The organism is Blautia sp. Sow4_E7 (genome assembly GCF_052116245.1).
In the GTDB taxonomy this organism is placed as follows: domain Bacteria; phylum Bacillota; class Clostridia; order Lachnospirales; family Lachnospiraceae; genus Blautia_A.
The window spans coordinates 1-57,671 of the sequence record NZ_JBQKLL010000021.1 but is presented as its reverse complement, the minus strand read 5'-3'; the positions used below and the strand labels follow the sequence as shown (position 1 = coordinate 57,671).

The window sequence follows — 57,671 nt, the reverse complement described above, 5'->3', positions numbered from 1 at the left end:
GTAGGCGACATCAAAGAGCTTAAATATGTTAAGAAATTTGTTGTTGAGACAGCTGACGCTGAGATCGCAGCAGCTGGCGTAGATCTGAAATATGAAGTAGGTACCATGATCGAGATCCCACGTGCAGCTCTTACAGCTGACGAGATCGCAAAAGAGGCTGACTTCTTCTGCTTCGGTACCAACGACTTAACTCAGATGACATACGGCTTCTCCCGTGATGACGCTGGTAAGTTCCTTAACGCTTACTATGATGCTAAGATCTTCGAGAACGATCCATTTGCAAAACTGGATCAGGTTGGTGTTGGTAAGCTTATGGATATGGCTATCAAACTTGGTAAGCCAGTTAACCCGAACCTTCACATCGGAATCTGTGGAGAGCACGGTGGAGATCCATCTTCTGTAGAGTTCTGCAACAAGATCGGTCTTGACTATGTATCCTGCTCACCATTCCGTGTACCAGTAGCTCGTCTGGCAGCAGCTCAGGCAGCTATCGCTCAGAAGAATAAATAATTCATTCTGAATATATATTTAAGTCATACTTCAGTATGATATGTGTCCAAGCGTAAAAATAACCTTGGAGAATTGTAGAAATACGATTCTTCAAGGTCTTTTTGTTTCTAGAATATGCTCCGGAAAGGAAATTTTATACTAATGAAAACCAAAATTCAGGATATGACCTCCGGTTCGCCGGGGAGATTGATCATTCTTTTTGCAATTCCCTTGATGCTGGGGAATATCTGTCAGCAGCTTTATACAATGGTGGATACTATGGTCGTTGGCCAGATTGCAGGTGTGGAGGCTCTTGCCGCGCTAGGTGCGGTTGACTTTCTGATGTGGGTTGTTACAGGAATATCCACTGGTCTCACTCAGGGATTTTCCATTCAGCTCTCCCAGTATTATGGGGCAAAGGATTTCGAAAATCTGCGTAAATCTCTGGCACACAGTTATCGGCTGACCGCATTCATCGCAGTGGGAGTATTCATTCTCAGCCAGTCCTTTGCTGCAATGGTATTAGCAGGGCTGCATACACCTTCCAATATTATCGGAATGTCATTATTATATCTGCGTATTATTTTCTGTGGAATCCCGGCTACTGCAGCCTATAATATGTTTGCCTCTGCTTTAAGGGCTATGGGAAACAGTAAAACACCATTAACTGCAATGATCATCGCATCTGTACTGAATATTTCACTGGATATCCTTTTTGTGGCAGACTTCGGATGGGGTGTGGCAGGAGCAGCAATCGCAACTGTGATCGCACAGAGCTTCTCCGCTGTGTACTGTTTCCTGATTTTACGCAGAATTGATATTGTTCATCTGTCCAGAGCAGATTTTATGCCTGCCTCAGGCATGAACGCCCGTCTGATGAAACTTGGTATTCCTGTTGTATTTCAGAATATCATTATCGGTGTTGGCGGTCTGGTAGTCCAGTATGTGATCAATGGCTACGGCTTCCTTTTTGTGGCAGGATTTACAGCTACAAACAAGCTTTATGGTCTGTTAGAAATGGCAGCGATTTCCTATGGATATGCCATTGTTACTTATGTGGGCCAGAATCTGGGAGCCGGAAAGATCAACAGGATAAGGAAAGGTGTCCGAAGCAGTATGCTGCTTTCCCTGCTTACCTCACTGATCATTTCTGCTGCCATGTTTTTATTTGGAAAAAATATACTCTCACTTTTCATCTCAGGTGAACCGCAGCAGACACAGGAGGTACTTGCAATTGCTTTTAAATATCTTTCTATTATGGCTGCCATGCTTTGGGTTTTGTACTTCCTGTATGTGTACAGATCTGCACTGCAGGGACTGGGAGATACGTTAATGCCTATGGTAAGCGGTATGGCCGAATTTGTCATGCGTATCAGTGCTGCACTGATTCTTCCCCATTTTATCGGGCAGGACGGTATTTTCTTTGCAGAGATTGCAGCATGGAGCGGAGCCACTGCGATCTTATGCATCAGCTATTATGTACGGATGCATAAATATTATTAAGTAAAAATAGAGGATATGAAAGATAAAAAGGACATATGTCTTTTAATAGCTTTTTAATTTGAAAAAATATACTAAAAAACACTTGAAAAAATATCCTTTTTGTACGAAAATGAAAATAAATATAGAAAAAGGGACATGTGTCCTGTTTTAAAAGCGAGACATATGTCATTGTAGAGATAACAAAGTCAATTTCAAAAAAGGAGGAAAAATTATATGAAGAAAAGAATTGCAGCTATGGTTCTTGCAGGTGCAATGGCACTTTCCCTTGCACCAGCTTACGGAGTGACAGAGGTGAAGGCTGAGGCTGGAGATATGAAGATCGCCATGGTAACTGACTCAGGTGATATTACAGACCAGAGCTTTAACCAGACCACTTACGAGGCATGTAAGGCGTGGTCCGAAGAGAATGGTTCTGAGTTCAACTATTATAAACCAGAGAGCGACTCTGATGAGGCACGTAACGCAAGTGTTGACCAGGCTGTAGCAGATGGAGCTAACGTGATCGTACTTCCGGGATATATGTTCGCAGCTACTATCGTAGAGCAGTCTGAGATGTATCCGGACGTGAAGTTTATTGCACCAGATGTAAGTGCAGGCGATATCTGTGAGAAAGGTGTTGGCGAAGGATACACCTACAATCCGGATGATTATGAAGTGACCGATTACTACAATGCAGACAACGTTTACTGCTGTACTTATCAGGAAGAGATCTCCGGATACATGGCTGGATATGCAGCTGTGAAGCTTGGATACAAGCATCTTGGATTCCTCGGCGGTATGTCTGTACCGGCTGTTACCCGTTTTGGATATGGATATGTTCAGGGCGTAGACGAAGCAGCCAAAGAGCTTGGAATCACAAGTGACGTTGAGCTTGAGTATGTATGCGGCGGACAGTTCTACGGCGATGCAGATATCACAGCTTACATGGATACCTGGTACGGAAGCAAGGGCGTTGAAGTTGTATTCGCATGCGGTGGTGGAATCTACACATCTGCAGCAGAAGCAGCAGCGAAGGTTGACGGCAAGGTAATCGGTGTTGATTCTGACCAGTCCGGAATCATCGGTGAGGACATCACTGTTACATCCGCTATGAAGGGTCTTGCACCGACAGTAAAGACTGTACTTGATGCGATCAAGGATGGCAGCTGGGAATCTGATTACGCTGGAAAGATCGACAACCTTGGTCTTGTATCTGAGAACCCGGAAGACAACTACGTACAGCTCCCAATGGAGACAACCCAGTGGGATGACAATTTCAATGTAGATGATTACAAAGATCTTGTAAAGAAATTATATAATGGCGAGATTGAAGTAAGCAGCGACATCACAGCAATGCCAGAGACTGAGATCACAGTAAATGATTACGGCAGCATCAAATAAGACAACCAACTACTCCGCATAGAAAATGCAATTATAAATCACGGGTAGGGTTCCGACAGGAAAGCAGACTGGTCTTAACGGGAAGAATGGCCATGCAGTGATAAAAAGGGGAGTGGGCAGTGGCCACTTCCCTTTTTTACATTTGTAAGTACCTGTGCTTCCTGGCTGTGACTCTGCCATGAAAAAAAGGAGAAAGCGAAGATGAGTGAATATGCAATTGAAATGCTGGGAATAACCAAGCGTTTTCCCGGAATCATCGCAAATGACAATATCACACTTCAGTTAAAAAAAGGTGAGATCCACGCTCTGCTTGGCGAAAATGGAGCAGGTAAATCCACTTTGATGAGCGTTCTTTTTGGTCTGTATCAGCCAGAAGAGGGTGAAATCCACAAAGATGGAAAGAAAGTTGAGATCAAAGATCCAAACGATGCAAATGACCTGGGAATTGGAATGGTACATCAGCATTTCAAATTGGTAGAATGCTTCAGTGTTCTCGATAACATTATCCTTGGTGTTGAGACCACAAAAAACGGTTTCCTTCAGAAAGAGGGCGCGCGTAAAAAGGTTATGGCCCTTTCCGAAAAATATGGTCTTTCTGTAGATCCGGATGCCATTATCGAGGATACCACAGTAGGTATGCAGCAGAGAACCGAGATCCTGAAAATGCTTTACCGTGACAATGAGATCCTGATCTTTGATGAGCCTACTGCAGTACTCACTCCCCAGGAAATCCAGGAGCTTATGCAGATCATGAAAAATCTGGCAGCCGAGGGCAAAAGCATTCTGTTCATTACCCACAAGCTTGGTGAGATCATGCAGGTTGCAGACCGCTGTACCGTTCTTCGGAAGGGAAAATACATTGGAACAGTAGACATTAAGGATACAAATCCGGAGAAGCTTTCTGCCATGATGGTAGGACGAGATGTAAACTTTGTTGTAGAGAAAGAAGAAGCAAAGCCAGGTGAAGTTGTTCTGGATATCAAAGAGATGGTGGTGGGTTCCAAACGTCATAAGAATAATGCAGTCAATGGCGTTTCCCTTCAGGTTCACAGAGGCGAGATCGTATGTATCGCCGGAATTGATGGAAATGGTCAGACCGAATTTGTTTACGGACTTTCCGGCCTGGAGCCACTGAAGAGCGGCACCATCACTATGAATGGAAAAGACATTACCCATATGCCAATCCGTGAGCGCCTTACCTCCGGTATGAGCCATATCCCGGAAGATCGTCACAAACACGGCCTGGTACTTGATTATTCCCTGGAAGACAACATCGTCCTTCAGAGATATTTCGAACCACAGTTCACCAATAAAATGGGCTTTTTGAAACGCAAAGAGATTCGCAAATATGCCAACCGCCTGATCAAACAGTACGATATCCGTTCCGGTCAGGGTGCCATCACCAAGGCAAGATCCATGTCTGGTGGAAACCAGCAGAAAGCAATCATTGCCCGTGAGATCGACAAGAATCCGGAGCTTTTGATTGCAGTTCAGCCTACCCGTGGTCTGGATGTTGGAGCAATCGAGCATGTTCACAAACAGCTGGTACAGGCAAGAGATGCTGGTAAAGGCGTTCTTCTCATCAGCCTGGAGCTGGATGAGGTTATGAACGTATCAGACCGGATCCTGGTAATGTACGAAGGAGAAATCGTAGGAGAATTTGATCCGAAGAAAGTAACCGTAGAGGAACTTGGTCTTTACATGGCAGGATCAAAGAGAAAGGAGACGAAGAGCAATGAATAATGGATCCAAAAAGAAAGAAAGCATTCTGAGAAACAATGCGGTTCAGACCATCATTGCCTCTCTTTTATGTATTGTGATCGGTCTTCTCATTGGATATGTGGTACTTCTTATCATCAATCCGGCAGGAGCAGCAGGAGCCATCACCGCTATTATCAAAAACTACTTTTACTATCCAAGTCAGAAGGCCATGCTGAAATACATGGGAACTACACTGGTAAAGGCTTCCGCACTTCTGATGTGTTCCCTTTCCGTTCTGTTTGCTTATAAGGTTGGACTTTTTAACATCGGAGCAGCAGGACAGTATGTAGTTGGAGCCGGAGCTTCCCTGTATTTTGCTCTGAAGCTTGGTATGCCCTGGTATGTATGCATGATCGCAGCAATCGTGATCGCAGCCCTGGTAGGCGGCATCTCCGGTGCGCTGAAGGCTTACTTTAATGTAAACGAGGTTATTTCCTGTATCATGCTGAACTGGATTTCCCTGTATGTGGTAAACATGCTTCTTACCCAGGTAAAATCCGAGTCCACCCCATATACGGTAGACCTTTCCAGTGGAAATAAGAGCGCCCTTCTTCCAAACTGTGGACTGGACGAGATCTTTTCCGGCAACAAATTTGTATCCATCGGCCTTATTATTTCTGTGGTAATGGCAATTGTAGTGTGGGTACTTCTGGAAAAAACAAAATTCGGCTTTGAGCTTCGTGCAACAGGTATGAACAAAAATGCTGCAAAATACTGCGGTATGAAAGAGAAGAGAAATACTATCGTAACTATGATGATCGCCGGCGGTCTTGCCGGACTTGGCGCAGCTGTTTTCTATCTCAGCGGAATTGAGACCTGGATGGTACAGCAGACAACGGTTCCGGGCATGGGCTTTAACGGAATCGCAGCAGCCTTCCTTGGCGGCCTTCACCCCATAGGAGCGATCTTCTCCTCTTATTTTATCCAGCACATTACAAGTGGTGGAAGCTATGTAGATAAGACCATGTACTGTGCACAGATCTCTGATCTGATCTCTGCATTTATCATTTACCTGTGCGGATTTGTATTCTTCTTCAAACTCTGGTTAAACCGTTATCTCGACAAGAGAGATGAGAAAAAAGCTGCAAAAGGAGGAGAAAAATAATGTTATTATTGATTCAGTATACATTAATATTTGCTTCTGTATTGATTCTCGTAGCACTTGGCGGCTGTTTTTCCGAGCACAGCGGTGTGATCAACATCGGACTTGAGGGCATCATGGTTATGGGTGCACTTGGCGGGGCCCTGATGATGAAATATCTTCCGGAATCTGCTCCGGCAGCATTTGTGATCCTTCTGGTTGTTCTGGCCAGCGTGCTTGTGGGTATGGTATTTTCCCTGCTCCTTGGTATAGCTGCCATTAATTTCAATGCAGACCAGACTTTGGTTGGTACAGCTTTGAACCTTCTGGGACCGGCTGCAGCCGTTGTTATTGTAAGAGCCATCAACATGGCAGAGAACCCGGACAACGTTTCTTCCACGGTTACATACAAGGTTGCGAAGAAAGCGTTCCTGGTAAGAATTGGCAAATTTGAGTTCAGCTGGTTCATGCTTTTCGCACTGATGATCCTGATCGCTTCTTATATTGTGCTTTATAAAACAAGATTCGGTCTTCGTCTTATGGCGTGTGGTGAGCATCCGCAGGCAGCCGATTCGGTAGGTATCAATGTTTTCAAAATGCGTTATGCAGGCGTTCTGATTTCCGGTGCACTTGGCGGTCTCGGGGGACTGGTTTATATTACTGCCGGTGTCAGTGAGTGGAAATTTGAGAACGGAGTTGCAGGTTTTGGCTTCCTTGCCCTTGCTGTTATGATCTTCGGACAGTGGAAACCGATAAACATCGGACTGGCAGCCCTTCTGTTCGGTCTGTTCCGAGCCCTGTCAAACGTATACACAGGATTTGACGCTCTGGTAGCCCTGAAGCTTCCGAGCACCTTATATAACATGTTCCCGTACATTATTTCTCTGATCGTTCTTGTCTTCGTATCCAAGAACTCCAGAGCACCGAAGGCGGAAGGTATTCCGTACGATAAGGGACAGAGATAAATGAGATACCAGGGGATAAAGGTCAAAAAGCCGTTCGTGCTTGCACGAAAAGGTGTTTGACATTGATCCCCGCCAGACATGAGGAAGTAGCGATTTACGAAGTAAATCAGCGGATTCCGAATGGATGGAGGATTGTGGGAGCTGCGTAGCAGCGGAGCAATCCGTAGGTATCGGACTACAAGCAATAAAAATTTAGGAGAAGGTGACACTATGAAAAATTATTCAGAAGATGCCAGCAGGCAGTATCATATCCAGGTTGCGAAGGGGGAAGTTGGCCGGTATGTGATCATGCCGGGAGATCCGAAACGGTGTGTGAAAATCGCCCAGTATTTTGACAACCCGGTTCTCATTGCAGACAACAGAGAATATATCACATATACAGGAACCCTGGACGGTGTGAAGGTCAGCGTAACCTCCACTGGAATCGGCGGACCGTCTGCCTCCATAGCAATGGAAGAGCTTTCCCGCTGCGGCGCAGACACGTTCGTCCGCATTGGAACCTGCGGCGGTATGCAGCCTGAGGTAAAAAGTGGGGACATCGTAATTGCCACAGGAGCCATCCGTATGGAAGGAACCAGCCGGGAATATGCTCCCATTGAGTATCCGGCAGTAGCCAATCTGGACGTGACAAACGCCCTTGTAGCAGCTGCGAAGGAGAAAAATCTTTCCTATCACACCGGCGTGGTCCAGTGTAAAGACGCGTTTTACGGACAGCACGAGCCGGAAGCAATGCCAGTAGGCTATGAGCTGATCAATAAATGGGAAGCCTGGAAGAAAATGGGCTGTCTTGCTTCTGAGATGGAGTCCGCAGCGCTTTTCATTGCGGCTGGCAAGCTTCGTGCAAGAGCTGGCTCCTGTTTCCTGGTACTGGCAAATCAGGAAAGAGAGAAGCTGGGACTGGACAATCCGGTTGTTCATGATACCGATATGGCGATCCGGGTGGCAGTTGAGGCTGTGAGAAAGCTGATCAGGGAAGATTCTGAGAATTAAAACTATTATATCGCAGGCAAAAGTCAGAGTGATTTATGATTACGATAAGATAATTTGATTATAATTAGTAAATAAAGAAAATGTACAAGTTTTGCCAATGAATTGCTATATGGCGATTTCAGACAATGAAAAGAGATAACAGAAACGAGGAAAATAAATGGACGTAAAAGAAATTTTAAAACATGTGGATCACACCCTTCTTCTCCAGCCATCTACCTGGGAAGAAATCAAACAGATCTGTGACGACGCAATTGAATATGGAACTGCATCCGTGTGCATTCCGCCAAGCTATGTCAAACAGGCAGCAGAATATATGAATGGAAAAATGGCAGTCTGCACAGTCATTGGTTTTCCTAATGGCTACATGACAACTGCAGCCAAAGAATTCGAGACCAAGGATGCCCTTGCAAACGGCGCTTCCGAGATCGACATGGTGATCAATATCGGCTGGCTGAAAGACAAGAAATACGATCTGATCGAGAATGAGATCCGTACCTTAAAAGCTGCATGTGGTGACAAGATCCTGAAGGTTATCATCGAGACCTGCTTCCTTACAGACGAAGAAAAGATCAAAATGTGCGAGATCGTAACAGCAGCTGGCGCAGATTATATCAAGACCTCTACCGGCTTTGGCGGTGCAGGTGCTACTTTTGCAGACATCGAGCTTTTCTCCAAGCACATTGGACCAAACGTTAAGATGAAAGCAGCTGGCGGAATTTCTTCCCTGGAAGACGCTGAGAAGTTCCTTGCACTTGGTGCAGACAGACTGGGAACCAGCCGTATTATAAAGATCGTTAAAAATGAGAAAGCTACAGGTTATTGATTGTAAAGGCAGACATATGTGACCCTTGCCTGCCTCCTGGCAGAGAGTGCGGGGGGATGCCGGAAGAGTCAATCAAAAATGTTAATGAAAGAAAGAGGTGTGAAAATGGAAAAAGAGATGATGAATCAGCTGATTGACACAGCAATCGACCAGCTGAAATATTCCTATACACCATACTCCAATTTTAAAGTAGGCGCAGCCCTCCTTGCCAAAAACGGACAGGTTTACACAGGCTGCAACATCGAAAACGCCGGATACACAGCTACGAACTGCGCGGAACGTACTGCATTTTTCAAGGCGGTAAGCGAAGGTGTGAAAGAATTCCAGGCCATCTGCGTGGTAGGCGGCAAGAACGGCGTTCTCACAGAGTACGCAGCTCCCTGCGGCGTGTGCCGACAGGTTATGATGGAATTCTGTAACCCGGAAACCTTCCAGATTATTCTGGCGGTAGATAAGGAACATTACGATGTGTATACCCTGAAAGAAATTCTGCCGTTGGGATTCGGACCATCTAACCTGGCGTAATGGAGGCAAAACTATGACAATCGAACAATTAAAAGCATTGCCAAAGGTAGAGCTTCACTGCCATCTGGACGGTTCTTTAAGCAGAGAGTTCATCGAGAGCCAGCTGGGCAGAGCCGTACAGCCAGAAGAACTTAGTGTGTCTGATGACTGCACCAGCCTTGCGGAATATCTGGAGAAATTCGCTCTCCCAGGCCAGTGCATTATGGATGAAAAAGGGTTGGCAGCAGCTGGCTATGACGTACTTCGCACCATGAGCCAGGAGAATGTGCGATACGCAGAAATCCGTTTCGCACCCCTTCTCTCAGAGACCTCCAGCATGAACTGCCGAACTGTGATCGAAGCCCTGTTAAAAGGCCTTGAGCGAGGCAGAGCAGACTTTGGAACGGAGTTTGGCGTGATCACCTGTGCCATGCGCCACCACAGCCAGGAGGACAACAGCCGCATGCTGAAAATCGCCCGGGAATATCTGGGTTACGGAGTGTGCGCTGCTGATCTGGCAGGCGCGGAAGCCTCTTATCCCATGTCGCAGTTTATGGAGCTTTTCCAGAACGCTCATAAGCTGGAGATGCCGTTTACCCTTCACGCAGGAGAATGTGGAAGTGTGCAGAATATTATAGATTCTGTAAAAGCCGGAGCAGGCAGGATCGGACATGGAATCGCTATGCGGGGCTATCTTGATATTCAGAAAGAACTGGCGGACAGAGGCATTGGGATTGAAATGTGCCCTATCAGCAACCTCCAGACAAAGGCAGTAAACAGCCCGGCTGAATATCCTATCCGGGAGTTTCTGAACGCAGGACTGAAGGTTTCGGTGAACACGGACAACCGCACAGTGAGCAACACAAGCCTTACCAAAGAGCTTGCCTTTATTCAGAACACCTACGGCATTCAGGATGAAGAAATCCGTCTGATGATGAGAAATGCAGTGGATACGGCTTTTGCCAGCGATGATGTGAAAGAGAAGCTGTATTTTGAATTAGGATTAAGATGATAAAAGCCTGTGATTCTGGTAGAGTCAGAGTAACAAGGCAAATAAGATGAACAAGAAATGCAACAGAAACGGGGGATTTTATTTTGAAAAAATATGAAAGGATTTTCGTGATCGTTCTGGATTCTCTGGGGATTGGCGCTATGCCGGATTCAGAGAAATTCGGGGATGTGGGAGTAGATACATTCGGACATATTCTGGATAAAATGGGCTCCCTGGAAATACCGAACCTTAAGAAGCTTGGAATGTTAAATCTTCACCCGGCAGGAAATATGCAGGGCGTAGAGAATCCCATGGGCCGCTATATGCGTGTGGGCGAAGCCAGCAACGGCAAGGATACCATGACCGGCCACTGGGAAATGATGGGAATCAGGACGGAAAAGCCCTTTAAGACTTTTACAGACACAGGTTTTCCGCCGGAACTGATCGCAGAGCTGGAGAAGCGCTGCGGCAAGCGTGTGATTGGAAATAAGAGCGCCAGCGGAACGGAGATCATTGAAGAACTTGGAGAGGAAGAGATAGGTACAGGTGCCATGATCGTGTACACTTCCGCAGATTCTGTCCTTCAGATCTGCGGCAATGAAGAGACCTTTGACCTTCAGAACCTGTACCGCTGCTGCGAGATCGCCAGAGAAATCACCCTGAAGGATGAGTGGCGCGTGGGCCGTGTCATTGCCAGGCCATATGTGGGCAAAAAGAAAGGTGAGTTCAAGCGGACCAGCAATCGTCATGACTACGCTTTGAAGCCAACTGGTCTTACTGCATTAAATGCGTTAAAGGATAACGGCCTGGATGTGATCGGTGTAGGCAAGATCAACGATATTTTCTGCGGCGAGGGAATCACAAAGACCTATCATTCTGACAGCTCCGTACACGGCATGGAACAGACCATCCAGATCTGCAAAGAGGATTTCAAGGGACTTTGCTTTGTGAATCTGGTTGACTTCGATGCCCTGTGGGGACACAGACGAAATGTGGAAGGCTACGGCAAAGAGATTGAGAAGTTTGACAAGAACCTGGGCGTTCTTTTAAAGCAGCTCCGGGAGGATGACCTCCTCATTCTTACCGCAGACCATGGAAATGATCCAACTTACAGCGGTACCGACCATACAAGAGAATACGTTCCTTTCCTGGCTTATTCCAAGGCCATGAAAGAGGGCGGCGCCCTTGAAAACGAGGATACGTTTTCCATTATTGGAGCTTCTGTGGCAGACAATTTCGATGTGAAAATGCCGGAGGGAACCATTGGACATTCCATTCTCGGGAAATTATGTTAAAAGAGAACAAATGATTTGCAGCACATCGCAAAAGATGAGGAAATCATATGAAACACACCTATTTACATGATGTACTTCCGTTCCTCCGTGAGCTGGAACGGGAGAAACAAAAGCAGTTCGAAGCTTATTTCCGCACTGCGCCATTATGGCTTATGGATCTGTTCCAGAGCGAGGTAATGGAAGCCGGGACTACTTTTATCAGGGAAAACGAACCAGCGGACACCATTTTTTTTGTTGCAAGGGGAAGGGTGAAAGCCACAGACTACCGGGTATCCGGTATTGCCTATGACTTTATGAAGCCTATGAATCTCATTGCACTTGGAGGCATGGAGGTGATCCTGGGACAGGACACTTACCAGACCACCCTGCAGACAGAGACAGAGTGCATTGTCACCAAGCTGCCGCGGGCGCAGTATGAGAAATGGATCTACTCCGATACGGAAGCTTTTCGTATGGAGGCAAAGCTTACCTGTGCCTCCCTTTTGGAGGAAGAGCGGCGGAACCGTCTGTACCTGTTTTTGGAAGGCGCTGACAGATTAGCCGTACTTTTCGCAGATTGGTTCGAAAAATATAACAAAAATGACATTTTATGCATCAACGAAAGCCGACAGAATCTGGCTGACGAGACCGGCCTTTGCCTGAAAAGCATCAGCCGTGCCATCAAGAAATTCCAGGAAGACCAGCTGATCGTGAAAAAAGGCAATCAGATCTGTATCGACAGGAAGCAGTACGAAGGGTTGAAGCGGACTGTGGACGAGAAGATCGGCAACGTATAAAGGAGAAGGTGTACATGAGCGATTTATATCAGAAATTAGAAACTTGCCTTACAAGCGTTAGAAAAAAGACAGATTTTAAACCGGAAGTGGCGCTGATCCTGGGATCCGGCCTTGGAGATTATGCAGATGAGATCCAGATTGAAACCACTATTGATTATACAGAGATTGAAGGTTTTCCAACCTCCACAGTGGCAGGACACAAAGGCAGATTTGTATTTGGCTATGTGAAAAATGTGCCGGTTGTGATCATGCAGGGAAGAGTGCACTACTACGAAGGCTATCCAATGACAGACGTAGTGCTTCCCACCAGATTGATGGGCATGATGGGGGCGAAGAAGCTGTTCCTTACCAATGCAGCCGGTGGTGTGAACCCGAACTTCAAACCAGGTGATTTCATGATGATCACTGACCACATTACCACAGGCATTCCAAGCCCACTGATCGGACCGAATCTGGACCAGCTGGGAAGCAGATTCCCGGATATGAGTGAGGTATACAGCAGGCGCCTCCGGGATGTGATCCGCACCAGCGCAAAGAAATGCGGCATAGAGCTTCAGGAAGGCGTATACGTGCAGTTTGCAGGCCCGGCCTATGAGACACCTGCCGAAGTAAGAATGGCGGCTATATGGGGCGGTGACGCAGTTGGAATGAGTACTGCATGTGAGGCAATGGCAGCCCGCCATATGGGACTTGAGGTATGTGGAATTTCCTGTATCACCAACATGGCAGCTGGTATTTCGAAACAGGAACTGAACCACAAAGAGGTTCAGGAGACTGCGGACAGAGTTGCGAAGTCTTTCAAAGAACTGGTGACAGAGATCATAGCTAATATGTAGATGAGAGACGCTGCGGGCTCATAAGCGGCAGCTGGGACTACTGAATATGGAATATTGTAAAACGGGCGGAACCCATGATAAGCTCCGCCCGTTTTTCTTATATATCTGGAAAGTTGCCATGCCAGGCAATCTCTGTCTTGAATTTTCCACGTCTAAATGGTAGGATATCAAAAGGTATAATGTTACAAAGGAGAAAAGAAGAAATATGGGAATTGTTGTAATCGGTGATGTTTTTATCGATGTGAAAGGTTATTCCACAGCGCCGTTTATTCCAGGCGGAAGAAATGCAGGTGTGATCCAGCAGATCCACGGCGGCGTGGGTAGAAATGTTGTGGAAGATATTGCCAATATAGAGCTGAAACCAACCTTTGTCAGTCTGGTAGATGACGACGCTATGGGAGATGATGTGATCCGCAAGCTGGAGCGCCATAAAGTAGACACCAGATATATGCGCAGGGTAAAGGACGGAATGGGAACCTGGCTGGCTGTTTTTGACCAGGATGGAGATGTAGTGGCATCTATATCCAAGCGTCCGGACCACCGCCCGATTGAGCAGATCCTGGACGAACATGGAGACGAGATCTTCCAGGATGCAGACAGTGTGGTGATCGAGATCGACATTGACAAGGAGATCGTGAAGAAAACCTTTCACTATGCGGAGAAATACGGCAAGAAGGTATACGCGCTTGTATCCAATATGACCATTGCAATTGAAAGACGTGATTTCTTAAGACGGACAGCCTGCTTTGTATGCAACCAGCAGGAGGCGGGGATCCTGTTTTCCGAGGATTACAGTGATCTGAAGCCGGAAGAGATGGCAAAGTGTCTGGCAAAGAGGATCCAGTCTGCCCATATTCCGAAGATGGTTGTAACGATGGGAAGCGACGGTGCTGCATATGCAGATCAGGAAGGAAACTGCGGTGTTTATCCGGCTATGAAGGTGGACGTGGTAGATACAACAGGTGCAGGGGATGCCTTTTTTGTAGGGGTGTGCGTAGGGCTCACCTATGGGAAAACAATGAGAGAGGCCTGTGCCATTGGTACCCGTCTTTCCTCAACTGTTATTTGTACCTCAGAGAACATTTGTCCAAGATTCATGCCGGAAGAATTCGGCTTGGAGAGGTAGGAGAAGGATATGGAAAGTCTTATTATAGGAATTGCCGGCGGTTCCGGTTCCGGCAAATCAACCTTTACAAACAGGATCAAAGAGCATTTTGGAGATGACGTGGTAGTTCTCTATCACGACAATTATTACCGCAGACAGGATGGAATTCCTTTTGAACAGCGTGTGACTGTGAATTACGACCATCCGGATTCCCTGGAGACCGAGCTTCTGGTGGAGCATCTGAAGCTTCTGAAACAGGGAAAATCCATCGACTGCCCGGTTTATGATTATTCCCAGCATAACCGTTCAGATAAGATCCTTCACATCACCCCAAGTCCGGTGATTCTTGTGGAAGGAATCCTTCTTCTGGCAGATCCAAGAGTCAGAGAACTCCTTGATATCAAGGTCTATGTGGAGGCGGATGCCGACGAGCGTATCCTCCGCCGGATTTCCCGTGATGTGGAAGAGCGTGGAAGAGATCTGAACGGAATCATCAATCAGTACTTAAATACTGTGAAACCGATGCATTATCTTTATGTAGAGCCCACTCGTTCCAAAGCAGACATTGTAATTAACAGCGGCAAAAACGACGTGGCTTTTGACCTGTTTGTCTCCAAGATCAGTATGGAACTGGAAAAAAGAAAACAGGGGTAATGAAAAAGCACATGTCAGTGGACATAGAAAACAAGATACAGGAGATCAGAATGGCGCAGGAAAAAGAAAACAGACAGCCTGAGAGTACACAGACCACCCAGGAGGGGCAGCAGCCTCACAAGCGGCGTGTGCGCTATAAGGGCAAATACCCGAAGAAATTTGAAGAAAAATACAAAGAGCTTCAGCCAGAGAAATACCAGGATACCATCCAGCATGTGATGCAGAAGGGCAATACTCCGGCTGGTATGCATATTTCCATTATGGTGAAGGAGATCATTGATTTTCTGGAAATCAATCCGGGACAGGTGGGATTTGATGCTACCTTAGGTTACGGCGGGCATACTAAGGCCATGCTTCAGTGCCTGCAGGGACAGGGGCATATGTATGCCACGGATGTAGACCATGAGGAAGCGGCGAAGACCAAGAAACGTCTGGAAGATCTTGGCTTTGGTGAGGATATTCTGACCATTAAGCTTCAGAATTTCTGCACCATTGATGAGATTGCAAAAGAGGTGGGAGGCTTTGATTTCCTTCTTGCAGATCTGGGTGTGTCTTCCATGCAGATCGACAATCCCAAGAGAGGTTTTTCTTTTAAAGTAGACGGTCCTTTGGATCTGCGCTTGAACCAGGAAGCGGGAATCAGTGCCGCAGAGCGTCTGGAGCATATTACCAGAGATGAGCTTGCAGGAATGCTTTATGAGAATTCCGACGAGCCATACTGTGAGGAGCTTGCAAAAGCGATCACAGATGAGATCCGCAAAGGAAACCACATTGATACTACCACCAAGCTTCGCCAGGTTATTGAGAAAACTCTGGATTTCCTTCCGGAAAAAGAGAAGAAGGAGACCATCAAGAAAACCTGTCAGCGTACCTTCCAGGCGCTTCGGATTGATGTGAACCGGGAGTTTGAGGTTCTGTATGAGTTTATGGAGAAGCTGCCGGGAGCATTGAAGCCAGGTGGAAGAGCTGCAATCTTAACTTTCCATTCCGGAGAGGATAAATTGGTGAAGAAGGCGTTAAAGGCGGGGTATAAAGCCGGAATTTATTCCGATTATGCCAAAGATGTGATCCGTCCGTCAGCCCAGGAGTGTGCGCAGAATGGCAGGGCACGCTCTACGAAGATGAGATGGGCGATTAAAGCGGAGTAAACGCGTAAATAAAATGGGGGGAGGAACCGCATTACTGCAGTTCCATCCCCCATATTTTACAATCCCTGGTTCCCACAACCATATAACTTTGATAGACAGCAGGAGATGCTTCAATGACTCCGTCACTGATCTGGTGACAGTCAAGAACATCTCCTGTTTTTCCATCCAGAAGATAAATGTGTCCGGTACTGTTGCAGTAAAGGACCTTTCCACTGCCATCCGGATTGTACACGCAAACAGGGGAAGACCAGGCATAAGCGGCTTCGTGCTCCCAGTTTATTTCTCCGGTCTTTTTATCAATGCAGGCCAGTACGCCCTGGGCCTGTCCGCCGGTACGGGCAACAGTCACATAAATGTTATCGGACAATTCTTCTTTTCCCAGAGCAATCGTAGACTGCACGCCGCCGGAAACGCTGTCCTCAGAAGAGCATTCGTAAGATTTCTGCCAGATGATCTCTCCAGTCTCTGCGTCGATTTTCCAGATGGGAACTTCCGCTGTTGTGCTGCTGCGCCAGCCAAGCCGAAAGGAGGTGCTGACATACAGGTAAAGGTGTCCGTCCTCCACAGACAGGACAGGAGTGGAGTTGGAATCATCCAGAATGTCCTGTACCCACACAAGCTGCAAGGTGTTCAGATCCAGGCACATCAAATTTCCGCCGTTGTCTGCAATAAAAAGATAACCGTCGTAGATGGCGGCGCTGTCCTCCATGCCAAGCCAGTAGGAACCTACACTGGTGCGGGTTCCGTAATAACGCCATTTTACAATGTGATCCGGGTTAATAGATAAGGTTCCTGCCGCCGGATCATAGCTGGTATTCAGCCTGATCAGATAAAGGATTCCGTTTTCCCCAGGATAGATCAGGGTATCTGTGGCTGCATCCACAAGGGCAGAGGAATCAAAATAGCTTAAATTTCCCCGAAGAGAAAATTCATCATTATTTCCAAAGGTATACATCACACTGCAGTCCAGCAGGTTTACCACGAAAACACGGGCGGTCCCTTCATTGCTGTCGTATCCGGCGCCCACATACAGGATCGGATAGCCTCTTGGATCAAGGGCTCCGGCACCTTTAAAGGTAAATCCCAGGTAGAGAGGATCTCTGGTGGCTTCTCCGGTTTCCAGATCCAGAAAGTACACGTAGCCATCCATGCAGGCGTAGATCACTTCCACAAGGTCGTCCTTTTCCTTGGCCCAGTCATACATGTTCATGGACTGTTTCACTTCTTTGGACCATTTTTCCATAAGAGGCTGTCCGGTCCAGCCGCTTCCAGACCAGGTGGCATCCCCATAAGTGATAGAGCCTGTCTGGGCTGTCCACAGATCCTTTATTTTTCCATCTTTGATCTGAGTGGTACCGTAGGAGGCGGTATCACGGAAATTGTTGCCACGGAAGGTTACGATCCCATCCACGTCGGTATAGCTGATTCCGGCATCAAAGGAATGGGTGTCTGTGGAAACATAATCCGAAACATTTCCAAGAGTCTGGCCGTCTACTTCGATATCCGTGGATTCTATGTATAAGGATGGTTTGGTGGAGTCTGCACATTTTGGAGAAAATTCTTTCGGCTTTGCCATCGCAGCTTTAATGGAGGCAAGAGAATCGGAGCTTTCCATGGTAAGAGAGCTGTCCTCGCCAACCATGGAAACGGTATTCACATTTTCCCGGATCTTTTTCACAAGAAAAATCCCTCCAAGTATGATAACTGCGGAGACGATCAGAATTCCTTCGGTAAGAAGAAGTTTACGGAAAAAGTACTTCCTTTGCAGCTGTCTCTTTCGCTTTCCTGTCTTTCTTTTCATAACTAAGTCCTTCCCATATTCATTTGGCAAAAATTATACAAGGTATGGACTGGAATTTCAAGATGGCAGAGGGAAATCATCATTTTTCTTGACAGTGTATGGGTGGGCTTGCTAAAATAATATAGATTGTGTCAAAGGAGGAAAAAATATGCTGAAAGTATGGATCGTAGGATCTGAAGGTCAGATTGGTGAAGCAATCAATGAAGTGCTGGATCCGCTGGAAATTGAAGCTTTGAATACAGATAAAAATGAGCTTGATATTACAGAAACAGATGAAGTGCTCCGTTTTGGTGAGATCAACCGTCCGGATGTGATTATCAACTGCGCTGCGCTCACAGATGTAGAGCTTTGTAAGAAACAGCCGGAGGAGGCATTCCGCGTAAACGCACTGGGTGCCCGCAACTTAAGTATTGTAGCAAGAAAAACAGGGGCAAAGATGGTGCAGCTTTCCACAGACGATGTTTTTGACGGTCTGGCAAAGAAGCCTTACACTGAATTTGATGATACCAACCCTAAGACTGTTTATGGAAAATCCAAACGTGCCGGGGAGAACTATGTGAAGGAGTTTACCCACAAGCACTTTATTATTCGAAGCAACTGGGTTTTCGGAAAGGGGAATAACTTTGTAAACCGTGTTCTGGAGACAGCAGACCAGGGAAGAACTTTGGCGGTCGCAGAGGATCAGTATGGTTCTCCCACAAGTGCCAGGGATCTGGCAAGGATCATCCTGCACCTGATCCGCACCAATGAGTACGGAACTTATCATGCAACCTGCCAGGGTGTCTGCAACCGTTATGAATTTGCGAAGGAGATCCTTCGTCTGGCTGGCAAGGAAGAGCAGCTGAATCCGGTTCCCACTCCTCAGTCAGACCTTTCTTCTGCAAGACCTGCTTATGCAGTTCTGGATAATTTCATTCTTCGCATTATCGATGTATATGAGATGCCGAACTGGAAAGACTCTCTGGAAGAATTTATGAAAGAAAAGATGGAGGGTTAAGATGGCAGCGAAGAAAGAAAAGAATGGAAAAGAGAAAAAGAAGATCAGCTTAACCAGTATGATCTTTATTGCGCTGATTGCCGGAGCAATCACCGGAATGGTCCTCCATTACCTGGTGCCGGATGGCAGCATAAAAAATGACGTGATCGTAGAGGGCGTGCTGTACGTTCTTGGACAGGGCTTTATCCGCCTTATGAAAATGCTGGTAGTTCCCCTTGTTTTCTGTTCCCTGGTTTGCGGAAGTATGGCCATCGGTGATACCAAGAAGCTGGGAAATGTAGGTGGAAAAACACTTGTGTTTTATCTGATCACAACAGCGGTTGCAGTTGCAGTCGCCCTTGGCATCGGAACGCTTTTAAGACCTGGTATTGGTCTTGATATGAGTAAGATCCAGGTAAATGCTTCAGATATTGAGACCATGGAGTCTACATCCCTGGTTCAGACGATCCTGAATATTATTCCGGATAACCCGATCAAATCCCTGGCAAGCGGGGAAATGCTCCAGATCATTGTGTTTGCCCTGATCGTAGGTGTAATTCTGGCAAAGCTTGGGGAGCGCGCGGAGACAGTTGCAAACTTTATCAGCCAGTTTAATGACATTATGATGGAAATGACTATGATGGTTATGAGCCTGGCTCCTATCGGTGTTTTCAGCCTGATCGCAAGAACTTTTGCAACTATCGGTTTCAGCGCGTTTGTGCCGCTGGCAAAATATATGATCGCAGTTTTGATCGCGCTGGCGATCCAGTGTTTCGGTGTATACCAGATCCTACTGAAGGTGATGACTGGTCTGAATCCGGTGAAGTTTATTAAGAAGTTTTTCCCGGTTATGGCCTTTGCGTTTTCCACTGCAACTTCCAATGCGACCATTCCGCTTTCCATTGATACGTTGTATAAGAAGATGGGTGTTTCCAAGAAGATTTCTTCTTTTACCATTCCTCTTGGTGCGACGATCAACATGGATGGTACTTCGATCATGCAGGGTGTTGCGGTTATGTTCGCGGCACAGGCGTTTGGAATTCATCTGGCTCCAATGGATTATGTGACGGTAATCGGTACTGCTACACTGGCTTCTATTGGTACTGCTGGTATTCCTAGTGTTGGTCTTGTTACCCTGACTATGGTATTTAATTCTGTTGGGCTTCCGGTTGAGGCGATTGGTATTATCATGGGTATCGACCGTATTCTGGATATGGCGAGAACGGCGGTTAATATTACAGGTGATGCAGTCTGCACTACCATTGTGGCTTGCCAGAATGGGGCTGTAGATAAGGATGTGTTTAATAAAGCTGAATAAAATGATGGCGTGTGTATGTGAGTTTGCTCATGTATGCACGTCTTTTTTGTTTAATGCGGACGCCAGGGTGGGGCATTGTGTTGCGGACAACGTCAAAAAACGGGATTTTACTCCGTCGCCTAGTGCATGTCTCATAAACAAACTCGCCCTTGACAGGGCTCAAACAGTGTTTATGAGACATGCACTTACTCGTAAAATCCCGTTTTTTGACTAACTGTCCTTAACACAATGCCCCTCCCTGGCTGGTTGTTCAGAGTAACTATGAATTAATTTTGCACAAACAGTATATAACACTTGACAACAGTATAATGCTGTTATATACTGTTTACACAAGGAGGAGTTGCATGAAGATTATAATTAATCACTCGTCGATGGAGCCGATTTATGAGCAGATTGTAGATCAGATCAAGGCGATGATCATTGACGGGACGTTAGAGGAAGAGGAGATGCTTCCCTCTGTGCGGACGCTTGCGAAGGAGCTGAAGATCAGTGCACTTACGGTGAAGAAGGCGTATGACTTTCTGGAGGAAGAGGGGTTCGTGGTTACGGTTCATGGGAAGGGCAGCTTTATTGCCAAGAATAACCAGGGACTTCTTATGGAGGAGCGGAAGCGGGAGATTGAGACGGAGCTGGAGGGTGTGATCCGGAAGGCACGTGTCAGCGGATTGTCTGGGGAGGAAATCCGGGAACTGTTTGAACTTATTATGGAGGAGTAGATATGCTGCTGAAGGTGATCACCATGATGATTAAGGGGATTGTATTTGGCGCCATGGGTATTTTCTGGATCGGATCTGAAATCTGTGACAGGATGCACATTGATCTTTCTTTTGTGAAGGATTCTTTTATGCAAATCCTGGATCTTGGACTTCCTGTGTGCCTGTCCGTCCTTGCAGTTCTTCTGTTGCTATTGGTTCTGATTTCCTGTACAATATCCATAAAGATTATAGAAAAAAAGGAGTACTGATCCTGGAATGAAGAAGAATCAGATTTTTATAAAATGTGGAACCGAGTATAAGGAGATGACGAAAGAACTGCTGGGGGCGTGTGATCTGGCAGGGGAGATAGAGCGGAAGTTTGAAAAACAAGAGCATGAGAGTAGTTTGCACAATATGCGAATCGGAATCAAGCCCAATTTAGTAGCTCCCATGGAAGCCTACTGGGGCGGTACCACCCACCCGGAGGTAGTCGCCGGAATCGTAGAATACCTTCAGGAAAAAGGTTTTTCCAACCTGGTGATCATGGAAGGCTCCTGGGTAGGAGATAAGACTTCGGAATCTTACGAAGTTTGTGGCTTCAAGTCCCTCTGTGAAAAATACAACGTTTCTTTTCTTGATATGCAAAAAGAAAAAGGCGTCCCGGTAGAATGCGGCGATATGACCTTAAACATCTGCAAAAGTGTCCTTGACCTTGATTTTCTCATCAATGTGCCAGTCTTAAAAGGCCACTGCCAGACCAAGATCACCTGTGCCCTGAAGAACATGAAAGGTCTTTTGCCCAACTCTGAGAAGCGCCGCTTCCACGCACTTGGCCTTCATGATCCCATTGCCCACCTGGGGCTTGCTGTCCACCAGGACTTCATCGTTGTAGACAACATTTGCGGTGACCTTGACTTTGAGGATGGCGGCAATCCCGTAGAGATGAACCGCGTCCTGGCAGCACTGGATCCGGTTCTTATGGATGCCTACGTCTGCGACATGATGTACTATCAGCCAGAAGAAGTTCCTTACATCACAAAGGCTGCCGCCCTTGGCGTAGGCTGCGCCGACATCCGCCAGGCCGACATCCAGGCTCTCGACGGCAACCCCGGCGCGCCCATCCCCAAATCCCGTAAAGTAGTAGAGCTTGCCGACGCCGTAGAAGAAGTAGAATCCTGCAGCGCCTGCTACGGCAACCTGATTCCCGCCCTGGACCGCCTGAAACAGGAAGGCCTTCTTTCGAAGCTGACAACCCGCATCTCCATCGGCCAGGGCTACCGAAACCAGTCTGGCTCCCTGGGAATCGGCCGCTGCACCCGCCACTTCACCCACCACCTGGAAGGCTGTCCACCAACTGAAGAAGAAATTTATGAGTTCCTGAAGAATTATTTAGGACGCTAAAAAATTACAGCCCCGCCAAAAACGGGGCTACCTTTTTATACACTTTAGATGAGCTTCTTCACCATCTCCACAATCTCTTCCTTCGTCACCGTACTACTGTTGATACACAAATCATACTGCAGCATATCCAGCCAATTGGTATCTGTAAAATACTCATAATAAGCCCGGCGCTCCTTATCCGTCCGCTTCACCAGCTTCCTTACACTCTTTTCCTCCCGTCCGGTCCGCGCTATCACCGTCTTCACACGGTCCTCAAAAGGTGCGTAGATAAACAGGCTCAGATGCTTATCCTTACTATCTTGCAGGATATAGTTGCCGCACCGTCCCACGATCACGCAATCCTCCTTGTCAGCCGCCTCCAGAATGATCTTCTTCTGCAAATCAAAAAGCACATCATTCATAGGAACGAAATGATACTCCGGATTCATCTGCAGCTCATAATCCACCGGATACAGCCACTGGCTGGCCTTCTTCTCGTCTACTCTGGCAAACTCATCGAAAGGAATATTCTTCTCCTTGCTGGCCATTTCGATCAGCTCTTTATCATAGAACTTAAATCCCAGTTCCTCCGCAAGAGCTTTTCCAATAATACGTCCGTTACTACCAAACATACGATTGATTGTTATGACACGTTTACTCATAAACGCCGCCTCCTTTTGTGGTGGATTTGTAAATATTTTTGTTATAAAACAGTTTACGAGAACTGTTTTCTGTTCTTTTCTGAATTATAACACAATTATTTGAAAATATCTATATATATTGCATAAAATCTAAATAAAAAAATATTCTGAATATGTCAATTCGCTGGAAATTTGCCCCCTTTCTTGATATACTAAAAAGCGACAAATTAAGAAAGGAATCTATCATGCTTAGAATAAAAAATTATGTGAAAGTGGAATCTCTGGAAGAAGCCTATGAGCTGAACCAGAAGCGGACTGCCTGTGTGCTGGGTGGCATGGTGTGGCTGAAAATGGGCAGCCGTAACGTAACCACAGCCATTGACCTGTCCGGTCTTGGCCTGGATACCATCACAGAAAACGAAGAAGAATTTGTGATCGGCTGTATGACACCTTTGCGTGATCTGGAACTCCATCAGGGACTTGATACATACACAAATGGTGCCATAAGAGAGAGCCTGTGCCACATTGTAGGCGTACAGTTCCGCAACTGCGCCACGGTAGGCGGAAGCATCTGGGGACGCTTCGGATTTTCCGATGTGCTCACCATGCTTCTGGCACTGGACACAGAGGTGGAGCTTTTTAAAGGCGGCAGAGTCTGTCTCTCTGATTTTGTGAAAATGCCAAAGGACAGAGACATCCTGGTACGCATTTTTGTAAAGAAAACACTGTTGAAGGTGACATACTTAAGCCAGCGGAACACCAAGACCGATTTTCCAGTACTGGCCTGCTGTGTCAGCCTGTCTGAGAGCGGCGTGAAAGCCGTATATGGTGCACGTCCTGCCAGGGCACTTCTTCTAAAGGATGAAGAAAACATTCTCGCTGGCCTGGAAACCATGTCCGAAGAAGAGAGAGGGACAGCAATCGCAAGGTTTGCGGATTACGCAGCCCGGAATGTTCCTACATCCGGAAACATGCGAGGCAGCGCTAAGTACAGAACCCTTCTTGTGAAGGTTCTCACAAGAAGAGCATTAGAAGCAGTGGGAGGTATGACTGATGAAAATTAATTTCTGGCTGAATGGAGCCAAAAAGGAAGAAGAAATCCGTCCGGACACTATGCTTCTGGAGTTTCTTAGAAGTCTTGGCTGCTACAGCATAAAAAGAGGCTGCGAGACGGCTAACTGCGGACTTTGTACTGTTCTGGTAAATGACAAGCCTATGCTTTCCTGCAGCGTTCTGGCAGCCCGCATTGACGGCAAAAAGGTCACCACTATGGAAGGACTTCAGGCCGAATCCGAAGAGTTTGGAACCTTCCTTGCAAATGAAGGTGCAGAGCAGTGTGGCTTCTGCAATCCAGGCTTTATTATGAATGTGCTTGCCATGACAAAAGAATTAGAAGACCCTACGGAAGACGAGATCAAGGAATACCTGGAAGGCAACCTTTGCCGCTGCTCCGGCTTTATCGGACAGACCAGAAGTATCCTGAAATATCTGGAATATAAGAAGAACGGGAACAGCCAGGAGAAGGAGGTACAGGCATGAGCTATGTAAATCAGCCTTTGCAGAAAAAAGACGCTATGGCGCTGGTTACGGGAAAGCCAGTCTACACAGATGACCTGGCACCAAAGGACTGTCTTATTGTAAAAGTGTTAAGAAGTCCCCATGCCAATGCCTGGGTAGAAGAGATCAAGACAGATACCGCCATGAAGGTAGAGGGTATGGTCCTGATCCTTACCTGGAAGGATGTGCCTAAGAGACGTTTTGCTTCCGCTGGTCAGACCTATCCGGAATTCAGCCCTTATGACAGAATGATCCTGGATCAGCACCTGCGTTTCGTAGGAGATGCAGTGGCAATTGTGGCAGGTGAGACAGAGGCAGCAGTAGATCTTGCCATGAAGCGGATTAAAGTAAAATACCGTGTGGAAACACCGGTTCTGGATATGCACACAGCCAAGGACAATCCGGTTCTGGTCCACCCGGAAGCGGACTGGAAGTCCAAATTCCCGGTAGGTGCAGACAATAAGCGAAACCTTGCAGCCAAAGGCCATGAGGAAATGGGCGATATTGACAAGGTTTTGGCAGAGTGCAAATATACTGTTGACGAAGTGTATCACACAAAAGCAGACCAGCAGAGTATGATGGAGACTTTCCGCACATACTGTACCAAGGACTATTTTGGAAGACTGAATGTGGTAGCTTCCACACAGGTACCCTTCCATCTTCGCCGAATCCTTGGAAATGCCCTTGGAATCCCATCCTCCAAGATCCGCGTGATCAAGCCCCGTATCGGCGGAGGATTTGGTGCAAAGCAGACAGAGGTCTGCGAGATCTACCCGGCCATTGTAACCTGGATGACCGGACGCCCGTCCAAGATCGTTTACAGCCGTTACGAATCCCTGATCTGTGCTTCCCCCCGTCATGAGATGGAAGTTCATGTGCAGGTTGGCGCAGATGAAAATGGAATTGTAAAAGGAATCAAAGTAGATGCTCTTTCCAATGCAGGCGCATACGGAGACCACAGTCCCACAACCATTGGCCTGACTGGCCATAAGGCCATTGCCCTGTACCGTAATCTGGAGGCCTATGCTTTTGATTATGAAGTTGTATATACCAATGTGCAGGCAGCAGGCGCATATCGTGGATATGGTGCTACCCAGGGACTTTACGCAGTGGAGTCTGCAGTCAATGAGCTTGCCCACAAAATGAATATGGATCCTGCGAAGATCCGTGAACTGAACATGCCTATCGAGGGTGAGCGTATGTACGACTACGATGGCAATCTGACCCATACGGCGAGCTGTACCATGGACCGCTGCCTTGCCCGCGCCAAGGAAATGATCGGCTGGGAGGAGAAATACCCATGCCGGGATATGGGAAATGGGAAGGTACGCGGCGTAGGTCTTGCCATGGCTATGCAGGGCTCCTCCATTGCGAATGTAGACGTGGGAGGTGCAACCCTGAAGCTAAATGAGGATGCTTCTTATACACTTTCCCTTGGCTGTGCAGATATGGGTACTGGCTGTGACACCATTCTTTCCCAGATGGCAGCAGACTGTCTGGAAACAGAATTCGAAAATATTGTGGCATTTGGGGTAGACACAGATGTTTCCCCATACGACTCCGGTTCTTATGCATCTGCCACCACTTATGCTACTGGAAATGCCGTCATCAATGCCTGCAATGAGCTGAAAAAGCGGATCATCCGGCTGGGTGCCGAAATGCTTGGCGTGAGCCCGGAAGAAGCAGATTTTGACGGAAAAAAAGTTTACGCAGGAGAAAAAGAAGTCAGCCTTCAGGATGTTGCCTACAAGGGAACCTGTGGAAATACCCTGGAGATGCAGGTGACCGCATCCTATTCTTCCCAGGTTTCCCCGCCGCCTTATATGGTTGGAGCAGCAGAGGTGGAGATTGACAAAGAGACTGGAAACATTGACCTGATCGATTATGTGGCAGTGGTAGACTGCGGAACTCCCATCAATCCCAACCTGGCCCGTGTGCAGACAGAGGGCGGCGTGGCCCAGGGAATCGGTATGGCTCTTATGGAGAATGTGCAGTATTCCAAAGAGGGCAAGATCCGCGAGAATTCCTTCATGCAGTATAAGATCCCGAGCCGTGTGGACATTGGAAATATCCGTGTGGAATTTGAAAGCAGCTATGAGAAAACAGGCCCTTTTGGTGCGAAATCCATCGGTGAGCTGGTAATCGACACCCCTTGTCCCGCGATTGCAGATGCAGTTTACAATGCATCCGGTGTCCGCGTGCGGGAGCTTCCTATTACACCGGAGAAGGTTGCCATGGGAATCCTGGAGAACCAGTTAAAAGGAGAAATGAATAAATGAGAGAAGCTTGTCTGGCAAGCATAGGATTTATTCTGGAAATGTTCATATTTTTTGCAGCAGGCAGACTTTTGTCCAAAGCACTGAAACTAAAAGGGGATATTTCCCTGCAGCTGATCCTGGGATACCTGGTTTACTTCGCAGTATTTGAAGTGGTGACAGTGCCAATGACGCTTTTGTGGGTACCCCTTTCCAGAGCAGCAGCTTTGTGGGCTGTGCTTCTGGTGATCTGCCTGGCTGGCGGCCTTTTCCTGCTGAAACACAGAAAGAAAAAGACAGGAAATCAGCGGGCAGAGCAGTCTGGACAAGTCATCCCTTCAGAAAGTGCTGGTTTAAAACCGAAAACCAAAAGCGTGAGAGCCGCAATGGGGCAGCTGTGGAGTGATCATTCCTACATGCTTCTGGCTGTGATCGCTGTGGTTCTGGTCCAGTGTCTGATCGTGATCTTATATGAAGACACCACCGTTGATGCCACTTATTATGTGGGAACGGTAAGTACCTCTGTATATACAAACACCCTGGGCAGATATGATCCCTTCCGGGGCGGTATTTTGAAAAGCTTTCAGGCGCGCTATATTTTATCCGCGTATCCCATGAACAATGCAGTCTGGTGTAAGCTTCTTGGAATCCATCCCATTGTGCAGGCGAAGATCGTAATGTCCTGTGTGAATGTAGTGATCTCTAATCTGATCATCTATCAGATCGGAAAGCGCCTGTTGGAGGAAAATCAGAAAAAGGCAGACCTGATGGTGATTTTTGTCTGCGTTCTTCAGCTGTTTTGCGGAACTATTTATACAGCAGGAACCTTCTTTTTCACCAGAAGCTATGAGGGCAAATCCATTCTGGCAAACATTGCTTTCCCGGCAGTACTGATGTGTGCTCTGTGGTTCTATCAGAAAAAGAAAGAGAAAGCGGTATGGCTGGTTTTGTTCCTTACAGCTGCAAGTGCACTGGCATTTTCCGGATCTGCCATTATTTTCCCGGCTGCGATCCTGGCAGGAATGATACCGGCGATGGTGATGAACCGGAAGTTTTCCGCAATCCCTTATTGTATTCTCTGCATGATCCCTTCTGGTATATATGCGGCAGTTTATTTTGCATGTAAGCTTGGGCTGATCCGGCTTGCCGCATCTTAGAAAGGGGGGGAAGAACATGGCAGGAGTAACAATTGAAGAGCTTGGACTGAAATTCGTAAAGGCATGTATGAAGCTGTACTGGGGGTCCTGGTGGTATCCGTTCCTTTTTGCAGTAGGGCTTCTTTGTACCCTGATCTGGGGACGTAAAAAAAGCTCCAGGATTTTTATCGGGTATACTGCCTTTTTATTTCTTACGGTATATAACCCCATTGTGGTGAAATATGTCATTGCCAGGCTGGATTTTGAAAATGAATACTACCGCTTTATCTGGATTTTGCCTGTGATCCCGGCTATTGCTTATTACGGTGTAACCTTTGTTTCCTCTTTTCACAAGAAATGGCTGAAAGGGGCAGCGGTTGTAGCGGTATTGGGTGTGTTTGTGGTTTTGGGAAATCCACTGAATGGTGTGGTGAAAAATTTTGCACTTGCAGAAAACATTTACAAGGTCCCGGACGAATTGATCCAGATCTGTGAGATTCTGCACAGCAAAATGAGCAATCCAGATGCCCGTCCAAGGGTGGTGTTTGATGCAAGCCTTAACAATGTTGCCAGACAATATGATGCCCAGTTTCGTCTGACAATCGACAGAAATGCCAGCATTTACAGAGCTGGAAGTACGGTGGCCGGGGAATTTAATGAGAAAAGCAGACGCTATAAGCGGCAGAAAGCGATCCTGGATGTGATCGATTACCAGATCTACGACCATCCGAAAAAATTCCGAAATGCCCTGAGAAAGTCAAACACGAAATTTGTAGTGGTGAAAAAAAATGATGAATTACATGCCTTTTTGCTGAAAAATGGATGTAAACAGATCGCAGAAACCGAATCTTATTATATTTACCGTTATGTAGGTTTGGAGAAAGATAAAAAGAAATAAAAGGGAAGGAAAAGGAAAGAAAAATGAAGTACGAGAGAAGAAAAATATCTGTACTTTTTGCAGCTGTGCTGATGGTTGCCCTGGCATGCCCGGTAACGGTTCTGGCAGCAGCAGAAGAGGAAGCGGTCACACCGGCTGTTTATGCAACCTTCTGGTCTTTAATACCGCCTGTTGTTGCAATTGTTCTGGCGCTGATCACAAAGGAGGTTTATAGTTCCCTGTTTCTGGGAATCCTGGTTGGAGCACTTTTGTATTCCGGCGGTAATTTTGAGGGAACCGTGAACCAGATCTTTTCTGGTGGAATGATCAGTGTGTTATCCTCCAGCAGCAATGTAGGTATTCTGGTGTTCCTGGTAATCCTGGGAACCATGGTGTGCCTGATGAACCGGGCAGGAGGCTCTGCTGCTTTTGGACGCTGGGCAAGTAAGCACATTAAGACCAGAGTGGGAGCCGAGCTTGCCACGATCCTGCTTGGCGTATTGATCTTTATTGACGATTATTTCAACTGTCTGACTGTAGGAAGTGTTATGAGACCGATCACAGACCAGCACAATGTCTCCCGTGCGAAGCTGGCATATCTGATTGATGCAACTGCAGCGCCAGTGTGTATTATTGCACCGATCTCCTCCTGGGCAGCTGCGGTAAGCGGTTTCGTTCCGGGGGAGGATGGAATGTCCGTATTTGTAAGAGCCATTCCTTACAACTATTATGCACTTCTTACCATTGTTATGATGGTTTCCATGGTACTGATGAAGGAAGAGTTTGGTGCTATGGGCGTACATGAGTCAAACGCTTTAAAAGGAGACCTGTTTACTACCGCTGCCCGCCCTTATGCTTCTGGCGAGGGTGACGGCCCGGTAAACCCAAGGGGAAAAGTGATGGATCTTCTGATCCCTATTATTTCCCTGGTAATCTGCTGTGTCATCGGCATGATTTATACCGGTGGATTTTTCAGCGGTACCGATTTTGTCACTGCTTTTTCCCAGAGTGATGCTTCTGTTGGCCTGGTACTTGGCAGCTTCTTCGGTCTGGTGATCACCATTCTTCTGTATATGGTGCGCAGAGTGCTGTCCTTCCGTGACTGCATGGCGTGCATTCCGGAAGGCTTTAAGTCCATGGTTCCGGCAATCCTGATCCTGACTTTTGCATGGACCTTAAAGAGCATGACAGACAGTCTTGGCGCAGCAGAGTTTGTGGCGGAAATGGTGAAGTCCTCTGCCGAAGGTCTGGTAAACATGCTGCCGGCTATTATTTTCCTGGTAGCCTGCTTCCTGGCATTTGCCACAGGTACTTCCTGGGGAACTTTTGGTATTCTGATCCCGATCGTTGTCCATGTATTTGAAAACACACCTGGAGATTTGATGATCATTTCCATTTCCGCCTGCATGGCAGGTGCTGTATGCGGAGATCATTGTTCTCCGATTTCCGATACCACTATTATGGCCTCCGCCGGAGCCCAGTGTGATCATGTAAATCATGTATCTACCCAGCTGCCTTATGCTATTGTGGCAGCAGTGGTATCCTTTGTAACTTACATTTTCGCCGGCTTTATCCAGAGCCCGCTGTGCCTGATCATTGGAGTAGTGCTGATGATGGGCGCTATGCTGGTTGTGAAAATGAAATTCTCAGATCTGAAAACGGAATAAAGGTAGTTCATTTCCGGAAAAACAGTGGAAAGCCAGAGTAGATTTCCTGCGAGAAATCTGTTCTGGCTTTTTTGCCTTGCATCTGTCCGGGAAAAACTATATAATGAAAAAATGGACGAAAAAATCAGAATCAACAAATATTTAAGCGAAGCAGGATTCTGCTCAAGACGGGAAGCGGACAGCCTGATCCAGGACGGAAGGGTGACTGTGGAAGGCCACAAGGCAGAACCAGGAGAAAAGATTACAGCAGATACAGTGGTATTCGTGGATGGCAAGCCAGTGAAAAAGGTGGAAAAAAAGGTCCTCCTTTTGTTTCATAAGCCCCGGGGCGTTGTATGCAGCACCAAGAAGCAGCGCCAGGAGACCACGGTCACCGAATATCTGAACTATCCAGTGCGGATTTATCCAATTGGCCGCCTTGACAAAGAATCCGAAGGGCTTTTGCTTTTGACAAACCAGGGAGACCTGGTGAATAAGATCATGCGCGCGGGAAATTATCATGAAAAGGAATACTTGGTGACCGTGAATAAGCCTGTAGATGGCGAGTTTGTAAGAAAAATGTCATCTGGCATTCCAATTCTGGATACCATTACCCGCCCTTGCTTTGTGGAAAAAACAGGGAAAAATTCTTTTCGGATCATATTGACGCAGGGCTTAAACCGGCAGATACGCCGGATGTGTGAGTATCTGGGCTATCAGGTGCTTACCCTGAAGCGTGTGCGCATTATGGAGCTGACGCTGGATGGCCTGAAAGAGGGCGTGTACCGGGAAGCCACCAGGGAAGAGTGGGAGAAGCTGGAAAAAGGAATCGCAGATTCTTCCCAGCTGCCGGCTTCACAAAGTAAGGCTGCTTCTGGCAATCATAACAGGAAAACAGGAGGACATCATGGAAAATTCTCTACAGCGAATGAAAGAACTGGTAGAAAAGTTGGACCAGGCCGCGAAAGCCTATTATCAGGAAGACAGGGAAATCATGAGCAATCAGGAGTACGACAGCCTGTACGACCAGCTGGAGCAGCTGGAAAAAGAAACCGGAACCGTACTCACAAATAGCCCTACCATCCGAGTCGGATACGAGGCGGTCAATGAGCTTCCAAAGGAAGAGCACCCAAGTCCCATGCTGTCCCTTGATAAGACAAAGGACAGGGAAGTGCTACGGGATTTTATTGGAAGCCACAAATGCCTTTTGTCCTGGAAACTGGACGGACTGACAATTGTTCTTACTTATGAGAATGGGGAGCTTGCAAAAGCAGTCACAAGGGGAAACGGAGTAGTTGGTGAGGTGATCACCAACAATGCCCGGGTGTTTAAGAACATTCCCCTTCGCATTCCTTATAAGGGACAGCTGGTGCTTCGCGGAGAGGCGATTATCACCTACTCCGAGTTTGAACGGATCAATGAGACCATCGGAGATGCGGACGCGAAATATAAGAATCCCCGAAATCTTTGCAGCGGCTCTGTGCGCCAGCTGAACAATGAGATCACAGCGAAACGAAATGTGCGCTTTTATGCCTTTGCCCTGGTAAGCGCCCAGGATGTGGATTTCTCTAATTCCAGGGAGCAGCAGTTTCTGTGGCTGAAGGAGCAGGGCTTCGAGGTTGTGGAATATAAAGTGGTTACGTCTGAGACACTGGATGAGGCTATGGACTATTTTTCCACTACTATTGTAAACAATGATTTTCCATCAGATGGGCTGGTGGTAACCTATGACGATATTGCTTATGGAGAGTCCTTGGGAAGTACGGCGAAGTTTCCGAGAAATTCTTTTGCTTTTAAATGGGCAGATGAAATGCGGGAGACCAAACTGGTGGATATGGAATGGAGCCCTTCCAGAACCGGGCTGATCAATCCAGTGGCAATTTTTGAACCGGTGGAGCTGGAGGGCACCACAGTAAGCCGCGCCAGCGTACACAATATCAGTATTGTAAAGGAATTACAGCTGGGAATCGGGGATACCCTTAAAGTCTACAAGGCGAATATGATCATTCCCCAGATTGCAGAGAACTTAACCAGAAGCGGAAATCTGGTGATCCCGGATAAATGTCCGGTGTGCGGCCATGAGGCACGCATCCGCCAGGAAAACGACGTGGAAACTTTATATTGCATGAACCCGGACTGCGTGGCCAAGAAGATCAAGTCCTTCAGCCTTTTTACCAGCCGGGATGCCATGAACATTGACGGACTTTCCGAGGCAACTCTGGAGAAGTTTATTGCTATGGGATTTATCCACAATTTCGGGGATATTTTCGAGATTGGAAAATATAAGGAGCAGATCGTGGAGATGGAGGGCTTTGGCCAGAAATCCTTTGATAATCTCATGGCAAGCCTTGAAAGGGCGAAGGAGACTACCCTTGCAAAGGTGATCTACAGTCTTGGAATCACAGGAATCGGTCTTGCCAATGCAAAGGTGATCTGCAAATATTTTGATGATGACATCGAGAAGATCCGTCACGCAGATGTGGAAGAGATCAGTTCCATTGAGGGAATCGGTCCGGTGATCGCTGGAAGTCTTGCAGATTATTTTAGCAGCGAAGAGAATAATAAGAAACTGGATCATCTGCTTGACCATCTTCATCTGATCCATGAGGAGACTTCAGAAGAACAGATATTTGCTGGGAAAACTTTTGTTATTACAGGAAGTGTGGAACATTTTTCCAATCGTTCTGAGGCAAAGGAATTTATTGAAGCCCGGGGCGGAAAGGTGACCGGATCTGTGACGAAAAAGACAGATTACCTGATCAATAATGATAAGACATCTACTTCATCCAAGAACAAGAAGGCACAGGAACTTGGAATTCCAATCCTTTCGGAAGAGGATTTCCTGGAACTGGCGGGGGAGAAGTAGGGCGCGTTTGTTTTACAGCGCCGTTTTTCATTGTTTTTGTCCAGTAGAGTTCCGTTAAGAATAGGATCGTTATGTGGATTTTATAAATGAAATCAAGTGCTTTATCCTGTGACGGAAAAAGTACTTATAGATACAGGAGGAAATGGTAATGCCAATTAAAATACAAAGTGATCTCCCAGTTAAGGAGATCCTGGAAAAAGAAAACTTATTCGTTATGGACGAGAATCGTGCTTTGCACCAGGATATCCGTCCAATTTACATTCTGATTTTGAATTTAATGCCGTTGAAGGAAGAGACCGAGCTGCAGCTTCTTCGTTCCCTTTCGAATACGCCGCTGCAGGTGGATGTGAGCTTCATGGCTGTGGAGTCCCATCAGGCAAAGAATACTTCCAAGAGCCATCTGAATAAATTTTATCAGACTTTCTCTGAACTGAAGGATAAGAAATTCGACGGAATGATCATTACCGGAGCTCCGGTAGAGCAGATGGAGTTTGAAGAGGTGGATTATTGGGAAGAGGTAACACAGATCATGGACTGGTCCGAGACACATGTAACCTCTACGATCTTCCTTTGCTGGGCAGCCCAGGCTGCACTTTACCACTTCTATGGCCTTAAGAAACGGAAGCTGGATAAGAAAATGTTCGGCCTGTTCTGGCACAAAGTAATGAACCGCAAGATCCCGCTGGTACGAGGCTTTGATGACGTATTCCTTGCTCCTCATTCCAGACATACGGAAGTTCCTATTGAGGATGTCCATGCCTGCAAAGACCTGACTGTTCTTGCAGAATCTGACGAGGCTGGCCTTTTCCTTGCCATGGCAGAAGACGGCCGCAAGATTTTCGTAATGGGACACCCGGAATATGACCGTGTCACCCTGGATGGAGAGTACAAACGTGACCTTGGCAAAGGCCTCCCCATTGAAATGCCCGAAAACTACTACCGCGACAACAATCCGGAAAACGGTCCGCTGCTGCTGTGGAGAGCCCATGCCAACAACCTGTATACCAACTGGCTGAATTACTACGTATATCAGAGCACCCCATACGACCTCTACGGGACACCTGATTTTTCCAGTATTTCTAAGGAGTGAGAAAAGTAAGGTCCCCTGCAACGGAGATTGTGGTGCAGGGGGCCTTCATTGTCAGTAACCGCTATTTCACAATTAGGCACAACTATTCAACCAAAAGAAAAAACTTTACATCTTGTGGATATTGTGCTATACTTTTTAGGTCGAAGTGGTTGTACATTGATAATTCAACACTCGAATTTTTATGCACCTGTAGCTCAGTGGATAGAGCAGTGGTTTCCGGTACCATGTGCGGGGGTTCGATTCCCTTCAGGTGTGTTGCCTGGAACGATCGGGCGTTCCGGTGCGTTGTATTAAGGAGGACAAGAACTTGGATAATTTCAGAGAATGGTTATCAGATAACCTTCGCTACTTTATGCTTGGCGGAGCGATTCTGTTAATCGTGGTTGTCCTGTTTTTTGGTGTCCGTGCATTTATGGGAAGCGGGAAGGGCGATTCCAGCAAGGATACAACCGAGAATCAGGAGACAACAGACAACGACCAGGGAAATGTTCCTTCTTCTCCGGCAAATGATGGGGAGACTGACGAGAAGAAAGACGCCAATCCCATGGAAACAGCAAATGAAGAGATTACTTCATTGATCAAGAGCTATTACAAGGCTCTGGGGGATAAAGATATTACCACATTACGTACATTGGTAGATAATCTTGCACCGGCAGATGAGTCTAAGATTACCAATGCCAAGTATATTGAAGGGTATGAAGCAGGTGATATCTACACGAAAAAGGGGCTTGATGACGATTCCTATGTAGTATATTCCTGTTTTTACTACATCTGTCAGGGGATTGATACAAAGGTGCCTGCGCTTGCTGAGTTCTACGTAGTGAAGGACACAGACGGAAATTGGAAGATTGATGGCGCTGCCCATAGTGACAGTGACGAGATAACGAAATATGAGGTTTCTCTTCGTCAGGATGATGACGTTAAGGAACTGAAGTCCAAAGTACAGAAGCAGTACGAGGACGCCCAGAAAGCAGATTCTGCACTTGCCGCATTCCTTGAGGGGCTTGGGGATGACGTTGCAGGATCCACTGAGACAGCAGATGGAACCACACTGGTTGTAACAGAGGACTGCAATGTCCGCGCAGAAGCAAGCAGTGATGCAGATGTGATCGGTGGCCTTGCCGTTGGCACAGAGGTTGTCAAAGAGGGCGAAAGCGGAGACTGGATCCAGATTGATTATGAAGGAACCACAGCCTACGTTCACAGCAGCCTTCTGGAAGAGAAAACTGAATAACGTAGAAAGAAGAAAAGACCAGAAAACCTAAATTTACAATTCAAAGTAAATTTCGTTTTCTGGTCTTGTTTTGATTATTTATGAAAAAGATCCGTAAGAAACTCCATTTTCCAGTGTGATTCCCTTGGCAGCCGCCAGCTCACTGACCGTTACCAGCTGGTAGCCCTCCTGAAGCAGCTGTGGGATAAAAATCTCCGCCGCATCTACCGATTCTTTGAAGATATCATGCATTAAGATGATCTGACCGTCAGCGGCATTGTCCATCACATTTTGTACTGTGGAGTCCACATTCTGTGTTTCCCAGTCCAGGGTATCTACAGACCACAGGATCAATGGCCTTGCAGCGATACCTGCTACGGTATCGTTAAAGGAACCGTAAGGCGGACGGACAACTGTGGCGATATGACCTGTCAGATCCTCGATCAGCTGATCGGTACGGGAAAGCTGGCTTGTCACATCATCTGCGGAAAGGGTGGAAAGATCGGGATGATCATAAGAGTGGTTGCCAATCTCGCATCCAAGCTCTTCCATACGTGTTACCGGCTCCTGAAAATATTCCACTTCCTGACCTGCCAGGAAAAAAGTAGCTTTTACGTTATTGGCTTCCAGACAATCCAGAAGTCGGTCGGTAAAATCGCTGGGGCCGTCATCGAAGGTAAGGGCGATCATTCCCTTTGGTTCAGGTGTGGCGGTAGGCGCAGAGGAAACATCAGCTTCTGAAGCAGATGCCTTGGCATCTGCCGCAGAAGCTGTGAGATTGTCAGCTGTAGAAGCTGCTGCAGTATTCATATAGAACACCAGTCCCCTGTCAGAACTGTCATCTGCTGCCATAGGATCTCCCTGTTGGGCTCCGTCAGCACCAAAATGATAAATTTCACCATCTATGGTCACATCACCAGTCTGCAAAACACCGTCTGCATTGAAATAATAGCGGTTTCCATCTAGCTCAAGCCAACCGGTGTGCATGACACCATTTTCATCGAAATAGTAACGATGGCCGTCTGTATCTGTGAGCCAGCCTTTGTATCCCTCACCATTTATCATGAAGTACCAGCTGCTGTCAACTGGAGTCCATACACCCTGGGAAGCTTCCGGAGAGACTTCAAAAGAAGTATCCTGTGCTTGATCAGAAGCGTCTGGAACAGGTGAAGGGGTATCAACAGGTGTTTCCGTAGGAGTGACTTCCTCTGGTGTAGTCTCACCTTCTGTATTGGTATTTTCAGCTGCCACACCATTTGATTGAAGCTGAGAATCATCTGTATTTCCAGCTACGAACATATCAGGAGTCTGGGTGTCAGCAATTGGTGAGCGGGATGCGGAAGACTGGGTAAACGTAACTCCACAGGCCAGGCACATGAGAACTGCAGCCACCGCCAGCCCCTTATTTGTCCGAGGTTTATGGCCAGGCATATAATTCCTCCTTTATGTAGCAATTTCATGATGGCAAAAGAAAAGTAATATAAATCTGATTTTTTCCCTGCCATCTCATTCTTTCTAATCATACAATATATGACAGGAAAAAACAAGACCGGCTTAATTTATGTCAGGAGATAATCTGTCAGGAGGAGTTTGACAAGACTGATGAGAGTTAGTTTAATATTGTGCAATCTGTATATTTTATGGCAAATAATTCACAGAAAATCAGAAAATGTTCATTTGAAATTTACATAAGATTCTGCTATATTAAATTATGATAACTATAATTCAAAAAGCATGTACAAAAGCTTTTTACAGTTTAGTGTTTCTTATCTGCTACAATAGATAAGAACAGGAAAGAAGAGGAAGCGGTTGCGTAAAAAATCCCATATACTGGTAGCCAGATATCTGGCAGACCAGATGCCTGCTGATAAGAGTCTGCAGTCCCACAGAAAGGCGTTTTGCCTTGGAAGTATCCTTCCAGACATCAAGCCCTCATTTCTGACCAAGAAGCATGAGTACTTCGGTACCTTCGAGGAAATTCAGGAGAAGATGAAGGCGCTTATTAACAGCAGTCCCCAGGAAGGCAAGGAGCGCGTTTACTGGCGCAGATTTGGTGAAGTCATGCATTATATGGCAGATTATTTTACTTTTCCACATAATAAGAACTTTACCGGTAATCTGTATGAGCACAATAAATACGAAAAGCACCTTAAGAATCACCTGAAGCGCTACATAGAGAGCGGCGCTGCAGGCCAGATGGTTATTACACCTGTGTATTTTGAGAATTTTCAGGATCTTGTAGAATATATCCGGAAGGTTCATGAAAGATATCTTCTTAAGGAGCGCAATACCGCAGAGGATGTTCAGTATATTCTCAGAACCTGTTCACAGGTGATTCATGGAATCCTGCAGCTGGCTGCAAGGCGGCTTGGCAGGGAGAATATTCTGTTTCCGGCTGCATGCTGATATGAGGAGAAGCCAGTGCCGGGAGACCACAGCATGAGATCTGTGGAGTCGGCACTGGTATTTTTTTTGCTCTGAAAAGCAGGGGGCAGAGGAATGACTGCAGTTGCTGGCCAGGTTCTGGACCGTAACTTATTGCTGCTTAGATCGTGGACAGTAACGGTTGATTTAAGCAGGTGTTTATGCTACAATAATGTATGTTAATGATTTAATACGAACTGCCTTTGAGGTAAGAATGCATACCTTTATATAGGGGAGTAAAGGGATGTTCATAGATAGAAGGGAGCATCTTTTGAATATGAAGAATAAATATCTGACAAAGTGTTTATGTATCACCATGGCAGCTGCCGTGTCCATGAATGGTCCGGTAGGAATTTTTGCCGCAGACGAGGCATCCTTGTCAGGAACCGAAACAGTTATACAGACAGATGAGACACAGGGGAAGACCACAGCAGACGAGACTGCACCTACGGTTTCGGAGGCTCCTGCAGAAGCAGACGAGCCATCTTCGGAGCCAACAGAAGCACCGTCAGAACCGGAGGAGCCTACAGAAGCGCCGGCAGAGCCTACGGAAACACCAGATCCGTCTGAACCAAGTGTGACACCGGAACCAAGTGACACCCCAGATCCAAGCGTGACACCGGAACCAAGTGACACCCCAGATCCAAGTGTGACACCGGAGCCAAGTGACACCCCAGATCCAAGTATCACTCCAGAACCAAGTGATACCCCGGATCCCAGTGTGACTCCTGTCTTGCTGACAGAGAGCCAGCAGAAGGTAGAGGCTCTGATCAAGGAGATTGATGCTGCTTACGCGCTGGAGTTTAATGATGCGAAGAAGACCAAGGTGGAAGAACTTCGCAAGACATATGACAGTTTTTCTGATGAAGAGAAGGCGGCTGTTACGAACTATAAGCTGCTTACGGATATGGAAAAGACCATCAGCCATATGTCAGAAGCAGCAGATGATCCGGCCAATGGTTTTACAGATGGAACGGACATTCAGGCAATTAACGGTGTGCCGGTTTATTATGCATCCAATCTTCATGCAGGTAAGGAATTTTATCTGAATAGCCTGCAGGAGAATTATCAGCTGTCATTTTCGGATGATTTTGCAGATATTATGGATCAGATCGAGAAGGAGTATAAGGAACAGAATCAGCTTACAGATGTATCAGACACCACAGGCGGTGTTACCACATCTGCAGATTCCCTTCTTGTGCGCAACTGGCAGGATATTCTGGCAGTATATGTTTATGAGCAGAGTCTTCAGGGAGTTACTTCTTATACCCTGGATGCCTCCTGCAAAGATGACCTTGCAGCTATTTTTGCCCAGATGAATCCGGTTATCCGTGATGAGAATGATTCCAGCAGGGTTACGTATGGAAATTACCATATTAATTATTACATTAAGAAGAATAAGATTCCCAAGTCAGAGAGAGGAATCCTTAAGAAATATCTGGAAACAGACTGTGAGCTTCTCTGTGCCACAGTTACAGCTGCCAAGGGCTTTGTAAGGCAGAGTGTGGGAGAAGATGTATCAGAGGAGCGTGTAAATGTGATTGCCGCTGCATATTCCCTTGTGGGAAAGATTGGTTATTTCTGGGGCGGTAAATCTACTGTGATCGGAATGGATCCTGAATGGGGAGCTGTTGAACAGGTTACTGCAGAAGGAAGTCAGAGTACCGGATCTTTGCGGGCATATGGTCTTGACTGCAGTGGTTTTGTTACCTGGGCAGTGATCAATGGATATCAGGATCAGGCTATGATCGCAGCGGTTGGAAGTGGTACTTCTGATCAGTGGGAGAGAGCCAATGTAGTAAGCGAAGCAGATGCGCAGCCTGGAGACCTTGTTTTCCAGCGCGGTCCGGAAGCTGGAAGCTCCAATCATGTAGGTATTATCTGTGGTAAGACAGATGCAGGCGACTGGATCGTTGTGCATTGTTCTTCCGGTAAGAATGGTGTTACAGTAGGTGAGGCTTACAGTGCAAGCTTCCGCTATATCCGTCAGCCATCCTTCTATCCGAACGCAGATCAGGTAGCACAGATGCGAGGAAGCGGTGAGGCGATCACCACAGCACAGTTTATTACTGGTATTGATGTAGCCAATAATCTTCAGGATCTGATCAATGCGAACCTGTCTACCTCAGGAGATATGGATACGGTTACCATCGATCCTTCCGGAAATGGAACTGTTTCACCGGGAAGCCTTTATGTTGCAAACAGCCTTCAGGAGCTGTTTGAGGCTGGACAGCATGTAAGTGTATTCAGCCAGGTATCCTATGGAGATGCTGCAGAGGTTGGCAGCCAGGAGACTGGAACTGTAGGCAGCGGGAAGGCGGCTCAGACAGCAGAGACAGACTTCTCAGGAATTATGGTTACCAATTCCCTTCAGGAACTGTTATCTGCCACAATTGGAATTCAGTGACGTAAAAAGTGCTTCCACACCCGGTTTCGGGTAGGAAGCACTTTTCATATACTGCGTCAATATAGCAGCTATCGGTTGATTCCAGACAATACATCCTCAATCCATTTGTCCGTATTGTAATTATCATCGAAGAATTTTACGATTACCCCATAAGGCTCTGTTTCGTTGGAAAAAGCATTGGCCTCGTCTGTATCTACATGCATGGCAAGACGGTAGCTCCAGTCCACACGGACAACCACATCTGCGTAAATAAGGGCCCGGCCGAAGCTCTTGGTGAGGACAAAGACTTCATCGTTATCCTTTACCTTAAGGGTAACCGCATCGGCAGGTGTCATGTGGATGTGGCGCTTGGCGACGATCACCCCATGGGAGATGGTGAGTTCGCCCTTGGAACCGATCAGGGTACATCCAGGCGAACCGGCGGTATCACCAGACTGGCGGATCAGACCAGGAAGTCCGATCTTGCGGGTGTCTGTGAGGGAAAGCTCAATCTGGGTTTCCTTACGGAAGGGCCCCAGGATGGCCATATTCTGATATTCGCCTTTCGGACCTTTTACCGTGAGCCGTTCCTGACAGAGATACTGTCCAGGCTGGCTTAATTCTTTTATGTAATGAAGCTGGGCATCCTCTCCGAAAAGAAAATGAAAATCTTCCTGGGAGATGTGGATATGCCGGGCTGAGGTTTCAATTGGGATCTTGATGCTCATGGGAATTCCTCCGATGTAAATTATGATTTCATACAAGTTTAATCTTAATGAGAAAAAATATCAAGCATTTTTTATGTTACTGTTTACAGGAGTGTACATAGGAGCGTGTAAAATGAAAAAGCATACAGACAGCGGTTTTACCTTTGATATTAAGGAAGATCATGCTGTAGTAACAGAAATTGAGGGAGATCCGCAGATCGTGGAAATTCCGGAACAGGTGGATGGAGTACCGGTGACGGAGCTTGGGGAATATCTGTTCTCCGTAAAGAACTGCCAGCTGATCCGGATCCCCTCCGGTGTGAAAAAAATAGGCCGATATGGGTTTTATAACTGCCGCAATCTGGAAGAACTATGGTTTTCTAGTGACTTTGCAGATCTTGGAAGCGGAGCCTTTACAGGCTGTCACAGGATCCGCAGGCTGGAGGTTCTGATGAACAGCGAGCAGTCCGGGCTTAAGGAGATCCTGTCCGAAATCGGGGAAGAGCTCAGGGTACATCTTTATGGGAAAGTGGAGGCCATGCTCTGGTTCCCGGAATACTACGAGGAAGGTGTGGAGAACACGCCTGCCAGAATTCTGATGACGGAGGTTCATGGAAGCGGTCTTTACTATCGGAATTGTTTTCAGGGAAAGGTATTCCACTTTCTGGAGTACGACAAGCGGTTCGAGATGGCAAGAGCCCAGGAATCTGCTGATTTTCTAAGAGAAATGGTTTACGGCAGACTGCACCTGCCAACCGGACTGACTGACCAGGCGAAGACTCAGTATGAGCAGTATCTAAGGGAACATATGGAGCAGATCGCCTCCGATTTTATCCGGCAAAAAAGAGGGGAGGAACTGGAATGGCTTCTTCATACCTATCCTCTTACAAGTGACCAGAAAGAACTGTTTACAGGGCTTGTAAGCCTGGCAGACACAGTGAAGTCAGCGGAGATCCTAAGTATGCTTATGGAATATCAGAGAGTGCATTTTCCATCCAGGAGGAGAAGTTTTGATCTATGAGTAATCCACAGGAGAGAAAATTGAAGTCATTTGATGAGGAAAAATCGTTATATAAAGAGAAGAATGTCCAGGGCGCTGAAGTGGTATATCCGGCGAGTACGTTATATGGTGCAGAAACACCATATAATGTGAATCCGGTTCATGATGCGCAGGAACGGGCATTAGCTGCGGAAGCGATCTGTCAGGATATTTTATCCAGTTCCAGAAACCAGCTTTATCTGAACATGCGTTTTATGGATTGTGCCCTTTCTTCTCTTGTTTTTCAGGGGGATATGGGAGTACATCCTGTGGGAACGGATGGCACAGCCCTGTATTATCAGCCGGAAGAGCTGATGGAACTGTTTCGGCGAAGCCAGGAGAAGGTAAACCGGATCTATCTTCACAGCCTTTGGCATTGTATTTTTCTCCATTGCTTCCCAGAGCGGGATGAGGAGGGAAATCCGGCTGTGGATGTGCAGTATTGGAATCTTGCCTGTGACATTACGGTGGAGAACATCATCGACGGGCTTTATCTGAAATGCGTACACCAGCCAGTGTCCATGGTGAAGCGCCAGGCACTGCAGCTGATCCTGGAGGAAGGAAAGGTTCTGACGGCTCAGAGAGTTTACCGGAAGCTTCAGTCCCTTCATCTGCCTGAGAATAAAATGCAGGAGCTGCGCAGGGAGTTTGCCCAGGATGATCATGTGAAGTGGTACGAAAATCACCCAAACAGTCCCCAGATGTCCCAGCGGAAAAAGAACTGGGACGACATCCGGAACCGCATGCAGACGGAGATGGAGACCTTTTCCAAGGAAGCGGGAGAGGGCGGTGAGACTCTTGTAGAGCAGCTGCGTGCCCAGAACCGCAACCGCTATGATTATAAAGAATTTTTAAGGAAGTTTTCTGTTTTAAAAGAAGAAATGAAAGTGGATATGGACACTTTCGATTATATATTTTACAATTATGGAATGAACCTGTATGGCAATATGCCTCTGATCGAACCTTTAGAGACGAAGGAGGAGCGGAAGGTAGAGGATTTTGTGATTGTCATCGATACTTCCATGTCCTGTAAAGGAGAACTGGTCCAGAAATTTCTGGAGGAAACCTACAGTGTGTTAAGTGAATCGGAGAGCTTTTTCAGACGGATCCATGTGCACATTCTTCAGTGTGATGAGAAGGTCCAGTCGGATGTGGTGATCGAAAATGCCATGCAGTTAAAAGAATATATGTCCCATTTCACAGTGAAAGGAGGAGGCGGCACGGATTTCCGCCCTGCTTTTACTTATGTGGAACAGCTCCTTGGGGCAAAAAAGTTTACAAAGCTTCGGGGACTGATCTATTTTACAGATGGGTATGGAATCTATCCGGCGAAAATGCCGCCTTACGAGACTGCCTTTGTGTTTATGAAGGAGGATTACCAGGATATTGACGTGCCGCCATGGGCAATCAAGCTGATCCTTGGGGAAGAGGACTTAAAGGGGACAGAAATCTTGTAGGGAAACAAAAAGGGCTGTTTTAAAAGTAAGAAATGCCAATCTGTAAAGACGAGGAGAACATTATGAACATCAAACGAGCAAAAGAAGAGATACGCAACACCATAGAGGCCTATCTTTTAAAAAATGAATATGGGGAATATGAGATCCCAACCATGGCCCAGCGTCCGATTTTTCTCATTGGAGCGCCGGGAATCGGTAAGACGCAGATCATGGAGCAAATTTCCAGAGAGTGTAAGGTTGGGCTGGTTTCCTATACCATTACCCACCATACCAGACAGAGCGCCATTGGCCTGCCCTTTATTTCAAAGAAAGAATTTGACGGGAAAGAGATGGCTGTGACAGAATATACCATGAGTGAAATCGTGGCATCCATCTATGAGAAGATCCAGGAATCCGGCCTTCGGGAAGGAATTCTGTTTATTGATGAGATCAACTGTGTTTCCGAGACACTGGCTCCTGCCATGCTGCAGTTCCTTCAGTGCAAAACCTTTGGAAGCCATAAGATCCCGGAGGGATGGCTGATCGTGGCAGCAGGAAATCCGCCGGAATATAACAAATCTGTCCGGGAATTTGATGTGGTGACCATGGACCGTGTGAAGAAGATCCTGGTAGAGCCGGATTTTGATGCATGGAGAGAATATGCGTATACAAGAGGCATCCATCCGGCGGTGATCTCTTATCTGAATACAAGGCCCTCTAATTTTTATAAGATGGAGAGCACAGTGGATGGCAAGAATTTTGCAACGCCCCGAGGCTGGGAAGACCTGTCCAGGCTGATCCAGGTTTATGAAAAGCTGGACAAGACCGTGGATAAGGACGTGGTAGTCCAGTATATCCAGCATCCCCAGATCGCCAGGGATTTTGCCAACTATCTGGAGCTTTTCTATAAGTATCGTACCGATTATCAGATCGATGAGGTACTAAATGGCCATATTGATGATATTCTGGTGAAAAAAGCAGCGCATGCTTCCTTTGACGAGAAACTGAGTGTTACAGGACTTCTTTTATCCAGATTAAATAAGGCCTTTGGAAAAGTTCAGGCAGAGGAAGAGAAGCTGGCTACTGTTTTTGACCTGTTAAAAGAAGCTAAGGAGCCTCTTATGGGAGCGCAGAAGGACCAGCCGGTTATTTATCTGGAGGATGTGAAAAATAGCTATCAGGCAGATTCCGGGGCAAAGAAAAAGGCGGGGCTTTTATCAAGGGAAGATATCCATCATGATCAGCAGGTCCTTGACACTCTGGAACGCTATGTGATGGATCTGAAAAAAGAAAATGTTCAGGATGGAGAGGCTGCTTTTTCCCTTCTCCGAGACTGGTTTAATGAGGAAAAAGAAGGCTATGAGGAGGAATTTGACCAGGCGGCAAGGCATCTGGAATATGCCTTTGACTTTATGGAGAGCGCCTTTGCAGGCGGTCAGGAGCTGGTGGTGTTTATCACAGAGCTGAATACCAGCAGCCCGGCGGTTTCTTTCCTTCAGGAGTATTCCTGTGAGAGATATTACCGCTATAATAAAGAGCTTCTATTCCGGGAAAATACCAGAGACATTCTGGAACGGATCCGCCAGCTGGGATAAACGTGATTGTTTGACGGATTCGCAGCAACGATAAGGAGACGGAATGAGAAAAAGAAAACCCTGGAAAATTATTTTTATTATTTTGCTTGTGCTTGCAATTTCCCTGGGCGTATTTATTTATCAGCAGCAGTATGAGCCTTCTGATCTGCTTGTAAAGGTAGGAGAGGGGCTTTTGGACAACGCTCCTGAGATTTTCTCCGGGGAGCCTAAGGAGGTCCGGGATTTGCGGAAACAGGAAGTGGCAGATACGGATACAGAAGGAACCAGCCAGGAATACTATTTTGGGCTGCTGAACGAAGAAGAGCAGCGGGGCTATCGGGAAATGATAGATGGGATCAAGGCAAGGGAGAAGGAATTTTATCTTACCATCTATGATGACGATACGGTCAATAAGGTTTATCATGCTGTTTTGATGGACCATCCGGAGCTGTTCTGGGTACATAACCGGAAGCAGGTGTATAAAACCACCTTCTCAGATGCCAATTATTGCATGTTTTCGCCTGGCTACAGCTACACAGATGAGGAAATGCAGGAGATTCAGGCTGCAGCAGAGAATGCCTGTCAGGAGGTAAGCGCACTGCTTCCGGAGGGCGCTGATGATTACGAAAAGGCGAAAACCGTTTATACGTATCTTATTGACAACGCAGAATATCAGGAATCTGAGGATGACCAGAGTATGGCTGGAATCTTCTGGAAAAAGCAGGCGGTCTGTGCCGGATATGCAGGGGCAGCCCAGTATCTGTTGGAATATCTTGGCGTTCCCTGTATTTATGTGGAGGGCAGTACTGCAGGAAGTACAGAAGGACATGCCTGGAACATTATCACCCTGAATGGGGAGTACTATTATTTTGATGCTACCAATGGCGACCAGCCGGAATTTCTGGAGGGAGATGCGGTTCAGCTTGCAGAGCATAAGACGATCATATATGATTATCTGTGTCCGTTTCCTTCTGAGTATGAGATGACGTACACACCATCTGAGGAGTTTCCGGTTCCGGAATGTACTGCCACAGCCATGAATTTCTATGTGCTGAACCAGGGCTGCTTTGACAGCTATGATTATCAGGAAATTCTTGCATACTGTCAGATGCGGTTAAATAACGGGGCGGCAGTAGTGCGGTTTAAGTTCTCCAGTCAGGAGGCTTTTGACCAGGCGAAGGCAGAATGGATCAACGGAGATGCCATTCAGGAGGCAGCCAGATATTATATGACCTTGTATGGTATGAGTCAGGTAGAGTACCATTATGGAATTCTGGAAAATCTGAAAACGATTTATTATATGTTTTGAAAATCTATCAACCATTAAAAGAATGATTTGCCAGGCGGATTCTGGCAGATGAAGGCTGAAGTGGAATGTGACTTCAGGGAGGAGGTAAAACTATGATTGATATTTTGCAAAATGTGATGAACATTGCTGGAAGAGTACATGACATGCAGATTGCAGGCACCTTATCCATGGTGATTTTTGGAGTGGTGCTTGTGTTTGGAATCATGAATTGTGTTCTTGGTTACCGGCTGCTTAGATTCTGGATGATGATCTTTGGATTTCTGATCGGAGCAGGCATTGGTCTGTTTGCCGTCTATCAGATCGGATTTGGAGAGAAGCTCTACTATGCAGTGGGAATGATTGGTGTGGGATTGATCCTTGCGATCCTTTCCTTTGCGGTGTTTAAAGCTGGTATTTTTATTATGGGTGCTGGAATCGGGCTGACGCTTACGGTTTATATTATCCATCCAACGACCTCCTTTAGCTTTTTTATCTGTCTTCTGGCAGGTGTGGGGCTTGGAATGCTGGCTCTTCGCTATGAGCGGGAAGTGATCATTGTGGGAAGCAGTATCCTGGGCGGTATTTTAAGTGGCTTTGCCACAGCCAAGCTGGCCAATATGGAAGAAATCCCCTTTGGAATCATCTTTTCCGTTGGTTTTGCCCTTGTAGGAATGCTGATCCAGTTTACGATCAATAAACCGAAATATGAGGATGATTACGACGAGGAAGAGGAAGAAGTGCCCCAGGGAAAGAGAAGAAAAAGAGAAGCTGATGGGGATGAGGAAGAGACAGAGCCAAGGCGCAGATCTTCCAAAGAAAGAAACGAAAAAAATGCAGATAATCGCAGTGGAGAAAAAAGGGCCAGCAGAAACTCTGCAGGTGGTAAAGCTTCCAGAAAGAAACCAGACATGGAAATGGAAACTGGAAAAAGCGGCAGAAGGAAACGTGCAGCTTCTTATGATAACGAGGAATATGATTTCGATGATTCTCCGGCTGCAAGAAGAAAATCCCGTGAGCAGCGCAGAAAACGTCTGGAAGATTACGAACAGGAAGAGGATTACAGCTATGAATCTCCTGAGGAAGAGGCTGACGGCAGATACGCCAGAAGGAACCCGGTAGAGGATCTGGATGATGATCTTTCCAATGCGGATGACGAAGAAATTGATGAGATCCTGGACGAGTATGGTGTGGATGAGGATGATGTGATCGAGGAATATCTGGAAGACTACTATGGCGAGAACAAGAAGAAAAGCCAGAAAAAACGAAAAAACGGCGCCAGTCCCTATCAGAAGAGAAGATAATAAAGATTAAAAAACGCAGCTGATTTCAAAATGTTAAAATTGTTATAAAAACAATGCATTTTGAAACCAGCTGCATTTTATTATGCGATTTATGTGAGTGGCGAGCCAAAGTCCATGCCTGCATGAGACCCTTGCGGCTGCCGTGCTAACGAATCCTAAAACTCAATCTCTTTCAGATATCTTGCCAGTGCATCCTGCCAGGTTGGAAGAGGTGTGAAGCCGTTTTCTACCAGCTTCTTCTTATCCAGGCGGCTGTTAAATGGACGGGCAGCCTTGGAAACACCGTACTCAGCAGTGGTAACTGGAAGAACTGTCACTTTATCCTCGGCATACTCGGTATGTCCAAGCTCTACAGCCTGGCGGAAGATTTCCTTTGTGAAATCGTACCAGCTGATATAACCACCCTCATTGGTTGCATGGTAGTAACCGTATTTGTCCGTGAGGATCATATCGATCATCAGGTGGGCAAGGTCATAAGTATAGGTAGGAGTACCGATCTGGTCGTTGACAACCTTTAAGGTATCGTGTGTTTTGGCAACGTTTAACATGGTCTTGATAAAGTTCTTGCCGTTTTTGCCAAATACCCATGCAATACGGATGATAAAGAATTTGTCAACATTGTTATAAACTGCAAGCTCGCCGTCCAGTTTGGTCTGACCGTAGACGTTGAGAGGTTTATAGGCTTTGCAGTCCGGCTCCCATGGAGTAGTGCCCTGGCCGTCAAATACATAGTCTGTGGAAAGATACATCATTTTGATGCCAAGCTTTTTGCAGACCTTTGCAATATTCTCTGTACCAAGAACATTTACTTTGCGGACGATTTCCTGCTTGTCCTCATCCTCAGCGGCATCTACAGCTGTCCATGCCGCGCAGTGTACTACGCCGTCTACGCCTGCTTCTGTGATGGCTTTTTCCACAGCGGCAGCATCTGTAATGTCTACAGAAACATAAGGCATTGTGGTGACAGCAGTACCGTCCTGGATCCCGCTATACTCCGGGGCAAGGTCAGAGCCTACCCCTTCGTATCCGCGTTTGTTAAGTTCGTTCATTACATCATGGCCAAGCTGACCGGCCACACCTGTTACAAACAGTTTCATAAAAACAGCCCTCCTTAGCGGTTGCCGTACATTTTCTCGTAATAATTCTGATATTCTCCGGAAATGATAGTCTCCCACCATTCCTTGTTATCCAGGTACCACTGGATGGTCTTCTTGATGCCGTCTGCGAATTTGGTCTCCGGCAGCCAGCCAAGTTCGTTGTGGATCTTGGTCGGATCAATAGCATAACGCATGTCATGGCCCTTACGGTCTGTTACATATGTGATCAGGCTTTCTGGTTTGCCAAGCTCTTTGCAGATGATCTTAACGATGTCGATGTTCTTCATCTCATTGTGTCCGCCAACGTTGTAAACCTCGCCTACACGTCCTTTGTGGATGATCAGGTCGATGGCGCGGCAGTGATCCTCAACATATAACCAGTCACGAATGTTCTCACCTTTTCCATAAACTGGAAGTGGCTTGTCGTTTAAGGCGTTGGCGATCATAAGCGGAATCAGTTTTTCCGGGAAATGATATGGGCCGTAGTTGTTGGAGCAGCGGCTGATGGATACTGGAAGTCCATAGGTTCTGTGGTAAGCAAGTACCAGAAGGTCAGCAGAAGCCTTGGAAGAGCTGTATGGGCTGCTTGTGTGAATCGGAGTCTCCTCTGTGAAGAACAGGTCCGGTCTGTCAAGAGGCAGATCTCCATAAACCTCATCTGTGGAAACCTGATGGTAACGTTTGATTCCGTATTTGCGGCATGCGTCCATAAGAACAGCAGTACCGATAATATTGGTGTTCAGGAACACTTCCGGGTTCTCGATGGAACGGTCAACGTGGCTCTCAGCTGCGAAGTTTACAACCATGTCCGGATGTTCTTCTTCGAAAAGCTTGTAAACAGCCTCGCGGTCTGTGATGCTCTCTTTTACAAAACGGAAATTCGGGTTGTCCATAACTGGTGCCAGTGTGGAAAGGTTACCTGCATAGGTAAGGCAGTCCAGGCAGATGATCCGGTAATCCGGGTATTTTTTTAACATGTGGAAAATAAAGTTGCTTCCGATAAATCCGGCACCGCCGGTAACGATAATGTTCATTTCTTGTTTCTCCTTTGCTTTTTATAGAGCCTGAATATGGTGTGCAGATGGACCATGGTTATATGACAAGCTGCAAAGGCTGTTCAGGCTGTCAGGGGGTCGATAAAAAAATAAAGTGTATAAGTGAATTATTGCTTAGTGCAGCACATCCATATACTTGCCATCCAGTACATCCTTCAGATACTGGCCGTACTGGTTTTTCTTCAGCACGTTGTAAACTTCCATAACCTCTTCTTTGGAAATCCAGCCGTTTAAGTATGCAATCTCTTCCAGGCAGGCAATCTTACGATGCTGATGAGTCTCTACTGTTTTTACAAAGTTGGTAGCGTCTACAAGGCTCTCGTGTGTACCAGTGTCAAGCCATGTGAAGCCCTGTCCAAGAAGCTCTACATTTAACTGGCCTTTTTCCAGGTAAATACGGTTCAAGTCTGTGATCTCAAGCTCTCCGCGGGCACTTGGTTTCAAGTTCTTTGCATATTCTACCACATTGTTGTCGTAGAAGTAAAGTCCGGTTACGCAGTAGTTGCTCTTTGGTTTCGCCGGCTTCTCCTCGATGGAAACAGCTTTGCCCTCCTGATCGAATTCTACAATACCGAAACGCTCCGGATCGTCTACATAGTAGCCGAATACAGTGGCACCTTTTCCTGTGCTTGCATTTTCAACAGCGGCTTTCAGACGTTTCTTAAGGCCGTGTCCTGCGAAAATATTGTCTCCAAGAACCATGGCAACGGTGTCGTTTCCAATAAATTCTTCGCCGATGATAAAGGCCTGGGCAAGTCCATCCGGGCTTGGCTGTACGGCGTAGGTAAGATGAACGCCGAACTGATGTCCGTCACCAAGAAGATCCTCGAAACGGGGAGTATCCTGTGGTGTGGAAATGATCAGGATATCGCGGATCCCTGCGTTCATAAGAACGGAGAGCGGATAGTAGATCATTGGTTTATCATAAATTGGAAGCAGCTGCTTGGAGGTAACCATGGTTAACGGGTAAAGTCTGGTACCGGATCCACCGGCTAAAATAATTCCCTTCATAATATCATTCTCCTTTTGTAGAATTATGTTACGGCTTATGTAAGAAACCGTAACAGATCTGATGGTGTCAGGGACGTAATTGCTCAGTCGTCTGTGAATACTGTTGGTACAGCATTTCTATGGCCCTGACTTGTGTCTGTGAATGTATTATAAAAGGTTACCTTACGTCATCTTCAAGGGCTTTTTTACAATTATTTTAAATTTGTTACTTTTTCACAAAGAAATACTCCGGCGTCCTTGGTAATATGGAAGCCATTTTCTGTTTTCTTCTTAACAAGAGCCCGAAAATCCTTGTAACGGTCCGGTAGGTACTGATTCTGGTTGCCGTGGCAGGAGAGGATATAGGAGATAAGCGGCTCTGCATCGGTGACGATCAGCTCATCTTCATAAGCCTTCCATGTGATCTGCTGAAAATAAGGGGAAAGGATCTGGGCTCCGTTTTCCCGTCCGAAGCGCTCGTACAGTTTGTCTGCAGAAAGAGCGATCCGCTCGTCAAAGGACTGGACCAGAAGACTGACCTCCCGCATGTGCCGGGAACCATAGGTGCTGCAAAGAAAACGGCCTCCTGGCTTCAGCAGCTTCTGGACATTCTGGCAGACCTTTCCAATATCCTCACAGTAAAAGAGAACATGGTTGGCGATTACCAGGTCGAAGGTTCCAAGTCTTGCCGGAATGGTATGGCAGTCAAAGGCTTTGAAGGAAAAACGGGGGTCGCTGCCTCCGATGGCACGTCTGGCGTCACGAAGCATGCCTTGTGAAATGTCGGACAGGGTGATGTGCACACCTTTAGGCAGCCGTTCCAGATTCTGGGTCCACAATGCACCATCTCCGCAGCCCAGCTCCAGGATGTTCATGCCCTCATGGATCTGGCACTGCCGGAAGATCCATGGGAACCAGCCCTCCTGATTTACGGAATACAGGCTGTGCAGATTGATTCTGGAAGAAATATTGGAAGCGTTCTGGTACTGGTTTTTCAGGCTCTTTTCCATAACTGTCAGATGGATCAGATCCAGCATACGGCTCCAGTCTACGGTGTGCTCCTCGGAAATCGCCTGAGCGGTGTCCTTTAAGGTTTTTTCTACCAGCTGCATCTGCTCGATCCGGTCCTGTACCAGCTTCAGCTGTACATTCAGGGCGTTGAGCATAAAGTGGCTGTCCGGATCCTCAATGGTCATCTCCCGAATGTCCTCCAGGGAAAAGCCCAGGTACTTCAAAAGCAGGATCTGCTGAAGTCTGGCGAAATCCCCATCTGTATAAAATCTGGCTCCGGAATCGGAGACAAGAGATGGTTTCACAATATCGTGCTGGTCATAGTAGCGGATGGTCCGCAAGGTTACACCGGCCATCCGGGCAAACTGGCCAGAAGAGTAGTAGCCCTCTTTTTTCACAAACATACCTCCCGGGCGGAGTGCTGTGCTGAAATGCTCCAGCCCTGTATATAAAAATATTATAGAAAAAAAATCGTTTCGGTGCAATGGAAAATTGTGCAGCTGTTGTTCGAGTTACTGTTCCCTGGCAACATTCCGCGCTGAGCAGGCTGCCTGTGAACCGTAACCGGCTGTCACCTTCTGTCGGAAAGCGACGAACGCTTTTTCTTGTACTTTCCCTGTGGGTGTGCTACCCTTTAATCAAGGTCAGTGTGACCGAGAATATTTCGGGTTACCGGTTCGTTGGTGGACCGTAACGATTCTTGTAAACTGGCAGTTCTGCCAGCTTTTTTCCACAATAAAATGTAAAGAGGAGAAGAAAATGGACAGGAGGTTAAAATGAACCTATTCGATTTTACATACTGCGGAAATTATAACCGCCAGATACAGAATCTGGCCAGGATATCCCCGGAAAAGTGGAGCTTTGGAGAATCCGGGGATTATGGGATTTTAAAAGGATATCTGGAAAACACCTTCCGCAGACTGTATGAGGAAGGAAAAGTGACAGAAGAAAAAGAATATGCACTTTTTCACACAGGACTCTTTAATCAGTATTATCAGCCGATTTACGCCTATTTCGTACCCAATGTTGTGCCGGACAGACAGAAATGGTATCTGGAAGGATTTTATACCGACTACTCACTTTTAAAAATTAAAATCAGAGATCTGCCTCCCAGGGCAAGTTATGTGGAAAATCCTTCGGACTTGGTGTTTGATACAAAGCTGCCGGTGGTTCCCCAGTATGAGCATATATTTGATGATGAGGAGAACGTGAGAAGACTGCCAAGCGCAGTACGGGAAAGCGGCATGCGGGTGCAACTTTTTGACGGAGCTTTGCAGCAGACCAGACGGATCCTGGAGTCAGACTATAAGGCAGCCATCCCCCAGTATTACAACCATTCCATTCAGCTTCTGATCCCCATCTGCCTGCAAAACCCCGGCATTCCGGATCTGGCGCTGGCCTGTATGAAAACTCCAGACGGGACCAAATATCTTGGGCGTACCTGCCTGACACTTCGGATGGCGTACCACAATGCAAGACTTCTGGCCCGGCTGGATGGGAGCTGGCTGCGGGCGTAGCCATTGTAACTGTGAAAGAACTGTGACTTTATCCTGGAAAGTCTGTTCAAAATATGAAAAACGTGTTACAATTTAGAAATATTATGGAAGAGAAACAGAGCACAGGAGAACATATGAGAATCGAATTAAAAGACGAAAACCAGGAAGAACCACAGAAAATTGACGAGAACGACATCCGGTACAAGCACGAATCGGATCTGACCAAGAAGGAGAAGCGGGAGCTTGAGAAGATGAAGCTGTCCAGCATGGGACTGGGAGGCAAGCTTCAGTATATCTGGGCATACTATAAGCCCCAGATGGCAGCAGTGGTGGCAGTGATCGCCATTGCCTTTTTTGCAAAAGATCTGTACCAGAATTCCAAGATCCACACAGCACTTACCGTTATGGTAATTGATTCCTACGGAATGAAGCAGGAAGAAGCCGAGGAGAAGGTGCAGGAAGCCCTGGGGATCCAGGACGATCCCTATGAGGTTGTCACTGTGGACGAAAGCCTGCGCACCGGCGAAGATGGAGTGGCGCTGGAGTCTTACAGCCAGATGGCATTTACCACTAAGGTGGCAGCAAAGGCTGTGGATGTGCTGATCGGTTCTGAGCAGTATATGGATGGGTTTGAGTTTAAAGATGAGTATTTTATGGATCTGACAGAGCTTTTGCCAGAGGATGTTTACCAGGCCTTTGGAGAGCAGGAGGATAAGTATAGCATTACCATCACTTCCGATCAGCTGGCAAGCGACCTGGAAGTAGCCTATGAGCCGATTAAGATCGGTATCCTGGCAAATTCAGAGAATGTAGAAAATGCAGTGAAATGGCTGACAAAGCTTGCAGAAAGAGGAAACGTGTAAAAAGTGACACGTTTCCTCTTTTAAGGTGTTAACAGTTGTTGGAAAAGTGCCTTTTTCTTATAATTTTTTCAGATAATGTTTTTCAATAAATGCGAGAATCCCATAAAGGATCATGGCAATCATACACAAAATCACAATGGACATCAGTACCCAGGTAAGCTTGAAGAAGTGAAAACACATTCTGAAAGAAAAAAGTCTGCAAAATTCAAAAGAATTTTCGGAAAAATGCCAATAGGATATTTTACCGAAATAAGGTATGCTAAACGGACAGAAGTAATTCGAATGGATAACAGGAGCGAAGATATATGAAGGTTTTACTGGCCGGGAATACCGGTTATGTGACAGGGAAATTTATAGAGGAAGCCTTTCCAGAATGTCAGGTAATGGTGCTTGGAAACAAAATGCTAAAGACAGTGCGAAAAAAGCAGATCATTTCCAGGCCATTTCCTAAGACGGAGCTGGAGCTGGGAGATATTTTCAGAACATACGAATTTGAGGCAGTGGTGTACTTTTCAAATTATCTGACCTTTCATGGAGAGTTGGAAGGAGAGGCGGAAAATCTTCGTAAGCTTCTGCAATATTGCAGGAAGGGACAGGAGAGCCATTTTCTTTATGTAACAGGTCCGGAAGGAATGTACGATGTGCCTACTGGCAAGACGTTGCTGGTAGAAAATGCGGAAGATGTGTGTAGACGCTATGCGAAGCTGTATGATCTGAAGGTGAAAATATTGCGGACGCCATATTTGTGCTCTGGGATTTACAGGAAAGATTTCTTTTATCGGATTTTTGAAGCTGCGAAAGAGAATCAGAAGCAGTTTTTTCAGGAAGCGCCAGAGCAGAAGGCTTATTTTTTATATCCCATGGATCTTGCAGAGCTGATGTTCAAGCTTTATGACAATTGGAGTGATGAGGAAGAGATACTGAATGTGCCAGATGTATTTGCTGTCAGTTTTTGGGACGTAACGGAAGAACTAAAAAAGATTTTATCCCCAGTTTCCATTATCTATAAAAGCAGTGCCACAATAGAAAAAATAAAAGAAGATGACAAACAGATCCGAATAAATTATAACTGGTTTCCGAAGATTTCGGTATTAGATCATATTTCGGAAATGTATGAAGAATATAAAGAAAACACTCAAAATAACGGTGAAAAAATAAACTGGTTTACCAGTTTTGGAAACCGCAATAAAAAAGTACTGCGAGTCTGTGAGTTTGTGGTCAGCTTTCTGGCATTTGAGTTTTTGCAGCATCTTCTGGGAAACCAGGCCCAGTTTCATATGATCGATCTGCGTCTTGTGTTTATCGTTTTATTTGGAAGCCTTTACGGACTGGGATATGGAATTGCAGGGGCAGCAGCCCAGGCAGTATCCTTGTTTCTTGCATATGAAAGCCAGGGAACCAGGTGGTACACTCTTTTTTACGAACCAGCCAACTGGATCCCGTTTATCTTCTATTTTGCCACAGGGGCCGTATGCGGTTATGTGCGAATGAAAAACAGAGAAAATCTGGAATTTGTGTCAGAAGAGAACCAGTTGATCCGGGAAAAATTTATCTTTATGCGGGATTTGTACCAGGAAACCCTTCTGGACAAAAAAAGATATAAAAAACAGATCCTGGGCAGTAAGGACAGCTTTGGAAAGATCTTTGACATTACCAGGAAACTGGATATTGTACAGCCAGAGGAACTGTTTATTGAAACTATGCACATTATGGAAGAAGTTCTGGAGAATGAGACATTTGCTTTTTATTCCCTCAGTCAGAAAAATGGATACGGCAGATTGGAAGCTGCATCTCCTAAGTCTCAGGGAATGTACTCTGCTTCTATCAGATTAAGTGAGTATACGTTTGCCATGGATGCGCTGGAAAAGGGACAGGTATGGGCAAACCGGGATTTTATAAATGGCTATCCCATGTATATGGCTGGCATCAGGAGAGAAGGCAGTCTGGTAATGCTGATCTGCATCCAGGAGGTAAAAAATGAGCAACTGACTTTATACTATATGAATCTGTTCCAGATCTTATGCGGTCTGGTAGAAACCTCACTTTTACGTGCCCTTGAATATCAGGAGGCTACAGAATACAGGAAATATGTGGAAAAGACAAGGATCCTGAAACCGGAATATTTCGAAAAAAGCCTGGAGCTTCAGCATTCTATGCGTGAGCAGAAGATGGCTTCTTATATCCTTCTGAAGCTGAAGTATGAGAATATGACACTTGAGGAAGCCGATGAAGCGTTAGATGGATGTATCAGGGAGAACGATATCCGTGGTATTTCCCAAGAAGGAGAATTATATCTGATTTTGACACAGGCAGATGACAAGGCACTTCCATTTGTCCTTGGACGTCTGGAAAGAAAAGGTTTCGGGGGAAAGGTACTCGATGTTCCGGCAGGAAAAGAGGCAGCAGGAGAAGAAGCATGATAAAGACAGCAATGGGAATCACGGCACTTGTGATCCATCTGATGATCTGCATACTGATCTGGTTTGGAATACGCACAGGTTTTTTGAAGGTAAAGATGTATATGCTGCCTGTTGCAGTATTTGTACCAGTCTGGGGACCAGTGTGTGTCCTGCTCATACATTTTCAGCTTTTTTCCGGCACAGACCAGGTGAAAACAGTGGGCGTGGAAAAGCTCAGGGTTAACGAGGAAATCTATAAGAATATGTTTCAGGTCAGGGAGGAGAATGACAGGGATGTGGTCCCCCTGGAAGAGGCGCTTGTTCTAAACGACCCTGCCAGACGCCGGGAACTGATCATGAATATTCTGAATGATGATCCGGGAGAATATGTAGAATTATTAAAGCAGGCGCGCATGAATGAGGATGTAGAGGTGGTCCATTATGCGATCACTGCCATGGTGGAATTGTCAAAAGAATATGATTACAGACTGCAAAAAATCGAGAAGAAATATATGGATGCACCGGATGATACGGCAATTCTGGAAGAATACTGTGATTTTCTGAAAGAGTATCTGAGCCAGGGATTTATGGAGAAGCAGATGGAACAGATCCAGAGAAATCAGTATACGCAGCTTTTGTTAAAGCAGTTGGGGAAAAAGAAAAATCTTCATACCTGTGTATGTCTGATGGAAAATCTTATGGTACAAGGTGTTATAGCTACCGTTTTTTATCCGAAAGCTATCGGGCTTGCCAGTCCATGAACAGACGGTTATAATGACCATAAATCTATAGAAAGAAAAAGAGCATTCCCTTTATGATGTCGTGTTACCAGCACGTCATCAGGAATGCTCCA

The 57,671-nt window shown here is 46.4% G+C and carries 50 protein-coding genes, 1 tRNA gene and 1 pseudogene (1 of these 52 running past the window's edge); 43 read left to right on the top strand and 9 right to left on the bottom strand.

What is annotated here, in order from left to right; genetic code table 11:
* From ppdK to rsmH, 16 genes are all read left to right on the top strand, one after another.
* A protein-coding gene (ppdK, locus tag ACTQ50_RS12400; RefSeq protein WP_441484478.1) for a pyruvate, phosphate dikinase crosses the window boundary here: on the top strand, positions 1 to 510 show its 3' portion. Its footprint begins 2,121 nt before the window's first position; 510 of the gene's 2,631 nt are visible here — the last part of the coding sequence; the start codon falls outside the window, past its left edge; its stop codon occupies positions 508 to 510.
* Between the two features lie 141 nt (positions 511 to 651).
* The gene (locus ACTQ50_RS12395; protein WP_441484477.1) at positions 652 to 1,992 is read left to right on the top strand and encodes an MATE family efflux transporter; all 1,341 of its coding nucleotides are present in this window, start codon (positions 652 to 654) and stop codon (positions 1,990 to 1,992) included.
* Positions 1,993 to 2,205: 213 nt separating this feature from the next.
* Complete coding sequence (locus tag ACTQ50_RS12390; RefSeq protein ID WP_441484476.1) at positions 2,206 to 3,372, top strand: BMP family lipoprotein; 1,167 nt, start codon at positions 2,206 to 2,208, stop codon at positions 3,370 to 3,372.
* A 201-nt stretch (positions 3,373 to 3,573) separates the two neighbouring features.
* Positions 3,574 to 5,115, top strand: a complete 1,542-nt coding sequence (locus ACTQ50_RS12385; protein ID WP_441484475.1) for an ABC transporter ATP-binding protein — start codon at positions 3,574 to 3,576, stop codon at positions 5,113 to 5,115.
* Positions 5,108 to 6,238 carry an ABC transporter permease gene (locus ACTQ50_RS12380; protein WP_441484474.1) on the top strand — a complete coding sequence of 377 codons (1,131 nt, stop codon included), beginning with the start codon at positions 5,108 to 5,110 and terminating at the stop codon, positions 6,236 to 6,238. The genes ACTQ50_RS12385 and ACTQ50_RS12380 overlap by 8 nt, the downstream gene beginning before the upstream one ends.
* Positions 6,238 to 7,179, top strand: a complete 942-nt coding sequence (locus ACTQ50_RS12375) for an ABC transporter permease (RefSeq protein WP_441484473.1) — start codon at positions 6,238 to 6,240, stop codon at positions 7,177 to 7,179. Before ACTQ50_RS12380 ends, ACTQ50_RS12375 begins: the two co-directional genes overlap by 1 nt.
* Positions 7,180 to 7,389: 210 nt before the next feature.
* Positions 7,390 to 8,169: a uridine phosphorylase gene (gene udp / locus ACTQ50_RS12370; RefSeq protein WP_441484472.1), complete on the top strand. Its 780-nt coding sequence runs from the start codon at positions 7,390 to 7,392 to the stop codon at positions 8,167 to 8,169.
* Between the two features lie 157 nt (positions 8,170 to 8,326).
* Positions 8,327 to 8,992, top strand: a complete 666-nt coding sequence (gene deoC / locus ACTQ50_RS12365; protein ID WP_441484471.1) for a deoxyribose-phosphate aldolase — start codon at positions 8,327 to 8,329, stop codon at positions 8,990 to 8,992.
* A gap of 78 nt (positions 8,993 to 9,070) precedes the next feature.
* Positions 9,071 to 9,517 (top strand): cytidine deaminase, encoded by a 447-nt coding sequence (locus ACTQ50_RS12360; protein ID WP_441484470.1) that lies wholly within the window; start codon positions 9,071 to 9,073, stop codon positions 9,515 to 9,517.
* A gap of 13 nt (positions 9,518 to 9,530) precedes the next feature.
* Positions 9,531 to 10,508, top strand: coding sequence for an adenosine deaminase (add, locus tag ACTQ50_RS12355; protein WP_441484469.1), 978 nt, complete (start codon positions 9,531 to 9,533; stop codon positions 10,506 to 10,508).
* Positions 10,509 to 10,591: 83 nt separating this feature from the next.
* On the top strand, positions 10,592 to 11,782 hold the full coding sequence (locus ACTQ50_RS12350) for a phosphopentomutase (protein ID WP_441484468.1): 1,191 nt from the start codon (positions 10,592 to 10,594) through the stop codon (positions 11,780 to 11,782).
* A 47-nt stretch (positions 11,783 to 11,829) separates the two neighbouring features.
* Complete coding sequence (locus ACTQ50_RS12345; RefSeq protein WP_441484467.1) at positions 11,830 to 12,558, top strand: Crp/Fnr family transcriptional regulator; 729 nt, start codon at positions 11,830 to 11,832, stop codon at positions 12,556 to 12,558.
* A 14-nt stretch (positions 12,559 to 12,572) separates the two neighbouring features.
* Complete coding sequence (locus tag ACTQ50_RS12340) at positions 12,573 to 13,394, top strand: purine-nucleoside phosphorylase (RefSeq protein ID WP_441484466.1); 822 nt, start codon at positions 12,573 to 12,575, stop codon at positions 13,392 to 13,394.
* Positions 13,395 to 13,599: 205 nt separating this feature from the next.
* Entirely contained in the window at positions 13,600 to 14,520 is a 921-nt protein-coding gene (locus tag ACTQ50_RS12335) for a carbohydrate kinase family protein (protein WP_441484465.1), read from the top strand.
* A 9-nt stretch (positions 14,521 to 14,529) separates the two neighbouring features.
* Complete coding sequence (udk, locus tag ACTQ50_RS12330; protein WP_441484464.1) at positions 14,530 to 15,153, top strand: uridine kinase; 624 nt, start codon at positions 14,530 to 14,532, stop codon at positions 15,151 to 15,153.
* Positions 15,154 to 15,203: 50 nt separating this feature from the next.
* Entirely contained in the window at positions 15,204 to 16,301 is a 1,098-nt protein-coding gene (gene rsmH, locus ACTQ50_RS12325; RefSeq protein ID WP_441484463.1) for a 16S rRNA (cytosine(1402)-N(4))-methyltransferase RsmH, read from the top strand.
* 31 nt (positions 16,302 to 16,332) lie between these two features.
* Here rsmH and ACTQ50_RS12320 read toward each other — a convergent pair whose 3' ends face one another.
* The gene (locus ACTQ50_RS12320) at positions 16,333 to 18,102 is read right to left on the bottom strand and encodes an outer membrane protein assembly factor BamB family protein (protein WP_441484462.1); all 1,770 of its coding nucleotides are present in this window, start codon (positions 18,100 to 18,102) and stop codon (positions 16,333 to 16,335) included.
* A gap of 148 nt (positions 18,103 to 18,250) precedes the next feature.
* Here ACTQ50_RS12320 and rfbD (ACTQ50_RS12315) point away from each other — a divergent pair, with 148 nt between their 5' ends.
* The 5 genes from rfbD (ACTQ50_RS12315) to ACTQ50_RS12295 all read left to right on the top strand — a co-directional run bounded on the left by rfbD (ACTQ50_RS12315) (position 18,251) and on the right by ACTQ50_RS12295 (position 22,492).
* Positions 18,251 to 19,099: a dTDP-4-dehydrorhamnose reductase gene (rfbD, locus tag ACTQ50_RS12315; RefSeq protein ID WP_441484461.1), complete on the top strand. Its 849-nt coding sequence runs from the start codon at positions 18,251 to 18,253 to the stop codon at positions 19,097 to 19,099.
* Between the two features lies 1 nt (position 19,100).
* The gene (locus ACTQ50_RS12310; protein WP_441484460.1) at positions 19,101 to 20,396 is read left to right on the top strand and encodes a dicarboxylate/amino acid:cation symporter; all 1,296 of its coding nucleotides are present in this window, start codon (positions 19,101 to 19,103) and stop codon (positions 20,394 to 20,396) included.
* 344 nt (positions 20,397 to 20,740) lie between these two features.
* Complete coding sequence (locus ACTQ50_RS12305) at positions 20,741 to 21,112, top strand: GntR family transcriptional regulator (protein WP_441484459.1); 372 nt, start codon at positions 20,741 to 20,743, stop codon at positions 21,110 to 21,112.
* Positions 21,113 to 21,114: 2 nt separating this feature from the next.
* Positions 21,115 to 21,360 carry a hypothetical protein gene (locus tag ACTQ50_RS12300; protein WP_441484458.1) on the top strand — a complete coding sequence of 82 codons (246 nt, stop codon included), beginning with the start codon at positions 21,115 to 21,117 and terminating at the stop codon, positions 21,358 to 21,360.
* A 7-nt stretch (positions 21,361 to 21,367) separates the two neighbouring features.
* Entirely contained in the window at positions 21,368 to 22,492 is a 1,125-nt protein-coding gene (locus ACTQ50_RS12295; RefSeq protein ID WP_441484457.1) for a DUF362 domain-containing protein, read from the top strand.
* 44 nt (positions 22,493 to 22,536) lie between these two features.
* On the opposite strand, the gene ACTQ50_RS12290 is transcribed toward ACTQ50_RS12295, so the two are convergent.
* Positions 22,537 to 23,133: an AAA family ATPase gene (locus ACTQ50_RS12290; protein WP_441484456.1), complete on the bottom strand. Its 597-nt coding sequence runs from the start codon at positions 23,131 to 23,133 to the stop codon at positions 22,537 to 22,539.
* A gap of 224 nt (positions 23,134 to 23,357) precedes the next feature.
* Here ACTQ50_RS12290 and ACTQ50_RS12285 point away from each other — a divergent pair, with 224 nt between their 5' ends.
* The 11 genes and pseudogenes from ACTQ50_RS12285 to ACTQ50_RS12235 all read left to right on the top strand — a co-directional run bounded on the left by ACTQ50_RS12285 (position 23,358) and on the right by ACTQ50_RS12235 (position 35,773).
* Positions 23,358 to 24,176, top strand: a complete 819-nt coding sequence (locus ACTQ50_RS12285; RefSeq protein ID WP_441484455.1) for an FAD binding domain-containing protein — start codon at positions 23,358 to 23,360, stop codon at positions 24,174 to 24,176.
* Positions 24,166 to 24,651, top strand: coding sequence for a (2Fe-2S)-binding protein (locus ACTQ50_RS12280; RefSeq protein ID WP_441484454.1), 486 nt, complete (start codon positions 24,166 to 24,168; stop codon positions 24,649 to 24,651). Before ACTQ50_RS12285 ends, ACTQ50_RS12280 begins: the two co-directional genes overlap by 11 nt.
* Positions 24,648 to 26,948, top strand: coding sequence for a xanthine dehydrogenase family protein molybdopterin-binding subunit (locus tag ACTQ50_RS12275; RefSeq protein WP_441484453.1), 2,301 nt, complete (start codon positions 24,648 to 24,650; stop codon positions 26,946 to 26,948). Before ACTQ50_RS12280 ends, ACTQ50_RS12275 begins: the two co-directional genes overlap by 4 nt.
* Positions 26,945 to 28,081, top strand: coding sequence for a DUF6077 domain-containing protein (locus tag ACTQ50_RS12270; protein ID WP_441484452.1), 1,137 nt, complete (start codon positions 26,945 to 26,947; stop codon positions 28,079 to 28,081). The genes ACTQ50_RS12275 and ACTQ50_RS12270 overlap by 4 nt, the downstream gene beginning before the upstream one ends.
* A 16-nt stretch (positions 28,082 to 28,097) precedes the next feature.
* Positions 28,098 to 28,958 (top strand): hypothetical protein, encoded by an 861-nt coding sequence (locus ACTQ50_RS12265; RefSeq protein WP_441484451.1) that lies wholly within the window; start codon positions 28,098 to 28,100, stop codon positions 28,956 to 28,958.
* A gap of 23 nt (positions 28,959 to 28,981) precedes the next feature.
* Complete coding sequence (locus ACTQ50_RS12260; RefSeq protein WP_441484450.1) at positions 28,982 to 30,604, top strand: Na+/H+ antiporter NhaC family protein; 1,623 nt, start codon at positions 28,982 to 28,984, stop codon at positions 30,602 to 30,604.
* A 111-nt stretch (positions 30,605 to 30,715) separates the two neighbouring features.
* Positions 30,716 to 31,369, top strand: a pseudogene (locus ACTQ50_RS12255) (pseudouridine synthase); the annotation flags it as partial.
* A gap of 121 nt (positions 31,370 to 31,490) precedes the next feature.
* A complete protein-coding gene (gene ligA, locus ACTQ50_RS12250; RefSeq protein ID WP_441484449.1) occupies positions 31,491 to 33,449 on the top strand; it encodes an NAD-dependent DNA ligase LigA in 1,959 nt (652 codons plus the stop codon).
* A 148-nt stretch (positions 33,450 to 33,597) separates the two neighbouring features.
* The gene (gene metA / locus ACTQ50_RS12245) at positions 33,598 to 34,539 is read left to right on the top strand and encodes a homoserine O-acetyltransferase MetA (protein ID WP_441484448.1); all 942 of its coding nucleotides are present in this window, start codon (positions 33,598 to 33,600) and stop codon (positions 34,537 to 34,539) included.
* 183 nt (positions 34,540 to 34,722) lie between these two features.
* Positions 34,723 to 34,794: transfer RNA gene (locus ACTQ50_RS12240), tRNA-Arg, on the top strand.
* Positions 34,795 to 34,846: 52 nt separating this feature from the next.
* On the top strand, positions 34,847 to 35,773 hold the full coding sequence (locus ACTQ50_RS12235) for an SH3 domain-containing protein (protein WP_441484447.1): 927 nt from the start codon (positions 34,847 to 34,849) through the stop codon (positions 35,771 to 35,773).
* A gap of 78 nt (positions 35,774 to 35,851) precedes the next feature.
* Here the strand turns inward: ACTQ50_RS12235 and ACTQ50_RS12230 are convergent, their stop codons facing one another.
* Positions 35,852 to 37,183: a polysaccharide deacetylase family protein gene (locus ACTQ50_RS12230; protein ID WP_441484446.1), complete on the bottom strand. Its 1,332-nt coding sequence runs from the start codon at positions 37,181 to 37,183 to the stop codon at positions 35,852 to 35,854.
* 378 nt (positions 37,184 to 37,561) lie between these two features.
* Between ACTQ50_RS12230 and ACTQ50_RS12225 the strand changes: the two genes are divergently transcribed.
* The gene (locus ACTQ50_RS12225) at positions 37,562 to 38,158 is read left to right on the top strand and encodes a zinc dependent phospholipase C family protein (RefSeq protein ID WP_441484445.1); all 597 of its coding nucleotides are present in this window, start codon (positions 37,562 to 37,564) and stop codon (positions 38,156 to 38,158) included.
* A 177-nt stretch (positions 38,159 to 38,335) separates the two neighbouring features.
* Here the strand turns inward: ACTQ50_RS12225 and ACTQ50_RS12220 are convergent, their stop codons facing one another.
* Positions 38,336 to 38,812 carry a hypothetical protein gene (locus tag ACTQ50_RS12220; protein WP_441484444.1) on the bottom strand — a complete coding sequence of 159 codons (477 nt, stop codon included), beginning with the start codon at positions 38,810 to 38,812 and terminating at the stop codon, positions 38,336 to 38,338.
* 271 nt (positions 38,813 to 39,083) lie between these two features.
* Between ACTQ50_RS12220 and ACTQ50_RS12215 the strand changes: the two genes are divergently transcribed.
* A complete protein-coding gene (locus ACTQ50_RS12215) occupies positions 39,084 to 40,583 on the top strand; it encodes a C40 family peptidase (protein WP_441484481.1) in 1,500 nt (499 codons plus the stop codon).
* 68 nt (positions 40,584 to 40,651) lie between these two features.
* Here the strand turns inward: ACTQ50_RS12215 and ACTQ50_RS12210 are convergent, their stop codons facing one another.
* Positions 40,652 to 41,290, bottom strand: coding sequence for a PduL/EutD family phosphate acyltransferase (locus tag ACTQ50_RS12210; protein ID WP_441484443.1), 639 nt, complete (start codon positions 41,288 to 41,290; stop codon positions 40,652 to 40,654).
* A 112-nt stretch (positions 41,291 to 41,402) separates the two neighbouring features.
* On the opposite strand from ACTQ50_RS12210, the gene ACTQ50_RS12205 reads away from it, so the two are divergent.
* The 5 genes from ACTQ50_RS12205 (at position 41,403) to ACTQ50_RS12185 (ending at position 47,907) form a co-directional block, all read left to right on the top strand.
* On the top strand, positions 41,403 to 42,290 hold the full coding sequence (locus tag ACTQ50_RS12205) for a leucine-rich repeat domain-containing protein (protein ID WP_441484442.1): 888 nt from the start codon (positions 41,403 to 41,405) through the stop codon (positions 42,288 to 42,290).
* Positions 42,287 to 43,765, top strand: coding sequence for a vWA domain-containing protein (locus ACTQ50_RS12200; RefSeq protein WP_441484441.1), 1,479 nt, complete (start codon positions 42,287 to 42,289; stop codon positions 43,763 to 43,765). The genes ACTQ50_RS12205 and ACTQ50_RS12200 overlap by 4 nt, the downstream gene beginning before the upstream one ends.
* A gap of 62 nt (positions 43,766 to 43,827) precedes the next feature.
* Entirely contained in the window at positions 43,828 to 45,339 is a 1,512-nt protein-coding gene (locus ACTQ50_RS12195; protein WP_441484440.1) for an AAA family ATPase, read from the top strand.
* 43 nt (positions 45,340 to 45,382) lie between these two features.
* Positions 45,383 to 46,627, top strand: a complete 1,245-nt coding sequence (locus tag ACTQ50_RS12190; RefSeq protein ID WP_441484439.1) for a transglutaminase domain-containing protein — start codon at positions 45,383 to 45,385, stop codon at positions 46,625 to 46,627.
* A gap of 92 nt (positions 46,628 to 46,719) precedes the next feature.
* On the top strand, positions 46,720 to 47,907 hold the full coding sequence (locus ACTQ50_RS12185; RefSeq protein WP_441484438.1) for a TM7S3/TM198-like domain-containing protein: 1,188 nt from the start codon (positions 46,720 to 46,722) through the stop codon (positions 47,905 to 47,907).
* A gap of 155 nt (positions 47,908 to 48,062) precedes the next feature.
* Here the strand turns inward: ACTQ50_RS12185 and rfbD (ACTQ50_RS12180) are convergent, their stop codons facing one another.
* The 4 genes from rfbD (ACTQ50_RS12180) to ACTQ50_RS12165 all read right to left on the bottom strand — a co-directional run bounded on the left by rfbD (ACTQ50_RS12180) (position 48,063) and on the right by ACTQ50_RS12165 (position 52,458).
* A complete protein-coding gene (gene rfbD / locus ACTQ50_RS12180; RefSeq protein WP_441484437.1) occupies positions 48,063 to 49,004 on the bottom strand; it encodes a dTDP-4-dehydrorhamnose reductase in 942 nt (313 codons plus the stop codon).
* Between the two features lie 14 nt (positions 49,005 to 49,018).
* Positions 49,019 to 50,038: a dTDP-glucose 4,6-dehydratase gene (gene rfbB, locus ACTQ50_RS12175; RefSeq protein ID WP_441484436.1), complete on the bottom strand. Its 1,020-nt coding sequence runs from the start codon at positions 50,036 to 50,038 to the stop codon at positions 49,019 to 49,021.
* A 135-nt stretch (positions 50,039 to 50,173) separates the two neighbouring features.
* Complete coding sequence (gene rfbA, locus ACTQ50_RS12170) at positions 50,174 to 51,070, bottom strand: glucose-1-phosphate thymidylyltransferase RfbA (RefSeq protein ID WP_441484435.1); 897 nt, start codon at positions 51,068 to 51,070, stop codon at positions 50,174 to 50,176.
* A 191-nt stretch (positions 51,071 to 51,261) separates the two neighbouring features.
* Complete coding sequence (locus tag ACTQ50_RS12165) at positions 51,262 to 52,458, bottom strand: MerR family transcriptional regulator (protein ID WP_441484434.1); 1,197 nt, start codon at positions 52,456 to 52,458, stop codon at positions 51,262 to 51,264.
* A gap of 378 nt (positions 52,459 to 52,836) precedes the next feature.
* Between ACTQ50_RS12165 and ACTQ50_RS12160 the strand changes: the two genes are divergently transcribed.
* The 4 genes from ACTQ50_RS12160 to ACTQ50_RS12145 all read left to right on the top strand — a co-directional run bounded on the left by ACTQ50_RS12160 (position 52,837) and on the right by ACTQ50_RS12145 (position 57,579).
* Entirely contained in the window at positions 52,837 to 53,577 is a 741-nt protein-coding gene (locus ACTQ50_RS12160; RefSeq protein ID WP_441484433.1) for a DUF3825 domain-containing protein, read from the top strand.
* 113 nt (positions 53,578 to 53,690) lie between these two features.
* Positions 53,691 to 54,419 (top strand): hypothetical protein, encoded by a 729-nt coding sequence (locus ACTQ50_RS12155; RefSeq protein ID WP_441484432.1) that lies wholly within the window; start codon positions 53,691 to 53,693, stop codon positions 54,417 to 54,419.
* A 305-nt stretch (positions 54,420 to 54,724) separates the two neighbouring features.
* Complete coding sequence (locus tag ACTQ50_RS12150; protein ID WP_441484431.1) at positions 54,725 to 56,839, top strand: NAD-dependent epimerase/dehydratase family protein; 2,115 nt, start codon at positions 54,725 to 54,727, stop codon at positions 56,837 to 56,839.
* Positions 56,836 to 57,579: a hypothetical protein gene (locus tag ACTQ50_RS12145; protein WP_441484430.1), complete on the top strand. Its 744-nt coding sequence runs from the start codon at positions 56,836 to 56,838 to the stop codon at positions 57,577 to 57,579. Before ACTQ50_RS12150 ends, ACTQ50_RS12145 begins: the two co-directional genes overlap by 4 nt.
* Positions 57,580 to 57,671: the final 92 nt, after the last annotated feature.

Excerpts from the sequence above, each read along its gene's own strand:
- ACTQ50_RS12395 (WP_441484477.1), top strand. The coding sequence starts at position 652 with ATGAAAACCAAAATTCAGGATATGACCTCCGGTTCGCCGGGGAGATTG.
- ACTQ50_RS12390 (WP_441484476.1), top strand. The coding sequence starts at position 2,206 with ATGAAGAAAAGAATTGCAGCTATGGTTCTTGCAGGTGCAATGGCACTT.
- ACTQ50_RS12385 (WP_441484475.1), top strand. The coding sequence starts at position 3,574 with ATGAGTGAATATGCAATTGAAATGCTGGGAATAACCAAGCGTTTTCCC.
- ACTQ50_RS12380 (WP_441484474.1), top strand. The coding sequence starts at position 5,108 with ATGAATAATGGATCCAAAAAGAAAGAAAGCATTCTGAGAAACAATGCG.
- ACTQ50_RS12375 (WP_441484473.1), top strand. The coding sequence starts at position 6,238 with ATGTTATTATTGATTCAGTATACATTAATATTTGCTTCTGTATTGATT.
- udp (WP_441484472.1), top strand. The coding sequence starts at position 7,390 with ATGAAAAATTATTCAGAAGATGCCAGCAGGCAGTATCATATCCAGGTT.
- deoC (WP_441484471.1), top strand. The coding sequence starts at position 8,327 with ATGGACGTAAAAGAAATTTTAAAACATGTGGATCACACCCTTCTTCTC.
- ACTQ50_RS12360 (WP_441484470.1), top strand. The coding sequence starts at position 9,071 with ATGTTAATGAAAGAAAGAGGTGTGAAAATGGAAAAAGAGATGATGAAT.
- add (WP_441484469.1), top strand. The coding sequence starts at position 9,531 with ATGACAATCGAACAATTAAAAGCATTGCCAAAGGTAGAGCTTCACTGC.
- ACTQ50_RS12345 (WP_441484467.1), top strand. The coding sequence starts at position 11,830 with ATGAAACACACCTATTTACATGATGTACTTCCGTTCCTCCGTGAGCTG.
- ACTQ50_RS12340 (WP_441484466.1), top strand. The coding sequence starts at position 12,573 with ATGAGCGATTTATATCAGAAATTAGAAACTTGCCTTACAAGCGTTAGA.
- ACTQ50_RS12335 (WP_441484465.1), top strand. The coding sequence starts at position 13,600 with ATGGGAATTGTTGTAATCGGTGATGTTTTTATCGATGTGAAAGGTTAT.
- udk (WP_441484464.1), top strand. The coding sequence starts at position 14,530 with ATGGAAAGTCTTATTATAGGAATTGCCGGCGGTTCCGGTTCCGGCAAA.
- rsmH (WP_441484463.1), top strand. The coding sequence starts at position 15,204 with ATGGCGCAGGAAAAAGAAAACAGACAGCCTGAGAGTACACAGACCACC.
- ACTQ50_RS12320 (WP_441484462.1), bottom strand. The coding sequence starts at position 18,102 with ATGAAAAGAAAGACAGGAAAGCGAAAGAGACAGCTGCAAAGGAAGTAC.
- rfbD (WP_441484461.1), top strand. The coding sequence starts at position 18,251 with ATGCTGAAAGTATGGATCGTAGGATCTGAAGGTCAGATTGGTGAAGCA.
- ACTQ50_RS12310 (WP_441484460.1), top strand. The coding sequence starts at position 19,101 with ATGGCAGCGAAGAAAGAAAAGAATGGAAAAGAGAAAAAGAAGATCAGC.
- ACTQ50_RS12305 (WP_441484459.1), top strand. The coding sequence starts at position 20,741 with ATGAAGATTATAATTAATCACTCGTCGATGGAGCCGATTTATGAGCAG.
- ACTQ50_RS12300 (WP_441484458.1), top strand. The coding sequence starts at position 21,115 with ATGCTGCTGAAGGTGATCACCATGATGATTAAGGGGATTGTATTTGGC.
- ACTQ50_RS12295 (WP_441484457.1), top strand. The coding sequence starts at position 21,368 with ATGAAGAAGAATCAGATTTTTATAAAATGTGGAACCGAGTATAAGGAG.
- ACTQ50_RS12290 (WP_441484456.1), bottom strand. The coding sequence starts at position 23,133 with ATGAGTAAACGTGTCATAACAATCAATCGTATGTTTGGTAGTAACGGA.
- ACTQ50_RS12285 (WP_441484455.1), top strand. The coding sequence starts at position 23,358 with ATGCTTAGAATAAAAAATTATGTGAAAGTGGAATCTCTGGAAGAAGCC.
- ACTQ50_RS12280 (WP_441484454.1), top strand. The coding sequence starts at position 24,166 with ATGAAAATTAATTTCTGGCTGAATGGAGCCAAAAAGGAAGAAGAAATC.
- ACTQ50_RS12275 (WP_441484453.1), top strand. The coding sequence starts at position 24,648 with ATGAGCTATGTAAATCAGCCTTTGCAGAAAAAAGACGCTATGGCGCTG.
- ACTQ50_RS12270 (WP_441484452.1), top strand. The coding sequence starts at position 26,945 with ATGAGAGAAGCTTGTCTGGCAAGCATAGGATTTATTCTGGAAATGTTC.
- ACTQ50_RS12265 (WP_441484451.1), top strand. The coding sequence starts at position 28,098 with ATGGCAGGAGTAACAATTGAAGAGCTTGGACTGAAATTCGTAAAGGCA.
- ACTQ50_RS12260 (WP_441484450.1), top strand. The coding sequence starts at position 28,982 with ATGAAGTACGAGAGAAGAAAAATATCTGTACTTTTTGCAGCTGTGCTG.
- ligA (WP_441484449.1), top strand. The coding sequence starts at position 31,491 with ATGGAAAATTCTCTACAGCGAATGAAAGAACTGGTAGAAAAGTTGGAC.
- metA (WP_441484448.1), top strand. The coding sequence starts at position 33,598 with ATGCCAATTAAAATACAAAGTGATCTCCCAGTTAAGGAGATCCTGGAA.
- ACTQ50_RS12230 (WP_441484446.1), bottom strand. The coding sequence starts at position 37,183 with ATGCCTGGCCATAAACCTCGGACAAATAAGGGGCTGGCGGTGGCTGCA.
- ACTQ50_RS12215 (WP_441484481.1), top strand. The coding sequence starts at position 39,084 with ATGGAAAAGACCATCAGCCATATGTCAGAAGCAGCAGATGATCCGGCC.
- ACTQ50_RS12210 (WP_441484443.1), bottom strand. The coding sequence starts at position 41,290 with ATGAGCATCAAGATCCCAATTGAAACCTCAGCCCGGCATATCCACATC.
- ACTQ50_RS12205 (WP_441484442.1), top strand. The coding sequence starts at position 41,403 with ATGAAAAAGCATACAGACAGCGGTTTTACCTTTGATATTAAGGAAGAT.
- ACTQ50_RS12200 (WP_441484441.1), top strand. The coding sequence starts at position 42,287 with ATGAGTAATCCACAGGAGAGAAAATTGAAGTCATTTGATGAGGAAAAA.
- ACTQ50_RS12195 (WP_441484440.1), top strand. The coding sequence starts at position 43,828 with ATGAACATCAAACGAGCAAAAGAAGAGATACGCAACACCATAGAGGCC.
- ACTQ50_RS12190 (WP_441484439.1), top strand. The coding sequence starts at position 45,383 with ATGAGAAAAAGAAAACCCTGGAAAATTATTTTTATTATTTTGCTTGTG.
- ACTQ50_RS12185 (WP_441484438.1), top strand. The coding sequence starts at position 46,720 with ATGATTGATATTTTGCAAAATGTGATGAACATTGCTGGAAGAGTACAT.
- rfbD (WP_441484437.1), bottom strand. The coding sequence starts at position 49,004 with ATGAAACTGTTTGTAACAGGTGTGGCCGGTCAGCTTGGCCATGATGTA.
- rfbB (WP_441484436.1), bottom strand. The coding sequence starts at position 50,038 with ATGAACATTATCGTTACCGGCGGTGCCGGATTTATCGGAAGCAACTTT.
- rfbA (WP_441484435.1), bottom strand. The coding sequence starts at position 51,070 with ATGAAGGGAATTATTTTAGCCGGTGGATCCGGTACCAGACTTTACCCG.
- ACTQ50_RS12160 (WP_441484433.1), top strand. The coding sequence starts at position 52,837 with ATGAACCTATTCGATTTTACATACTGCGGAAATTATAACCGCCAGATA.
- ACTQ50_RS12155 (WP_441484432.1), top strand. The coding sequence starts at position 53,691 with ATGAGAATCGAATTAAAAGACGAAAACCAGGAAGAACCACAGAAAATT.
- ACTQ50_RS12150 (WP_441484431.1), top strand. The coding sequence starts at position 54,725 with ATGAAGGTTTTACTGGCCGGGAATACCGGTTATGTGACAGGGAAATTT.
- ACTQ50_RS12145 (WP_441484430.1), top strand. The coding sequence starts at position 56,836 with ATGATAAAGACAGCAATGGGAATCACGGCACTTGTGATCCATCTGATG.